The following is a 56364-nucleotide window of genomic DNA, read 5'->3' as shown; positions in this document are numbered from 1 at the left end:
ACCACTCGTCGACGGCCGTGGCATTGAAAAGACCCTCGTCCGCCGCAGCAGCCCGCCAGGCGGCAAACTCCTGACTCAGCTCGCCCGCACGTTTCGTCTGCTCGAGCTTCTCGGCAATCAAATAGTTGAAACGCAGGTGCGCGCCAAGGAACGCCTTACTAAATCGAGCGGCATTGCGCGCAGCAGTGCGGCAACTTTCAGACACCTGCGGCAACTCTTGAAGGGCGCTACTCAGCGCCTCGAAATTTTCCGCGCCGAGCAGCGTGCCTTCGTTAAACAGATCCGTGTTGATCAGCTGTGCTGGGATACTGTCCTTCAGCGCCCCGGCGTAACGAATCTTGTTGTACAGGAGTTCGGCCTCCGGGCGGGTAAGTGTGATGCGAATGTCTTCGCGCCAGTCGCCACTCCGGCGCGGTATCGTCGCGACGAGTCGCCGACGTTTCATCAGATCGTCGTCCTCTTGGCTGTCGACCTCGGCGCCATCGCGCAGCAGGCTCTCGACTGGTTGCTGCTCGCTCGCACTGCGGCAGAATTCCGCGATCGACAGTTCAGTACCGACTAAACCGAACTTGCGCAGACCTGTCCAATACGCAGATGAGGGCCGCCGAGACGCACCGCCTTTTCCAACACGCTCCTTACCGATAATGCCGTTCGGAAATGGTTCGCGGAGTTCCCTGTGATCTGCTTCATGGTTGTGGACCAACCGTTCGGCCACATAGTCTTCCGATTCTTTCAGATACGCCTCGAGCGACCGGCGCCTCCGCTCCCTCGGCGGCAACGCCCAATAGTCGTCGAAAATCTGCGGAACCGTGGCGAAGTATTTCGCCCGCGTCTGAACGGTAGAGAAGCCAGGGAAAAGGCTATCGGCGAACGCGTCACGTAACTGCCCGATACCTAACTCGTCGAGCGTACCGGCTTCACTCAGCAACGCAAGGACGCCGGCTACGCGTTCGCGATCTGTCGAAGAGAAATCAATCCATCCAATGCTGCTCAACGCGCCTCCTGTCACCGCGATTTACTAGATATTGCAGCTCTCCGGCCGGTTGATGCATGACCCGTTTCGACGATTTTTTGGTATCGGTTGACCAAGACAGACCGATAGAGGCGCCAGCCGCTTCAGAATACTTTCAGTTAGCTGTCGCCCGCTTTCGCATTCACGCATATCGATGCATGTTGTACGGCAACAGGTGCAAAAACTTTAGTACCATTCCTCGGGTTAAATAGGCTTCCGCCCTGGGCTCCGACTGCCCAGCTTCGTGAGAAGCCAGGCGTCGCCGCGTGCCGCTCGATATGCCTGCGCGGCGCGAAGTTGAAATTGCGCAAGGGCAGCGTCCTGCGCAGGGCAGGCAAAATAATCGTCGTGCTATTGCGGTTCGCTAACATCGATCGGGGAAGAGGGCTAAAACGATGTCGACCAATACCCTAGAAGAGAAAAAGATCCGCAACTTGTCGCTGGATAGCCTTTCCGAGCGTCACCCCGGACTTACGCGAGCGGTTGGCGACGGATATGCGGAAGCCGCTGCAGTTTGCCTGAGCCGTCATCACGAGCCGCCCACGATGGTGTCAGTCGACGTTGATGAGAAGGCGTCAGAGTGTCGTGCCGATTGGAACCCACCCGATGACCGAACGCTTCGTGCATGGGCTAACGAAATCGATACAACTGAAGCCGGGGCTTACGGGCTCACCCTTGCTGCGGTAGAACTTGAGCAAGGATTGGTGGCCGTTCGCCGCGCGGAAACGCTTACCGGCGCAGATTATTACATCGCCCCAGCAGGCAGCGATGCTTCAGATCTCGAAGCATGCATACGACTCGAAGTTTCAGGAACCGATCGGGGAGATGAAAAGGTCATCGAACAACGTCTTAAAAGCAAACTCAAACAAGCTGCTGCTGGCGCCAGCAACTTGCCGGCCATCGCCTCCGTTGTCGGCTTTCAGGCTCGCGCGATCATTATGGCAAAGCTCGGGGACGACCAATGAGCTGGGCCGAGCTTCATGCACAAAGCGAAGTATTGGCCTCAGAGGCATTCATCGCGTTAAGACAGGGGAACGCTAGCTCCGCCGAAGCTCTGTACGCAAAAGCCGCAGAGTTGGAGGAGGCAGCGCTATATGTCATTGAGTCCGGCAAGCCTCGCACCCTGGGAATTACCGCCGTAAGCGCGGTGTCCCTCTGGTTCAAGGCTCGAGTCTACCGTCAGGCGGAACAACTCGCCTGTCTAATGCTCGGCAATAAAGCGTTGCCCGAATTCGCGGCTGATAACCTGCGACTGCTGATTCAGGCGATCTGGACCGAGCAGTCGAAATTACAAGCCGGCGTTGCATTTCTTCCTGGGCAGGTGATGGTCTCTGTCAAGGGAGGGGAGGTCGTTACCGGCGGAGCACCACTAGATCTGATTGTTGACAAGGTGCAGACGGTTCAATCGATTTTCTATCGAACCATTGAATTCTTGAAGAACATGCCTCACCGCTCCCGCGGCGGACCGCAACGATCAATTCAGGATGCCTGTCGGCCCTGGCTATTTCAAGCCCCCCCTGGAAGCTACCAATTTTCGGTCGCCATTCAGGAGCCTGCCCAGAAGGACTTTTTCGACGAGTCCATAAGGCCTGATGAGGTCGCTCTTCATTTCCTTGCGCTTCTCAAGGCATCGTCTTTGGACGAACGTGAGGCGCTTGAAAAACTCATCCCGGATCGAGAATATCGATCCACTTTCCTCAAATTGATACGCAACCTAGCCCCCACCGGAAAATCGTTTGAGCGTCTCGAAATCAAGGCCGCAGGCGAATCGGGCGGGGTGGTTCTCGCACCAGAAAACCGAGTCCTAATCAACCAGTCCTTACGCGAACAGACGCCGCCCGTCTCATCCAGAGGAGAGGCGACGACGGTCGTTGGTACTCTGCGCGCGGTTCACCTGGATAAGGACTGGCTGGATCTCAACATGAGCGGAAAGTCTATTCACATCGACGGCGTCAAGGATTCCATCGACGACATCATTGGACCCATGATGAACAAGCAGGTGGTCGTGCATGTCCTCAAGCTGCCCAAGGGGAAATTGAAGTTCGTCGATATTGAGCTGGAGGAATAGGCGCTGGCGTCGAACTGGTAAATGCCGAGAAACGGATACGAGAGGTGGCCCGGAACCACGCATCGACAGCCTCGAGGCGGCCGATCGACTATCCGAAAAAAAACTGTTCACGAATGAGGCCGGCACGCTACATCCGGCGGGCTAATGGGCCGGCACCATCACATGAATCAATCGGCGCTCGTTACCGGTGATCGTGGAATCGAACTCAAACCGGTGTTCCGGCAAGCCGTTCAGAAAGTCGTGCCTTGCCGTTTGATAAAAATTGCGCAGCACGAATTCGGTGAACCAGCGCGGCGTGAGGCCACCACTGACCGGAATACGACAACCCTCCACGTCGCCTAACGTAAGATGCGAGCACGGGTGAGCAACGTCCGTTGCCGCTTCCATGTCAAAGTCAAACCGCAACGGAAACGCGACGATGTGTCGCGAAACGATCTCAAGGAACAGTTCGTCGCGCAGATACGCATCTGGATCTTCGCGAAATGAACGCAACGCCGGTGACGGGTAATACGCCAGACGGTGCTTGATAAGGTTTTCGCCCTCGAACCGATACATCATCTGCAAGATTCCGCCGTCTATCAGCCGGGCGTTATAGGAGCGCTTTTCCGACAGTTCCTTGTGGACATCCTGATAGTCAATCCCCCCCATCGCCAACGACACATGCTCGGCACCGTCGAACGATACCTCCCAATGCGTCCCCGACAACTGGCGCAAAACGGGGAAGTTTTGATCGTCCACAATACCCCGCTCGATCAACGTACCGAGGATTGCCGTAAGGTCATCCTTGACAGTGCGCGGCATGCGAGGTGTTGTCATGCTTTTCCTCCAAGCCATCGAAGCAGTTCTTCCTTCGTCTCCGGGTCCAGGTCTTCCGGCAGAATTTCACCCCGAGCAAAAGATGCCGCCAGCTCCGCAGCTCGACCTTTTCCCTTTTCCAGACGCCTCTTCTCATGGGGAGATAGGTCGCGATACGCGATCCTCAACTGGCTAAGTACGCCATCAGTCGGGTAAGTGAAATCGAGCCGGAAATTCTGCTGCCTGAGCCGCGCAAATTCCCGCTGTAGCTGCGCCATACCCGGCCCATATCCCAAAACCCTTACCCACGCCTTGCTTCGCGTAATGGCGGTAAAGATGCGATTGCGGAGATTGGCGAGGCCCGGTCCGGTCGTGTCACACGACTGGGCATTGACGACATAGACCATACCGGCTTCGTTGCCCTTCGCCCGATAGATTCCTGTGAACGTCACCGAGGGTGTTTCTGCCTTAAAAAACACATCGGCCAACGTGTCAACGCCTGCCAGATGGCTTTGAATGCCTCTCTCAAAAAGCATCCGACGAATCGGGCCCAAGCGGTTGCGTGCCGAAATCGGGTCGGGATGAATGACGATGATGTCGTCGTGACGCAATTCGTCTTGCGTGATATTGCGCTGTATTTCGTCGACAAGCCAAGCGTTCTGTGCAGCCTCGTCGTGAAACGGCTGAAACACCACAAGGTCGTCGATCGGCGAGTGACTGGAGAGGAACTCCGGACTCGACTCGTTCGTCCGTGCAAGCGTGACGTGTTGCCCCTTGCCAAGCGAGCCTTGCTGAACGCTATAGCCAATTTCCTCCCAAAGTGCGGGTTGATCGAACATCTGCACGATACCCGTCTCGGTACCAGCTGGCGCATCGCGATAAATGCCAAAACCCAGCGCGTGCGCACTCACCAGGACAGGGCCTGAATTCCGGTAGCACTTCTGCAGAATTACGTCCCGACTCGGATCTTCGCCCAGCGATACGAGCGGCAGCCCATCGGCACCTACACCAAAGATTTCTTCCGGAGACGGCAGCGAGGTGCCGGAGAGATTTTGCAGTTCATCGTACGCGTATACAAGACGCTTCGGCTGCCTGAGCATCGAATAGCAAAGCCGCAGGAAACTCGGCGCGAAATCCTGCGCCTCATCCACAAGTACCGCGTCATAAAGCGGAACCTCCGAGGTGAGCCCACTCAGTGCAGCTTGACAGACCCCATCGAACGCTTTATCAGCTCCGCCAAAGCGTGTACTTGCAGCACCAAAATCGCTGAACTCCTGCCCGGTGGCACGACAAAACTCGTAGTACATTCCATCCCGCTCGTCGCCTCCAGGCGCACCCCAAGCATTGAGGACCCGCAACTTTGTCCAGTCTGGCTCCTCACCGCTTTGCTCGATACAGAAGTTGTTGATGAGTCGTTTGAACTGGCCTTTCAGTGATCTCGTATTGAACGTAACAGCGATGCGCCACTCGGGATGCTGCGTATGCAGGTAAGCGGCCTTCAACGCCAGCACGATCGTCTTGCCGGAGCCAGCGAGCCCCCGCATGCGTTGCACGCCGTCAATCGTTTCGATGACCGCCCGATTCTGCCGATGATCGAGAGTGGCGATCGAGTCCTCTAGGCGCTTGAGTTTGGCACCACGCGAATCATGTTTGGTGACCTCGCGCTTCGAGCGACTCTTGCGTATGGACGACAGGCTTTCCACGGCGGAAAGCGTGAGGCGATAGAGTTCGTCGCTTGCAGTCTCCCCCCAGGCGAACTCACCCAAAATGTGCGCAAGGCCCTTCTCATTGGCGATCGGATAGCCTTCCACCGCGAGGCGCTCGACCCCTTCAACCGCCGGTGCGAACGTAATGACCTGCAAACCAGGAATTAGCTTTCGCCCTTTGACCAACTCCTTGTGAAGTTTCAGCTTCGCTTCGATCTTGTTGGCCAGATCATCCTGACGCGCAGCATAGTCGCCGACATCTGTACCCTCGACCAGATCGAACAGCACGATTCCCTTTTCCGGGCTCACGAGCGTCCCATCAAGAAAATATTTTCCCTCGGGCGTCGCGATCAGCGGATACCCGAAGAAGCACTCGCCTGAAACACCGCCGATTCGAGATAGCGATTCCTGAAGCGCTTGCGTTGCGACGGGCTTCCCGTTGGCACCTCGCGTGAAATTGACTGTAGTCATGTCAAGAGTCCACCATCATCCTGTTCGGTCGTGACGTGTCGTTCGCGCAGGCCTGCCTGTTAGGCCCCGGCGCGTCCATGGCATCGGTCACCTATGGTGCACGACAACGAGAAAAAACGCATTATCCCATCTGGCCATGCAGCACCTGCGCTCCGTAATCAGTGCGCTCCCCACGCCGCATGCGACGGCAACTAGAGCGCCATCGTCGACGTCTGCGCCTTCGGCGTCGGTCTGATTCGCGCCGTCTAGCCGCCGTATCTGGCGAAGGAGCAGACGATGTACTCAATAGGCTTTGTTGGCCTGACGGCATCACTGCAATCGGGCCAGTCAATGGACGTCGAGTCGCGACACGCGATACTGCCGCAGTCGTGCCTGCCGTAACAGTTGAACACGATGCCTGTCCCCCGGCCACACCGAACCAGCGATCACAGGCCAAACCTTATCGGCTGGATGTCCGCATACGAGAGTCCTCCTTGGTCGATCAATAAGTCGCAATGAAAACGATGGCGCCGGTGAGGAAAGCGTATTGCCGCGTGTTCGACAACCGACCGATAACACGGTAGGCCTTCCAAGGGCTTCGCCGCATCTCTCCCGCACCAGCCCATGGACGGGGGACGGGAAGCTGTAACGGCTCCGTTTAATCCATGGCCGGGCTATTCTCCTCGCCGACATCTTCCGCAGTGGTGAGTTTCTCGCACAGCGCAACCGTCACCGGCTCCGCGCGCCGCTCCGCCTCGCCCGGATTCCATCGCCGCGGGCGAACGCGCTCCCTCGCCACTCGCTACTACCGTCGCCGCCCGAGCTTGGTAGTCAGCGTGTTGGCCCTGGCCTTCGGCTTGATGCGCACGGCCTGCGCGTCTTCCTTCTCGAAATCCGTCTTGACGAAGTAGCCCACATACGTGTCGAGCCTTTCCCCATGCTCGCGATTTTTGCAGTCAAGCTCGCCCAGAACCCACCTGCCCTTGCCGATCATCTGCTGCCGGCCGGGGCTGTCGTGGCAGCTGTACGACTGCCCGAGGCCCCCTGTCACCGAGGACCAGCGGTGAATCAGCCCGTTGATCAGGCGGGGAAGGTCGGAGAGGTTCCACCGCGTGCCATCGAACAGGTAGAGCCCGTGGAAGTGGTTTGCACTGCTCCGGCCACCGGCCTCCATCTTCCAGATGCTGCCGGCCATGTGTTCGAACAGCCACCCGTCGGCGCCATGCTGGTTCCTGAAAAAGCGGTTGCGATGCGCCATCGCCAGCCCCGTATCAATGCGCGCCCGCGTCTCGCCCACAGGCTCAGGGGAAGACGGCGCGTCAGAGGGCACCTGCGACCAGCGTCCCGTGTAACACGGACGCCAGCTCATGCGCCGCAGCAGATCGCGCTCGTCAACAGCATCTGCGCTGTAGAAGTGGTCGATGCGCACGACCAGCAACCAGCGGTACAAGGCGTACAGCTCGGCGAGGTATTCGTGAATCGTCTGCTTCTGAAGCAGGATGCCCGCCTTCCAGTCGGCCAGCTGTTTCCTCACCCGCCGCCTCACCGCCTCCTTGCGCAGGAAGGCGATAAAGTCGTTATAAGCCTCACCGACCAGCGCGTATTCATTGTACTGTTCGAATGCGCCCATACCCGGCTCAACGAGACCGAATGGATGCTCACGATAGCCGTCAAAAAAGAGCTTCAGGTCTGCCGTGTACGACCTCCGCGGATCCGGATCGTACAGGTCCATGAACGACCGGCATTGTCCCATTGCCGACGCAAGCACTCCGTTGCCCGTACGAAGCTGCACCGGCTCTGTGACCCGTTCGCCCAGACAGTTGAAAGGCATTTCATCGGTATCAAGCACTTCGGTTATAAAGCGAAGCAGTGAGCGGTATAGCGCGGAATATTCTCCCACCTCCCAGAAGCGTGTACCGATATTGCTCCCGTAAGCAGGACAGGTATCTGCCGACGAGAAACCCGGCGTTATGCATGCGTTCATCACTACCCCTTTGCATCGGTTTATTTGGGTTCGAAGACGTCATATCCGTGCTGCGCAATACGCCGCGCTCATGCGACTGCACCAGAGGCAATTCGAGTCAGCGCCACGTACCGGAGTACGTAGCTGACATGTCATTTGCTCTCCGGGTGAAATAGCAGAACGGTACTGGCTGCTGGATATGGCGTACCGTGGTCGGGAGATAGGGAGTAAAGCAAGAGAGACTAAGGAAAGGGAGAAGGTTTAACCGATCAACAGGAGGTACAGTTATCCAATCCCTGAGTATCGCGTCATTCATGGCGGATTTCAGGATACACCATTTGACGTCAAATGGTGGTATCAGATGATACCCGTGCTGGCATTAGCGATAACCAGCCCTAGAAATACCCGTAGACAATCCGACAATAATCGAAATCAATCTGACAATACTCAATGTCAATCTTAATATAGAAGTCTAACCAGTCCCATGCGATTAATCCTCGCACCCCCCTGTCGCACACGCGTATGAGGTGATTATTCTCACGATAAATCTCCTGATACTGGCGCTCTCATCATTATCTCTAAAATTAACATTTATCCCGACACATAGGATAGGAAGCAAGAGACAAATACCAGCGAACTAAGGCCTGAAATGGCGTAACGCAAGGCTGTGATCAAAGGTGAGCCAACGGAGCGCTATTGGATCGCAGGCAAATATTTTGTCGCGCGCAACGGAGAGCGGATGTTCGTCCCATTTGGGCGGCCCCAAGGGTGGCTTCTGGCGAGGTTTTCTCCGGGGACAGCACCGGCGACCCGCCGTTCCGACCTGTCCCACGCTTCCATCCACGCGGCATCACAACAATTCTCACCCGTGGAGTCTCATCGTCACCGCTCCCATGCCTTCCCCGCGTGGATGGCAATCGGCAGCGGGAAGCCAAGATACTGGTGCGTGGCAATCGATCGGACCGTATCTCTTCGGGCCGGTACGCCCCGGAACCTCCCGTCTATGACCTGTAGAACGCTAACTTCGAAACAGATAGAACGCTAACTTGACAGGTGCGTGCTAAGCTCCGGACTGTCATTTCCAGTCGCTCGCCGCACTGATCGCCATGGCTTCGAAGAAAAAAGAGCTTCTCCCGCATGCGCTGCAACTACACGGCGGGAAACCCCACGAAAATGTAAGCCTGCGTGCATGGCTCGCCATGGAGAGAGTCGTGGCCGAACAACGGTACGCGCCGCATCACATCGCAGACCTCATCACAGTGCGCAATGTCGTCACACAGATGAAGGAAATGGCGGCAATGAGCCGTTATCGCCCACCCTTCACGCTCGTACAACGGCCTGTGCCCCGTATTCAGTTAGGAGCTCACGCTAGCCCCATCCTTGCACTGCTAGGACTGCGTGAACCGGCCAGACAGATCAAGGCCCGCGCCGGTGAGGTGCATGAATTTCACCCGTATTTCGAAGCGTTTCTCGAAGTGGCCGAAATTGGGCTGCGCTATGAAGACGCGACCGGTGAAATGCGTACACTCGAATACGATGAATTCGACGGGGCAAGTTTCAGCAATCACCCCAAAGTGGCACTGTACTGCGCTACCTTGAACGATTTTTTTGTCCGGCTTGGAAAACGACTAGACAAAAAATCCCGGGCGGCCGCCAAGGCATTTGAGCGCACGCCTTCGGACAACCGCCAGCACGCAATGCGGTACGCGGCCCAGCTAATTGACCGCGCACCTAGAACGCGCATCGTTCACGTCACAATCCGTCGGCATCTCGATCTCTACGGCAACCCAGTGTCGCAGGATGAAATACGCGCATGCCGGCAAATGCTGAGCGATTATCTGGACGAGCCAAGCCCCAAACGCTCGCATCTCGGTCACTGCTCTTTTCTCAGAAGGTTTTCAGACGTCGGCTATTGCCTCGATGCTTTTGTTTTCCTGAGTGATTCATTTCTCAAGCCCGCGGCAGACATTGCGCGAGATCTGACGGAATGGTGGGAAGCGTTCGCGCCAAAATCCACAGCCTGTGTGACCCGCGTATTGCCCCCCGACAAGCTTGTAAAGGAGACGCTGGACAGGATGACGCTCGTGACAGAACCGGATTTCTACGTCCGCCCAGCCCGTCTCAGTGGTGCGCCGAAAAAGCTCCGTCACTTCTGGTGCACCCAGTTCCCGGTGAACCTGCGCGCGGCGCGCCGCAGAGGCAAAGCCGGTTCGTACCGGCCGACCGCAGACCAGTCCCACACCGTAGATCCGCTGCTTGAAGCGCTCCGGGAGGAAGAAATAGAAGATAACGGCGTTCAGAAGGAGCTGCGCTGGCGCCAGGCGCGGGAGAAAGAGCAGGCACGACGTTCCGCGAGCCACAAGAAGGGAGCTCGCACGCGCGCGAAGAACCGGAAGACAGCGGAGCAGGAGCGCGCCTGGCAAAGCGCTCGTTTTGAGGCGTGCAAGAGCCGCATCATGTACGACGATGAGATCATCGATGTAGAGGCGGCCGAGGTAATTGACGTCGCTCAGGCGTTGCGCCGACATTCACGCCGACGCACGGTCCTCCCGTCAGCTAGCGCAACGCCGCGCCACGCCGACAACCTGGCGCCCTGTTCGCCGGCGGCAGGCATCACGCCCAACGCACCGGAAATGGCTGCGGCGAGCTCGGATCGGGGAGTTGCAGCAGGGTCGCTTACCGAACCGCGCATTTTCGACGAACAGCCTGGTGTAATCACCCCTGCACCCGGTCTCGGCGAGACTGAAGGCGCGACAGCCGCAACGTCCGGGCCCGCAACCAATGCCGGACCAAAGACTCGCCGCAGGACTTCGGAAAAACAGGAGCGCGACAAGCACGGGAGACTCCGGACCATACAGGTTGAGGTCCGGAGGGCATCGCCCCTTACCAGGAGCAGTACGGCGATGAAAAAGGCGCCGAACAATGCCGAAGCGAACACGCCCAGCACAGAGAGCGGTTTCGACGCATCCAGCCCGCACACGACTTCAGACCCGACGGAGTAGCGCCTTGATGGCCTCGACGGGCCATAGCAGCCGGCGACTCGGCAGCTTCGTTGGTCTGACGCCGTGATAGCTGCCGGTCTGAGAGTAGCGCTTGCGAATGGACTGCGCGTCGACAGCGAGAATGGCCGCTAGTTCGTCGGTCGACACGTGCTCTCGGTTTTCAGGGATCGGTATGGGACCGCGACGCGCCGCCGGCTCCCCCTCGGCTGGAAGGGGCGCTGCCGCAGGTGCGCTCCCGGACGGGCCACCAGTGAGAGCCGCCTGAATGGCGCCGATGGTTTCAGCAGCCCTCGCCGCGTACTCGGCTACCGCAGCCGGAATCAGGTCGGGACGATCGGATCGTGACGAACCGTCCGCGACCTCGAAGAAAAGCCGCATCCAGTCGGTTTCGATGCTCATCTCCTGACACCAGGCAATGAACTCGTAGGGCGTGAGCTCAGTTGGCGTGATTTCGCCATTTTCTTCATCATCGTCGCAGCGGACTTGCCACAAGTCCATTATCCGGACGGCTGAATGGAAGCGGTCGTTCGCGGCACTCGCAAACTCCCTCCCGTCGAGACCGGTTCCGCCAATCGGAATTTGGGTACAGCCAGCCGGCGGTTGGATACCCGACAGAAGCAGCGCTCCTTCGACCGGCGTCCAGGCCCGGCGCTCGAGGTGGTCCTTTAACACGGCATAAAGCTGCCTACCGGCAGCAATGCGTTCTTGTGGTGTTTGGTCGTTCGTCATAACCCCGTCGCTGCGCTGTGACAATCTGCGGCGATCAATTGTCGCCATCGACTGAAGATTCTAGCGTGGAGCGAACTAGAAACGGAAAGCGGAGCGGCTGATCGCCCCCTCGTATTTCAAGCCGGATCAACCTGAAACTGGACTCCCGCTTGCTCCAACATCCAAGACTCGACTTTGTCGTGCCACATTCGTAGCAGATCAAGGGGACGACGACGATAGTGTTTCTCGGCGATCGCCGACGGCTTGTGCCCCTGAATTTGCGCTACCACGCCCACGGGTACTTCAACCCATTCCGACAGCGTGCCGAAAGAGCGACGAAGACCATGCAATGTGACGTGCGGGAGTTCGGCCGCCGCCAGCGCCTTGTTGTGCGCAATCCGGGGTTCAGCGATCTTCCCGTCTTCCGAGGTCTTGCTCGCGAACACCCATTCGGATGGCACCCAGGTCTCTCTACGCTCGGCGAGGCGCGCGAGTTGTCGCCGGTCCGGCGGCGTCTCGTTCAGGCGCTTCAAGTTCATCAGCAGCGTCGCGAGGTATGGAGTAAGAGGAATTGTCCGGCCACCAGTCCCCTCGACCTTGTCATCGAGCACGACGCTTCGCCAGCGGAAATCAATATCCTCCCACCGCAGTCCCGCCCACTCCTCACGACGCGCACCGGTAAGCAACAGCCCCTGCAGATACGCGCTTTGGACCGGATTCGCAATCTTGCGGACCTCGCGGAACCACACTCCTAATTGCTCCCGCTGCAATGAATCGCCATCCTTGGCCTTTACGCGCGGGACCACATCGCGAACGTCGCGGGCCTTGTAGGCATCTATCGGAACAATGCCCTTGTAAGCCGATGTGTCATCGGCCCAGCGGATGAATCCGCGCAGCAGGCGAAATGACAGCGCCGACATCGTCGGCCGCTCTCGCGACTCGGCGGTGAGCCAGTCGGCGATCCGCTCACTGGTCAATTCAGACAGCTTCAGAGGACGAAGTGCCGCCAACGGACCGGGCTGCGTTACGCCCTTGCCGCGCTTCTTTGGCTGCCCTCCTTCGTCTGCATGCTGCAAGTGATCGCGATAGTGGCGCTCACCCCAGAACGCCTTCCGGCTCTCCGTGTACTCGTCCCATACGACACCAAACAACGCGTCCTGCCGCCGAGCTTCCGCGCGGCGTGCCTCATGTTCGGCCTGCTGCTCTGCTCGCACCTCCCGCGGATCCTTGCCGTCGTCAATCAGCGTCTTGAGCCTCGCAGCCTCGGTGCGCGCTCGGCCCAGGTCCCACGCCCGAACGTCTCCGATGGTCAACCTAACCGTCTTGCCGAAGAGTCTGGATTCAAATATGAAGGCTCTTGCACCCGCCGCCGTAACGCGCAACCCGAAGCCAGGTGTCTTTGCGTCCCAGTAGATCGTCTGCTGCTTGCCTGGCTCGCATTGGAATGCGTCGACCCGCGCCGCCGTGAAGTTCTGCTTGCTCACCATTTCCCCGTGTAGGCACCATGTAGGCAAATACTAGGGAAATTGGACCATATCGGTCAACATGAAAATCCGTGGATTCGGCCTAAAATCCTTTCCCAACAAGGGGCTCACCTGCCTACACGGACATCAATCCACATCAAAGGATGTCGCAACACTCGGACTCTTAATCCGTAGGTCGAGTGTTCGAGTCACTCACGCCCCACCAGGAATTTCAAGGACTTAGCAGCGATGCTAGGTCCTTTTTCATTTGCGAAGGTCAACGAAAGTTCAACGGGCAAATTCCAAGTGCCTCAAGAATCGAGGCACTTCCGCAGACTACCCCACCCCCGAAACGCTATTCGATTCGATCGACCAGACCATCAATCGCATCGATACAGTTCTGGCGCATATCCGCGTCAACCCGTACCCGGTGACCACCGATATCAAGTCGTCCAGTCCGCAATTGCGAGAACGGGGCACCCTTCGCGTACGAGACAACCCCCGTCGTTTGAAAATCGCGCACGTCGACAACTCCATCCGCCACGTCCGCGAACGTGAACAGATCAGGCCGCTGCACCAGAAGGCCCGCAACGTCCTGGTCGATCGCAGCAAGCACCGCATAAAATGCCGACGCCGGCCCCATATACTGCGTAAGACGATTCTTCGGGATCAAATGCACTTGCGGCAGCGGACGCTCCGCCTCACGCAGCTTGGTCGCAAAGTTATATGTTGCGTAGATCGGAGACGGTAACCGCAGGCCATAAATCAACGAGAAAGCATTCTGGATCGCTCGCCTCGACGAATCGTCTGCCATGACGGGAAGAATGACCCTATTCGTCGCCGAAAGTGCAATTTGCGTGTAGATCGAAAAGCTAGGGTTAGCATCGAAGAACACGTAGTCATAGCCCTCCGCCGACTCCAAGAAGTCGCTGATCCAATCGATGACAGCAATCCACGTGTTCGTTCCGGGAATCTGCGCGTTAGCCAACGTATTCACAGCGTTAGCTTGCAACTCAAGCAACGGGTCGCCGCACACCAAATCAATGTTGCCCGGGATAAGCGGATTATATTGATTCGGCGTGGTGATAAAGTCGCTCGCCGTGAACGCAGGACGCGTGTACGGGGCAGGCAAGCGCAACTGGAAATACCCGCCGATACTACAACGCGGTACCTGACCTTGCCGTTGCATGAGCCGCGCACTGCCCTGATTGGTCAACCCACCGAGCATGAGTTCCGACAAGTTCGCTTGGGGGCAAACGTCAATCGCAAGGATCCTTGCATGCGGGTTCAATTCAGCAAACCGACAGATCGATTGGAAGGCAAGACTCGTTTTACCGGTGCCGCCCTTGTTGTTCCAGAACGCGTAGCGCATTAGATTTCTCCGAGAGTGTTGTCGACATTATAACGTCCAATTTGGACGTGTCAACGTCCAATAAAACACATCTCGCGTCCACACCTCGCATGCCCGAGCGCTATTTATCAGTCATGGCCGCCACGGCCGCCCCATCATTTTCAAGACACGCAATAGGATTGAGCCTACGCGTTTCCGCAAGGTGCTCCGGCGACAAATGAGCGTAGCGCATCGTCATCGTCAGGCTGTGGTGTCCCAACGCCCGCTGTAACGCCAGAATGTTCCCACCGTTCATCATGAAGTGACTGGCAAACGTGTGACGCAAAACATGCGTCAACTGGCCGTCCGGCAACACCACCCCCGCACGTTCGACCGCCTCACGAAACGCCGACGAAGACGCTTCGAACAGACGCCCCGTATCCGAGTCACCGTAATTCCCGAAGTGAGCTATCAGCTCACGCTCAAGAACGTCCGTGATCGGCACCGACCGGGCCTTACTCGACTTCGTTTTCACAAACTGAATCTGGCCGCCCTTGATCTGAGTCCGGCGCAGCCCTTCCGCCTCACCCCACCGCGCCCCGGTCGCAAGACACACCTTCGAAATCAGCAGCACATGGATGTTTCTACCCTCCGCGAGTGCCGTAAGTAAGCCCCGGATCTGCTGCGGCACCAGATAGGTAAGCTCCGATTCCTGCACCTTGAACGCCCAGACATCCGCCGCGGTCATTTCCGCTTGCATCCGGTCGGCCGCCCGGGCGAAAGCGACGGGTGCATTACGCTGACGAGCCGCGGGCAGTTCGAAAAGCTGTGAGCTTTCCTGAAAGCGCAACCGACTACGCAGGTTCCGGGAACCTCATTCAGAGCGTACGGGAGGGTGACGATTAGATGAAGACGATCAGTCGCATATTGCTCGCGCTGGTGCTTACCTGGCCCCTCCTGATGGACATCTCGTCATCGCCGTTGCTGGTGCATTGGTTTGCCAATGGCGGCGAAGGCTGGAACGCACTGTCGCCGGTGTTTCGCGCGATCGTTCTGTCATTCGCCCTCTTCGGCTTGGTCGGACGCCTTCGGCAATCAAACAATCGCGAAGCGTGAAGCTCACGAAAAGGGCCTCGTCTGGTTGCCCGATGCGCGGCCCCGCTGAATGAAAGGGAAGCGCCGTTGCGCTACGCCGCGACCGGCGTCGGCGGAATCTCGTAATCGTCGAACACCACGACTTCCTCGCCGCGCCAGTCGTTCAGCTCGGCGCAGCGGGCCTGTACTCGGGCAGGCCGTACACCGCCTGATTGATGTCCGTCCGACCGCACGAGCTGGAACACGCTGCCGGGCTCGAACGCGTGCCGATCCTGCCAACCGTTCACGTACACGAAGCCGCTGAAATCCGCCTTGCGCCGCACGTACTTCGCGAGCGCGGGCTCAAGCCGCAGCGTGCCGCTGACCATGGTCCGGCGACGCGCCAAACAGCCGTTGCCGAACGTCAGGCAATCGAGCGCCCAGCGCTCGAACGCGTACCGCGACAGCCAGCGGTGCGGCCGAAACGTCGGAGCATTCCCCCCGATCTGATTCTTCGTTGACGAGGGTCAACCGTCCGTTTTCCACGTTCCCTACATTCGACGAGCAAGGCGCGCACGCGCGAGTGCGGCGCGCTCGTCAATGCCAGGTCAAGGAGAGCGTGATGAAGATCGAACGATACTCGAAGGGGCTGACAGTCATTTCGCTGACGGCCGCACTCTGGTCGCTCGGCATGCCGTCCGCACCGGCCGCGCCGGCGTCCGCGCCCGACGCGTCGGCGCAGACGCCGTGCGGCCGCGGCTACGGCTACGGAATGGGCCCGGGCATGATGGGCGGCGGCTACAGGCGCGGGATGATGGGCGGCTACGGGATGGGGCCCGGCATGATGCGCGGCTATGGCCCGGGCATGATGATGGGCTTCGGCGGCTGGCCAGGCGACCTTGATCTGACGACCGAGCAGCGCGCGAAGATCAATCGGATTCAGGACGAGACGCGCAAGACGCACTGGGCGCTGATGGGCAACATGATGGATCAGCAGGCGAAGCTGCGCGATCTGTACGACGCGCCGAAGCACGATAGCGCGGCGATCGACGAAACATCGAAGGCGATCGGCTCGCTGCGGCAGAAGATGATCGATTCCTCGGTGGACGCGCACAAGAAGATGGAAGCGGTGCTGACGAGCAAGCAGTTGGACAAGCTGCGCGCGTACGAGAAGCAAGCGAACGACATGGGCTGGTAGTCGCGTGGAGTGGCCGGGGCGCGTCGCCGCCGGCCGGAAGCTGACGCGCCGGTTCGTCGTCGGCGCATCGCGATGGCTTGCGTGCCGGTGTCGTGCGGCCCGTCGAGGCTCTTCTGCGCGTTAGCTTCGGATTCGAGCGTCGGAATGATCGCCCGATGAGGAGCTCCAGGCCGGCGCTCGTCCTCACGTCTTTCGTCTCGCCCGAATCGAGCTGGAACGATAGCGTCTTCTCCGTTTCCGTCGACCGACGTCGACACGACATACTTCCCGGCCTGTCGACGAAGCAGAATCCGCCCGGCTAAGACTTACCCGCCTCGTCGCCGTTCAGCTTGATCGCGACGGGCGGCTTCACTCGGCCCCGCTCGGGTGAAGCCGCCGAGGCGGTCGGCGTGAACTGCGCGTCGCGCCCCGGTATCGCCGGCGCGCAGGCGCCGAGCGCGAGCGGCGCGGCGGCGATGAAGGAAAGAGTAGTCGGTTTGGCCAGGACGAATGTGTCCCCCTTATCGCTCTCGACGCCGGCTCATCGGCCGACCGGCATGCGAGCTTGAGCGGCGCGACCGAACGGTTCGGCGCGCCGAGAACGCATTCGCGCGCGCTCGTTGACGTGCGTCAATCCGCATCTGCAACCTGCGTGCAGATTGGCTACGCTGGAAGGCACCGCAACCGCGAGCGGCACGACGGAAACGAGCGGCGTCGCGCCTGCGGCGTTTCGGCCCCGTCCGGCCCGCCGCGGAACGCCAGCCCGCCGCCGCTCGACCGCATGCGGCCGGCGATCCGACCGGAGACATCGTCATGGAAGAAGCTTACGCACGGCGCGCGCTGCTGCTGCACCTCGGCAGCGTGCTTCAAATCCTGAGTCGCCTCGAGGAGAAGCCCGACAACCAGTCGATCGAAGCGCTGCTCGCGACGAACGGCATGCTCGCCGACGTGCCCCTCGTCGAGTACGTCGTGCAGGACATGACCGTGCGCGAATTCGCATCCCGCGCGCTACGCGCGTTCTGCCTGTGGCCGCAATTGCTGCTCGAAGATCCGCTCGACTACGGCGCGCTCGCGCTGCCCGTTCGCAGGCATCTGTTCACGGGCAACGATGCCGGCTGGAAAGCGTATGCGTCGACATTGCGCGACGCCGCGCCCGGCTTCGACACAGCGCGCTGGTACACCGCCGAGCCGCACGAGGCCGAGCTCGAACTCGCCGGCGAGCGCGACGTCGAAGCCGGCGACGGCCCCATCGAGCGCAACGATGAAGACGATGACGATGGCCGCTTGCGCGAACGCGCGGCCGCGAGCGTCGAAAGCGCGGCTCCGGACGCCGCGCCCATCCGCCGCGAATCATACGAATAACGCGCGAGTGGAAACGCCGTCGCTCGCTGCCGGATCGTTAAGGCTTCCGAACCTGTTTTGACGCACGCGCGCACCGGCACGCGGCTTGCGCGCGCCGTCGTTCGCCATTGAAATTTCGCGATTCGCCGCCAGATGCACGTCTGTAAGGCCCATCGGCGCGGACGGGCGTCCGCGACGAGCCGACGGGCCTGGCCGACGGATTTGCTCCGTCATGACGTACCGCGGCCCGATCCGCGTTTGCCATGAAAGTCTCAGAGCGCGAAGTGCGCTACGAACAGGGCATCGACCGATTGCTCGAACTTGCCTGCGCCCGCGACGACACGGAATATGCCGAGCTCGCCGACGAGTTCGCGAGCGCGCCGTCCGACACACACGCTCACGCGCACGACCTCGGCGAGCCCGAGTTCCTCGATCGCCACGCATCCGACGAAAGCGCCGGCACCGGTTCGTTCGGCGACAAGCCGACGCGAGCCGCTCACGCCGATGCCGATTGGCACGACGGCGACGTCGTCGATGCTCAGTCGTCCGAACCCAGCGACGCCACGCCGGACGACACCGCGGTCTCGACCGATCCGCTCGCGCTCTTCGTGCGCCGGATGCACGCGGTGCCGCTGCTGACGCACGCCCAGGAAATCGCGCTCGCCACCGAAATCGAGGCGGGACGCGAGCAGGTGTTGCAAGCGCTCGCCGAGACGCTCGATCTTCTCGAACTCGCGTCGCTGCCGGACGATCCGGCGCTCGGCCGCGCGCGCGCCGCGTTGCAACGCGCACGCGCCCGCGGCGACGAAGGGGCGCGCGCGTTCGCCCGCGCGCGCAAAGCGGCGTATGCGGCGCTCGCCGCTCATGGTTGGCCGTCGGCGGAAATCGATGCGATGCGGCGTGCAATGCGCCGGCTGCCGACGCCGCCGGAACAAGGCGATGCGGGCGCGCTGCCGGCGTTCGCGGACGGCGAGGCGCGAATCTCCGCCGCAACCGCGAGAATGGCGGAAGCGAACCTGCGGCTCGTGCTGTCGATCGCGCGCAAATATGCGTCGCGCGGCCTGGATCTCGCCGATCTGCTGCAGGAGGGCAACCTCGGCCTGCTGCGTGCGATCGAGAAATTCGAATATCGGCGCGGCTTCAAGTTCTCGACGTATGCGACGTGGTGGATTCGTCAGGCGATTTCGCGCGCGATCGCGGATCGCGCTCGCACGATCCGCGTACCGGTTCACGTCGGCGACGAAGCGCGCCGCGTGCGCAAGGTCGCCGATCGGATCGAGCGGCGCAGCGGCGCGCGCGCATCGCTTGCCGAACTGTCGGAGGCGACCGGGCTGTCGGCCGAGCGGCTGCGCGCGGTGCTGATGCTGCCTCGCGAGCCGCGCTCGCTGAACGCGCCGCTCGGCGATGACGACCAGGCCGAATTCGGCGACATCGTCGAGGATGCGTCGACGCCGAGCCTGTTCGATGCGCTCGCTCAAGGGCAAATGTGCGACGTCGTCACGTCGCTGCTGAAGACGATGTCCGCGCAGGAAGCCGACATCCTGCGCCGGCGCTTCGGCATCGGCGGCGACGAGCCGTGGAGCTATGAGCAGATCGCGGCACAGGCGGGCGTGTCGCGCGAGCAGATTCGCCGCATCGAGAAACGCGCGCTGCAAACGCTGCGCATCACCGCCGACGCATGCAACGCGCGCGACTTCCTCGACGCGCAGCCGTAACGCCCGCGCCGCTCGTCACACGCTGAAGCGGTTCAACGTATATGCGCGATACGCGGCGACGAACGCGTCGAACGATCCGGCGTTCTTGCCTTCGAGCTCGGCCTGCTCGGCGAGCGAACGCTCGGCGAGCGCCTGCGCATCGCGCGTCGCGGCCTCGTCGAGCGGGCGGCCGCGGAAGTACGCCGCATGCGCGGCGCTTTGCGCGCGTGCGAACTCGAGGAACGACTGCCCGTTCTCGCGCATCGCGCGCAGCACGCGCGCGGAAGACGTGAGCTCCGGATCGTCGAGCTTCGCGCGCTGCGCGGCGATCGCGCGCGCATGCGCGTCGCCGCCGCGGATGTCGTCGAGCACGCGGCCCGCGGCTTCGATCTGCGCGAAGATCTCGTCGGCCCATGTGCGCATCGGCACGGCCGCGCCGTTGCGCGCGAGCTCGAGCCCCGGCTTGCGCCCCTCCATCGTCACGCGGCCGAAGTTCGCATTCGACTCGCGATACGCGTCGCACGTGAGCGGCGCGCTCTCGTCGAGCGCGCAGACGAGCAGGTACGCGTCGAGAAAGCGCGCGGTGTCGAGCGCGATGCCCGTCGGCTCGAACGGATCGATGTCGAGACAGCGCACCTCGATGTACTGGACGCCGCGCGACGCAAGCGCGTGAAGCGGCCGCTCGCCCGAATACGTGACGCGCTTCGGCCGGATCGTCGAGTAGAACTCGTTCTCGATCTGCAGCACGTTCGTGTTGATCTGAATCCACTCGCCGTCGCGGTGCGTGCCGATCGCCTCGTACGGCGGATACGGCTCGCTGACCGCCTTCGACAGCGCGTCGAGATAGCCGGACAGCGTGTTGTAGTCGGCCTGCAGCGCGGCCTGCGCAGTCGTGTTCGAGTAGCCGAGGTCGCTCATCCGCAGGCTCGTCGCGTGCGGGCGATACAGCGTCGCGGCGTCGAACGTGTCGAGCTTGTGCGCCCGGCCGCGCAGGAAACCCAGATCGAGCGCGGGCGACGCGCCGAACAGGTACATCAGCAGCCAGCTCGTGCGACGGAAATTGCGGATCAGCGCGAGATAGCGCTCCGACTGGTAATCGACGATGCTCGCGGTCGAACCCTCCTCCGCGTGCAGCCGCCGCCACACTTCCTCGCTCAGCGAATAGTTGTAGTGAATCCCCGCGATGCACTGCATCGTGCGCCCGTAGCGATACGCGAGGCCGCGCCGGTAAACGGTCTTCAGCCGCCCGATGTTCGACGTGCCGTAGTCGGCGATCGGAATTTCGTCGTCGGCCGGCAGCAGGCCCGGCATCGAATCCGTCCACAGCATCTCGTCGCCGATCGACGCGTAGACGAAGCGATGCAGTTCGTCGAGCCGCTCGAGCGTCGTCGCGGCGTCGCGCTCCGCAGGCGTGATCAGCTCGACGAGCGCCTCCGAATAATCGGTCGTGAGCGACGGATGCGTGAGCGCCGAGCCGAGCGCGCGCGGGTGCGGCGTGAACGCGATCATCCCGTCGCGCGTCACGCGCAGGCTTTCCTTCTCGATGCCGCGCAGGCCGTCAGGCAGCTGCTCGCGCGTCGGGCTCGTGCTCAACACGGCAAGGCGTTGCTGCAACAAGTCTGTCTGGCGGGAAGTCATGTTGTTCGGCATTGATGCAAGTGCGGGCTCGGCGATCCGCGGCATGCGCGGATCACCTGGCGGGATTTGACAGTAGCGGGCACTTTAACATCTCGCCGAAAGGCTCGCTTGACCTGCCCTTCGGCGCTGCCTGACGACTCGCGCGAGGCGCGCGGGGACTCGCGCGAGGCGCGCGGGCGCGCCTATCCGCCGCGCGCCGAACCGGCGCGATCGGCGATCTCGTTCCACAGATGCATCGCCGCATACGCGCGCCACGGCCGCCACGCATCGGCGCGCAGACGCTGGCTCGCCGGCCGGTCGAGCGCCGGGTCGCGCGCGACGATCGCCTGCATCAGCACGAGATCGGTCGCGGGCCAAGCGTCGGCATCGCGCCATGCGCGCATCGCGACATATTCGACGGTCCACGGGCCGATTCCCGGCAGCGCGAGCAGCGCGGCGCGCACGCCGGCCGGATCGGTCGCGTACGCATCGAGCGGCACGTCGCCCGCGGCGACCGCGCGCGCAACGCCCTGCAGCGCCGCGGCGCGCTTGCCCGGCATCCCGATTCGCGACAAGTCGCACGCGGCAAGCGCGGCAGGCTCGGGAAACCGCCAGCCGGTCGCGCCCGGTGCGTGCCCGACAAGCCGCTCGCCCGCGCGCTCGACAAGCCGCCCGACGATCGTCGTCGCGGCCTTCACGCTCACCTGCTGGCCGACGATCGCGCGCACGATCAGCTCGAAGCTCGACCACGCGCCCGGCACGCGCAGGCCAGGCGCGGCGTCGACGAGCGGCGCGAGCCATGCGTCGCGCGCGAGATGCGCGCCGATCGCGGCGGGATCGGCATGCAGATCGAACATCGTCGCAAGCCGCGCGGCGAATGCTGCGTCCGCGTGCCGCGCTGCGTCGCCTTCGACGGTGGCGACGAGACAGCGCTTGCGCGGATGCTTGCGCACCGTCAACGCCCCGACCGCGCCGCGATAGTCGACCGTGCGCCGGTACGCGCCGCCCTCGACCGCCTCGACGCCCGGGATCGCGCGCCCCGCGAAGAAGCGCAGCACGCGCGGCCAATCATATGGAGGTTTGAACGGCAGCTCGAACACGACGCTGCCGGACGGCACGACGGCCGATTCGACGGCGGCGCTCAAGCGGCGTCGTCCACGGCGGGCTCGACGGATTCGCGCGCCGCGCGCTGCGCTTCGGCATCGAGGAGCGCCGCCTTGCGCGGCAAGCCCCAACGGTAGCCGGCAAGCGAGCCGCCCTTCTGCACGACGCGGTGGCACGGGATCGCGAGCGCCACCGGATTCGACGCGCACGCGCTCGCGACCGCCCGCACCGAGCGCGGTGCGCCGAGCGTCTCGGCGATCTGCGTGTAGCTGCGCGTCTCGCCGTAAGGAATCCGACGCAACGCATCCCACACGCGCTGCTGGAATTCGGTCGCGGCAAGATCGAGCGGCAGCTCGAAGCGCCGGCGCGTGCCGTTCAGATACGCATCGACCTGCGCGATGAACGGCGCGATCCGCGCGGGCGACTCGACGATCTGCGCGTTCGCGAACGCCGTTCGGAGCTCGTCGACGAGCGGCGTTGCGGCATCGCCGAACGCGATCTTGCAGATGCCCTTGCTCGTCGCCGCGACGAGCACGACGCCAAGCCGCGTATCGGCCGTCGCGTAATCGATCGTCAGCCCTGCGCCCTTGCGGCGGAACGCCGACGGCGACATGCCGAGCTCGCGCGGAACCGATTCGTAGAGCCGCGACGGCGAATTGAAGCCCGCGTCGACGGCCGCGCGCGTGACCGCGGCGCCGCCTTGCAACGCGTCGCGCAACGCGGCGCCGCGCTGCGCGGCCTGGTATTGCCGCGGCGACACGCCGACGACGCGCTTGAACAGCCGTTGAAGATGGAACGGGCTCACGTGAACCGCGTCGCTCAATTGCGCGAGCGTGAAGCGGTCCTGACGATGCGCGTCAAGCACCACGCACGCACGATTGACGATCTCGAGCTCACGCGGCAACCCCTCGGGCCGACAGCGCTTGCACGGACGATAGCCGGCCGCGCGCGCGGCGTCCGTGTCGGCGAAGAACGACACGTTCTCGCGCCTCGGCAGCCGCGACGCGCACGACGGCCGGCAGAACACGCCCGTCGTCTTGACCGCGTAGCAGAACGCACCGTCGGCGTCGGCGTCGCGCGCGACGAGCGCGGCCCAGCGTGCATCGTCGGTCGGATAGGCTGGCTGCTTCATGATGACCTCGCAAAAGCGGAACGGATGCCTGTCAATGTAGGCGTCACCCGGCTCGCGCACGCGCTGTTTCTTGCGCTCTCATTCGAACTTCCGTCACGCGAGCGACACAATCGTCCGGTTCGTTGCCGCAATCGAAGCATGAGCGCCGCATCGGCCCCATTTTGCTGCAGTGCGAATGCGACAGATTGCCGTCCTGACGTTTTTTTACACAAAGAATATTGCGTCGCACCATCCAGATGTGTATAGTTCGAACTGTCTCCTCCATGTCTCCTCCTGATATGGATTAAGCCCGTTCGAATGTGAACGGGCTTTTTTTCGTCCATCGATTTTGCACCGTCCGTCCGCGCATCGCACGGACCGTCTACACTCGGTAGGACGTTCCTCTCGAAGGAGACGTCCCCGATGAAATTCCACATCCACGAGATTGATCACGTGGTGCTGCGCGCCGCCGATCTGGCGGCGATGACCCGCTTCTATTGCGACGTGCTCGGCTGCCACGTCGAAAAGGAACAGCGGGAATTGGGGCTCGTTCAATTGCGCGCCGGGCGCTCGCTGATCGATCTGCTCGCAGCCGGCGCGCCGATCGATCGGGCGGATAGCGGTGCCCCCGGAAAGGGCCGGAACATGGATCACCTGTGCCTGCGCATCGAACCGTTCGACGCGGCCGCGCTGCACGCGCACCTCGCCGAACACGGCGCGCGGCCGGGTGACGAAGCGCGGCGCTATGGGGCGGACGGCTACGGGCCGTCGATCTATCTGTTCGACCCGGAAGGCAACATGGTCGAGCTGAAGGGCCCGCCGGAGGCCATCGCGCCCTGAGGACACATGCATGAGCCGGCGGCACGGCAAGTTCCGGCGGCCCAAGCCCGGGGCGGAGACGATCAGACCGCTCCGGCAAGCGAACCGCGATCTCGCCGCCGAGCGCGCCTCGCGGCGTCTCGCCCGCTCAGGCGTCCTCGCGCGCCTTCAGCGTCGTCCACTCGATCGCGACCGGATCGTGCGTCTCGCTCGACAGCCATGCGCCGCCGTCCTGGATCGTGCACTGCAGGCGCATCGTGCGCTCGGCGATGCCGCCCAGCGCCGCCGCGACGCCCTCCGCAAGCGACGTCACCTGCACGTTGCGCAGCCGCTCGACCTTGCCGCGCACGCCTTGCCACCAGATGTCGGACGTGCGTCCGCCGTAGGCAATCACGTTCACGCGATCGGCGCGACCGCTCGCCTTCGCAATGCGGCGCTCGTCGGGCTGCCCGACGTCGATCCATGCCTCGATCGCCCCCGTCAGGTCCTTTTGCCAAAGATCGGGCTCGTCGATATCCGACAGCCCCTTGCAGAACTCGAGCCGCTCGTGCGCGAACAGCGCGAACGCGGCAATGCGCACCATCATCCGCTCGTCCGTCTCGGACGGGTGGCGGGCGACGGTGAGCGAGTGATCGGCATAGTAGTGCCGATCCATGTCGGCGATTTGCAGTTCCGCCTTGTAGATCGTCGATTTGAGCGCCATTCGGCATCGGAGCCCGCGAGGGCCGTTGATTCGGTTCGGGGCGTGATGATACCGAATGCGCGCTGCGAGTGCGACGTCGCTCGAAATCGCCGCCGGCAACGGCCACGACCGGCAGCCGTAAACGCAAGACGGCCCGACGCACGCCGGGCCGCTCGAATCCGCTGCGCCCGTGCGTTGGCTCGGGCGCGATGCCGGCCGCAAACGGGAAACGGGATCGCGGTTACTGCTTGATGAAGCGTGCGTCGGTCCAGAGGCCTTGCTGGTCGCTGTTCTCGGCGCTCACGAACTGCACGTCGCCCTGGTCGACACTGACGACCCGGAAGCGCTGGCCCTCGGGCACCGACAGGCACCGGTAGTCGTCGAAGTACTGCTGCTTCGCCTGCGACTTGCCGTCGCGCTCGTGGTTCAGTACGGAGTCCAGATTGTCTTTCGACAGGCATCCCCACGCGTCCTTCGTCAGCTGGATCTCCTGCTGCGGCTTGAGCGATGCGTCGCCCGCCGCCTGCGCCACCGAAAATGCAACGATGCCGCTCGTCAGTACCAGAAAAAGACCGGTCCGCTTCATCATGTCGTGTCTCCCATTCGCTCGGGTCATGAGCTCGGGTTAGCTATGTATTTAAAGGCTTGCGTCGACCCGCGTCTTCTCATGCTAGGAAAAGCGAAGGCAATCGCAAGCACATTCGTTGTGCGACCGCAATAGCGACGAATTGCCGCACTGCCTGCACAACCCTGCTCGCGGTGGCCGCGGCCGCGCGGCGCCACGAAGCAAATGCGTCATGCCGATTTTTCGGATGCCCAAAAGTCTTGCCCCGCAAGCCTTTCGATTGCCCGCGTTTTTCCACGATGAACGAGATGGATAATTCGAGTGCGGTCGGCGATCAGTTTGATGCACCGCACATAAAGTCATCAGGAAATCTCGCGTGGCCGCATGAAAATCTCTTGATCTGCCGAATACAAAAAAATGCCAGGCGCATTCGCACCCGGCATCCGTCCTGTCGCGATACGGCCAGCGCCCCGGCTTGCGCGGCGCTCCGGCATGCATGCCGGCCGGCTTTATTCGCGTCCGTGCAATTCCGCGCCTTGATGCGCGGCAAAATAATCGCGCTGAAAAATGCACATTCTCAATGCATTGTGATACTGGCCATTGCCGAAAAACTCTTCGATCAGTTCGGCCTCGTGCGTGAATCCGCATTTCTCGTAAACCCGGATCGCGGCGGCATTCGATTTATCGACGATCAAATACAGCTTGCGCAGGTTCAACACCTTGAATGCATATTCGACCGCGAGCCGGGTCGCGCGCGTCGCGTAGCCGCGCCCCTGCCGGTTCGGCGCGATGATGATCTGGAACTCACCGCGGCGGTGGATGTAGTCGAGCTCGATCAGCTCGACGAGACCGACGAGTTCGCCATCGGGATCGAACACGACGAAGCGGCGCTCACGCTGGTCGTGCACGTGCTGGTCGTACAGTTGCGACAGCTCGGTGAAGGTTTCGTACGGCTCCTCGAACCAGTAACGCATGATCTTCGCGTCGTTGTTCAGTTCGTGGACGAAACGCAGGTCCTGGCGCTCGAGCGGCCTTAGCGCGAGCATGTGTTGTTCTTTCTGGGTTTGCATGGTGTGTGATGGTCCTTGAGTCATTCGGGGGCGGCGGGCGGTATGGACACCCGTGCAAGCGCGGAGTGCATCGAGGCAAGCATCGGCGGAAAATGACTGCGGGCTTTGATACAGAGCCTAAAATGAACTGAGGGTTCCCGCCCCGCGATGGAGGCTATCGTGATCGAGCAAGTGATACTGGGCGTTTTTCTCGTACTGCCGCTTCTCATCGTCGCGGTGCTGTACTCCGACGAACTCTGGCAGGAGCACCGCCTGCAGCATCCGCGCGACGAGCACACGCCACATATCGATTGGCGCCATCCGTGGCGAATCCTGCGGCGAGGGCACTGACGGCGTCGAGTCGGCCGCGCACCGGCCGCGCGGATTTGCCGCATACGAGGGAGGAGGCGTCCGCCGGGCATGCGCGCGGCAGGCGCGCGCCGCGGCGGCCCATACGCGCCATCCGGACGAGTCGGCCGATCGACCGATTGACCGATCGACCATCGCGCCGGCCCAGTTGCAATCGGGTCCGGCATTTGCTTTTTCCCGCACGTCCTGCATCGCGCGCCGCGTCGGTGCGCGCCGATGCGACGCCCCCGCTCCCGACAATCGCCACACTCGTGTTCCGGCACGCAAACTCCGGCACAAAAAAAGGCGCCCGAAGGCGCCCTTGGGTCCGCAACGATCGCGGAAATCAGCAGTTTCCTTTCTTCGCTTGTCCCGGCGGGCAGAAGCCGTTGCCTGGGCCTCCCTGCGGCGCCATGATGACGCCCGGCTGATCCGGAACGTAGACGGCGCAGCCGCTCAGGACGCCAGCGGAAACCGCCAATGCGATGATGATCTTCTTCATGTTGTTTCCCCGTGAGTGGTAGAGGGGGAAGGGGCCGCGCCCCTTCCGTTCGTATTGCAGACAATCAGAACCCGAAATTGACGTTCGAGACCGAGCCCGCCGTAATGTTCGCCGGCTGCTGCTGCGTCGCGCCGTTGGCCGCATCGGCCTCGATCGTGTACTGGCCCGCGGCGGTCGGCACCGCGCTCATCGCGACCGGCAGCGCACCCGAATACGTGCCGACGATCGGCGCCGCGGTCGGCAACGTCAACGCATAGGCGCCCGTGTCGAGATTCGCGTTCGCCGACGCAATCTCATACGGCAGCGAGTTCACCATCTGCAGCGCGCGCAGGATCGCGTCCGCGCTCGCCGTGGCCGTGCCGCTCACCATGTTCATCGTCGATGCAGGCAGCGTGATCGGCACGGACGAGGTCGACACCGACGTCGTCGTGTTCACGACAACGGGCACCGAACGCACGATCCCGGTCGCAACGTTGTTCTGCGCGATCACAATGTCGTAGTTGCCGTTGGTCGAGCTCTGCACGAGCGGCGTCAGCACGAAGTGGCCGGCGCTGTCGGCGAGCGTGCCCTTGATCACGTGGCCGTTCTGCTCCGCGTAGACCGTCGCGCCCGCTTCGGTCGGCGCGACATAACCGTCGATCGCGCCGCTGACGACCGTCGGCGTGGCGGTCACGACAGGCTTGAGCGCATACGCGCCGTTGCCGCGCTGAACGATCGATTTGCACGCGTTGAAGTCGAGGACGAGATCGACGAGCGTGTTCGGCTGCACCGTGAACGGCGTGATGATCTTGTAGCCGCTTTGCGTGGCGCTCGGCGTCGCGAGCGGCTGCTCGGTGCCGCCCGTCGGCACGACCGAGTTCGCAAGCGTGTTGCCCTGGTTCTGCGCGAGCACGAGACGCACTTGCTGATACTGGCCGGCCGGCAGCGCGTTCTGGCCGAGGTCGGCGAGCACGCCGTTGGTCAGCGACAGCAAGTCGACCTTTTCCGGCGTCGCGAGGGCGACGTCGGTCCAGCCCGCGTCGTTGTCGCCTGCCTGCGCGCTCATGTTGACGCGCACCTTCGAGACGGTCACATAGATATGGTCGAAGCCGCACGACGGCGCGTCGGTCATCGCGACGTGCAGCGTGCCGGTTTGCGCGCTGCCGCCCCCGTCGCCGCCGCCGCAACCGGCAAGCGAGATCGACGCAGCGGCCGCGAGGCCAAGGATCTTCCAGATTGTTTTCATGACCCCCCCCCAACTATTGGTCTTGGTGAGCGAAGGATACGCAGCAGATCGATGTCAGTCTCTTACGCTTTTGCAACCAGCCGTAACTTTTGCATCTTGTGTTTCAAAGCGCCCGGGATTCGCTTGACGGCATGAGGGGAAGCGGGAAGTTAGGGAAACTCCGCAAGGTATAGGGGCGCGCTCGGAGATGGCGAATTAGTCGCAGCAAAAGTGAAACATCGTTAAATATTTCATTTCGACTGCCCGTGCACATCGAACCATTTCCGTATGCACAAATGGCGCTCGAAACGGCAGCCAACGCCGGTTAGCCCACCAGCCCCTTCGGTCAAGAGAAATCGAGATCAAAGCTGCGCAGACCCAAGGTGAAACACGGGAGCCGACAAATCTCGCCGCCCCATCGCTCAACCAACCATTCACGGCTGCATGTCACGCATCTGACCGATCCGGGCGCCGTAACCACGCCGAAGGCAATCCAGATCCGCGCCACACGCGGTGCGCTCCTGCAACCAGGCTCTCTGAGATTGAATGAGTATCTGCGGGTCGACCGTAAGCGAGTCGCCGGTACCGTCTCGACGGTGTGAATGAATGTTGCCAGAGTAGGCCCCACCACGGCGAGTAGCGGGGACCACAGTGTCAACAGAAGCACCGAAGAGAACTTCACGCAAAGGCATTCCTAATCACCCCGTCGAATTTCGACGGAAACTCGCCAAGCTGGCCTGCGAACCGGGCGTATCCGTAGCGCGGCTGGCGATGGAACACGGGGTGAACACGAACTTGTTATTCAAATGGCGTCGCGCGTTGCGTGCCGGCGAATACGATTCTGTGGGATTTTTGCCGGTCACATTGGAAGCGCCAGCGCCACAGATCGAGCGACCGACTGCGACCGTGGCGCCGACGCCGGTGATCGGCGCTGCCGCGATGGGCGCCATAGAGATCAACGTCGGTAACACTCGTGTGCGGATCGAGGGCTCGCCCAACGAGGGCACGTTGCGGCTGGTGCTGCGCATGTTGCGCAACACACCGGAATCGGCAGCATGATCGGGCTGCCCAGCCGCACAAAGACGCGCGACGCCATTTGAATAACAAGTTCGTGTTCACCCCGTGTTCCATCGCCAGCCGCGCTACGGATACGCCCGGTTCGCAGGCCAGCTTGGCGAGTTTCCGTCGAAATTCGACGGGGTGATTAGGAATGCCTTTGCGTGAAGTTCTCTTCGGTGCTTCTGTTGACACTGTGGTCCCCGCTACTCGCCGTGGTGGGGCCTACTCTGGCAACATTCATTCACACCGTCGAGACGGTACCGGCGACTCGCTTACTTCCAAGTGCCTTTCTGCGCTCGATGATGCGGCGAGCAGTCATCAGTTGCTTGCCTCGCAATTTTCCGGACTCATAGGCCTCTTGGAGCGCCGCTTGAATTTCAGCGTCGTCGTCGCCGGCGCCGACAATCATTAGAGCTGCATTGAGAGGAACGAGACCCTTCTCCACCGCAACCACCAGTCGCTCTTCCCCCTGGTGCAGCAGCGTGAGGATGCCGTGCACGTAGGTCGATGTGAGACCCGTTTTTTCTGCAATGACTTTCGGAGGATAGCCCTGCTCCTGCAGCTGCCGAATGCCCGCGAGCCGTTCGATGGGCCTACACTGTCGGCGCGCGATGTTTTCCGTCAGGCTCATTACGTACGCATCCTCGTCGCTCACATGCACCACGAGTGCAGGTATGGTCGCTTCCCCAAGCGTACGAAACGCCTTCAATCGCCCCTCGCCACATACGAGAAGATATTTTTCTATCCCTCCAGTCGTCACGCGCGGAGTGACCAGGATAGGTTTCTTTAAGCCGATGGCCTTGATGTTGTCGACGATTTCATTGAATACCCGACCATTGCGCTCTCTCGGATTAATGACCTCAATCTGAGAGACCGGAATCATCCGAATTTCTCCGGGCTGCTGTCGCGAGTTCACGCTACTCTCCTGAGACGAGCGCGCTCGGCCATTCCATACAAGTAGTCCAGCGTGTCAAATCGATAGCTCTCAAACTCAATTGGATTTTGGTCGGCGAGATGAATACGGGGTTGCCCAAAATCGAGACGTGGTAAGAGGTAGTAGTCGAGTGTCGATGCGTTCGCCTGGTCGAGCCGAACCGCAACAGTGATGTCCGGCAGAAGACTCGTATCGAAGCGCACCTTCCAATGATTTCGGCCGTTGCCATGCGCCTGACACCGTGCGAGGACAATGCATACTGTGAACTCATCGTTCACCGTCAGCAGGTCGGTTGCGGTGTCGCGTATCATCGTGCCGCCCAAATCCGCGATTTTCTTTTCCGTCTGGGCGACGATTTCGGGATGCAGTTTTCGCAAAAAGCGATTGGTCTCTATGTAACGATAGTCGCGACCAGGAGTGAAGCCGACAGTCTGATAGGCTCGAATTAAACTGCCAAATCGATAAACATAGACGGACGTAGAAGGCATGCCATCTGTTTCGTCAATTACCACGCCAGACAGAAATCCGCGGGCGCGGTACAGATTACGCAATCGCTCAATTAACTCTTCGTTCGAGTAGTGACGCGCTCTCGCCCTCATAATGCCTTGAGCGGTGTAGAACGTCTCACTCGGGACAATTGCCTGAAATGCTCCCTCCTTTCGAATCCACATATCGGGGGTGTTCATCACCCGCATCTTTTTCAGCTTGAATGACACCCGATTGTATACGTTATTGCCAATGTATTTTTCGTTGGTCAATACCTCCCGTACCGTCGCCCGCGTCCACTCACGGCCAAGGTCAGTGCGCACATTCATGCCGTTAAGGCGAGCTGCAATCTCGTATTCGTCGAGCGATTCGTCGATAAACCAGTTATAGATTAAATTGACGATTCGCACCTCGCTTTCCGGCCCCGGCATCAGGACAACCCTGTCCGTCTGTAGGCTTTTATGTTCGCCTCGATGCAGCTCCGCTTTCATGAGACCGTGCTCGTCGACCAATACTCGGCGCAACCCATAGCCTGCTGGGCCTCCTTGTCGGAAACCCATTTCAATCAAACGACACTGGCCGGCAAACACCTTCGCAGACAGTTCTCGGCTGTACTCGCCGGCCATTGCGCGCTTCACCCCCTTCACAATGGTCGAGACTGGCGACCCGTCGTTCTCGAACTGCTCGGCGCAGTACGCAACCTGAATTCCTGCACGGCGGCAAATGTATTCGTAGTACGCGCTCTCGTCGGCATCCTGGAATCTGCCCCAACGACTCACGTCATAGACGAGGATGATGCAGAAATCAGCCTTTCCATTCGTCACATCGGAAATGAGATTCTGAAGTGCTTGGCGACCGTCGATTCGAAGACCGCTTTTCCCTTCATCGGCATATGTGCGCACGATGTCGAATCCGCGACGGGTTGCGTAGTCTCGAATCCGGTCGCGCTGATTCTCAGTCGAATACTGCTGGTGTTCCGTGGACATGCGGACGTACTCAGCTGCCCGTCCTGCCAGGGAGCTGGCTACGCTTGGTGCACCTGCGCTGTTGAATGACATTCTCCGCTCCACAACTCAGACACAGACACGCAGCAGGCACCATGCGCAGGGAGAAGCCCGAATGCGAACGCCGCGTCCTCAAATCGGGGCGTGGCGCTCTAAAGCGAACGGTGACAAGGCAAAGGTAGCAGGCCGGACGCCTACGCGTAACACGTCATCTCTTTGCAATCAGACCGGCGGCGCCGGCGGCGCAGACAGCACGGTTATATGAACGGTCCACGCGTCCATCTTTGCAACGTTGGCGTCATCCGCATGGCACAGGACGTAGAAGCCCGAGCCTAGGGACTGCGGACGCCCTGACACGTCCATCTTTGCAACCGCCCTGAAATTCCGCCGTTCGTTGCGCGTCTGCTGCATGCTGCTGTTGCGCTCGCGATACGCCGAATGCGAGGCTCGATATTCGCGCCAGTAGCCCGAGTGCCCCGCGCACCATCTGGCCTGCGCCCGTGCCTGGTTGTCGCGATAGTCGCTGTCGATACGGAGCCGGTGGTTCTGCCAGTGACGTCGACGAGCTCGCTGGCAAGATTCCGATGAGCAATAGCGCTGACGGGGAACGTGCGGCAGCGGCACGAACGCGGTGCCACAGGCGAGACAGAGGCGTGGGGATTTCATGAGTGCCCTCCAGGCCAGGTTGCGACGAGCGGACGCCGGCGCCTCGACCAGCCACCGACGGCAATGGCGTGGGACGAGATAGAGAGGGGCTTATTCAGTAGCTGCTTCGTTAATCGCCCAGCGCGATTTGCTTGGCGCGTTTGTAGGCCGGTCTCCGAAACTTGGACATTTCTTGACCGCCGGCGTGCAAGGAGGGGGTTCGTCCACCAGCACAAATCGCTTAAATTGCCTTGCCGGACGCGCAGTTTTTTGCGGTAGCTTGTACAAAGCTGAGAGAGCGATGCTGGTGGGATAGGACCCGTCCTGTCACAAGCCCAGGCTCGAGTCCGAGGTGGTCTGGACGGTTCGTCTCGACTTATGCGTCCATTTTCTCGCCTTATGGGTCCACCCTCAGCTGGAAGCCCTTATCCCGTAAGGCGCATTTTCTCGGGTTATGAGTCTGTCTACAGGTTGCACTTCTGCAATCACAAAACAAGACTCGTGCCAGTTAGCACAAAGCCAGCTTGATGCGCTGAGCCTATCCGAATGTTTGTGTGTGAGGCATAAACTGATGGCCAAGGAGCCACTTTATGCCACGCAAACGCAAGGAAGAAGTGACGATTGAACCGGGCAAGGGCTTGAACCTGGACCCGGAACTGATCAAGCAACTGGTACCCGGAACGCTGGATCGGGCAGCTTCGGAAGATCATCAAGGCGCGCGGCCACTTCCCGTCGGACGAGGCCGCGCTCAAACTGATCTGGCTGGCGCTGCGCAACGTCGTTGCCAAGTGGACCGGCTCCCGGCACGATTGGAAGAGTGCCATGACTCAGTTCGCACTGCTTTACCCGGAACGATTCAACATTGGAGTCTGAATCTCAACCCGCCTCACACACGAAATTCCGGATACCCCCGATGCGCTTTATTAAAAGGCTCCAATCGGAGCCTTTTTTATTTCCCCGAAATTCCTATTGCCGGCCATCATTTTTCCGCACTTTATAAGTCAAAATTAAGAATATGTCGCAGCATGAATTTCGTTATAAAATTCTCACATCTCAACGTCCCGCGGCCCAGACAGGCACTCCATGCGTCAATCTCTTGAACGAAAAAGCTGGATCGCCGGCGTTATCGGCACGATAATCGGCGGCGCCGCATTCGCATGGTCGATTTTGACATATTTTTTCCCTCACGATGCGTCACCTCAAACTTCATCACCCAGTGCAGCCAACACGGGTGATCGCGCCATCATTGTTCAAGGAAGCGGCAATACCATCGTAGCGCCGCAACAAGAAGGCTCCTTCGAAACACGCAAAGCACCAAGATTCTTCGAATTCAAAATTTCTGATCAAGCGCTCAAAATCGAGGGGAACAGCCGCCACGAAGTTCACTATCCACAAATTTCCGGCACCATCCCCTCTGACACCCTCGCACTTACCAATCATCTTTTAAAGCGATCTGCACTGACCGAATACGAATATTATTCCGACATGAACGAAGTCCGCATAACCTACAAAATAGGACTGAAGGAATTCAATCTCATCGGAATCAATTACAACATCTTCATCTGGAATGATGGAGCCACACACCCTCAAACCACAACAAACGCAATTACCATAAATCTTGAAACGGGCCACGAACTCAAACTAAAAAACATACTCCGCACCGGATATCGGCGACGAATCAACGAACTTGTTCGAGAAAATCTGATTAGACAAGATCAGTATTTTCCGTGCGAAAATAAAAAAACCTCCGACAGCAAAGAACAACGAGCAGAAGTCGCAATCCATGGGATTCTCAAAGAGATTCTCAGGCATTCATCCGATACCTGCTTCAGCTCCGTCACGGATGACAGCCAGTATTATCTTACAGATACATCTTTGGTTCTTGTATTTCCGAAGTACAGCATTGCCCCAGGCGCATCGGGTGACCTTGAAGTCCCCATCACTTTCAAGGAAATTCAAAATCTATTGAGCCCCGACAGTCCACTTCAGCGGTTCCTTTAAGTTATATAGCCAGCTCATTCTAAAAATCACGCGGATATTTATTCTCACATATTCAATAAATTTCGACATTCGATTTCACGCGTCTAGCAATGTAGCCGCAGTTCATTCCGACGACGGAATCGGCGCCGTCTTCAAATGTACGGCGACAACAACTACATTACGTTTCTGCCCGACTGGAAGGCAAGCGTTATGACATGCCATGATCCCAGTCGAGCAAATAGGCCATACGCCATCAACGCCCTCACCTCCCCACCATCGCCCTCAGCACCCCATCCCGCCGAATCAACCCGTGATAAAGCGCGGCGGCGAAGTGCGCGAGAAACGTCGCGAAGAACAGATAAGCCAACCACCGATGCGCATGCCGCAGCCACGCAAACCAAACCGCATCGGCAGGCACAATCGGTGGCAATTGCACGCCGCCGCCCAACGTCACCGGATACCCGCCCGCCGACAGCATCGCCCACCCGACCAACGGCATCGCGATCATCAACGCATACAGCACGAGATGCGACCCGTGCGCCGCGAATTTCTGCCACCCCGGCAAATCAGAAGGCAACGCCGGCGGCCGCGAACTCAATCGCACCACCACCCGCACGCAAGCCAGCACCAGCACCGCCACCCCAAGCGGCTTATGAATCGCAACCAGCACGGCATGCCGCCCCGACACCGTCGCCACCATCCCCGCGCCGACAAACAGCATCGACACGATCATCGCCGCCATCACCCAATGCAGCAGCCGCGCGAGCGGATTGAACGTCGTCTTCATCATCGTTTCTCCGAAAGCGGATGCGCCGCGCCGGGAATCCCGGCCTCTTCGCTCGTGCGCCGCAGATACGAATCCGCATACGCGGCCGAGCGCGCGGCGAGCAGCGGGTCGCCCGACACGCGGATGCCGTCGGGCAGGATCGTCGGGTCGTAGTTGACGTCGCGGCACGGCCCGCTGTCCTGCGCCTCCACGCGATCGAGCACCAGCGTGCCCGCGTCGATCGTCGTGCGATTCGCGGGCCACACGCGCGTCGCGTCGTCGACGGGGTCGCCCGGCTCCGCCAGCGTGAGCAGCAAATGCCAGCGCTGCGGCCCCGAACCGATGCGCCGCGTCAGGTCCTCTTGCAACACGTTCGGGTCTCCGGCTTTCGCGACTTCACCCGCCTCGGCCGTCCGCTCCGGCGCGACGCGCCAGCGCACCGCCTGCCGCCTTCCCGCCGCATCGACGAGATAGAACGCGTTCAGGCTGTAATACGTCTCGGTGACGTAGCTCGCGCTCGGCTTCGCCGTCTTCGCCCATGCGCGAAACGCGGCCGTCTCCGGATGCGCGTCGAAGAACGCCTTCAGCTTCGCCGGATCGGGCTTGCCCGTCCTCGGGTCGGGCCGGCCCGCCACCGTCTGCTCGTAGAACGCGCGCGGCGTCGCCACCGGAAACACCGGCATGCTGTTCATCCCCGTGCGCCATTGCTCGCCATCCGGCGCGCTCAGGCGCAGCGCGAGGCTGCGGATCGGCACGCTGCTATCCGGCGCGTACGGATTGCCGCCCGGCATCGCGAAGCGCCCGACCACCGGCGTGCGCACCGCCGCGAAAAAGGGCGCGGTCGAATACGCGCTCGCCGCGCCGTTGCCTTCGAAATAGCCCGTCACGCACACGCCTTTCGCGTGATTGCGCCGGTAGCCCGGATGCAGACCGCTATTGCGCTGCAACGCGTCAACGAGCCGCTGCGGCGTCAGCCGATGCGGCGCGAGCCAGCCGCCGACGTAGCCGAACGTCGCCGCGACCGCCGTCACCGCGCCGCCGATCAGCGCCCATCGCCAGAGGCCGCGCGCCGGCCCGGCGCCCGGTGGTGTTGAAGGGTGTTCCATCGTGTACGCTCCCGACCGTCAGGTCCTGTGTCGAACGCGCGTATGACGGCCCGCCGCCCGGTTTATTCCATCGAAATTTATTTTCGAACGCATGGAATAACCGTCGGCGGCGAACGTCTCACGCATTGAACCCACGCCCACGACGGCCTCCGATCCGCCCATGCCCTCCGCCGATCTCGACGACCCACTACGCGAGTTGCTGCCGCGACTGCGCCGCTTCGCGCTCTGGCTAACCCGCGACGTGCACAGCGCCGACGATCTCGTGCAGTCGACGCTCGAGCGCGCGCTGTCGCGCTGGTCGACGCGCCGTGACGCTTCGGCGCTGCGCAGCTGGCTCTTCACGATCCTGTACCGGCAGTTCGTCGATACGACGCGGCGGGCCAAGCGCTACGCGTGGCTGCTCGGCCGGATCAAGGACGACGACGAGCCGCAATGGCCGTCCGCCGAGGATCACGCGCTCGCGCGATCGATGCTCGACGCGTTCGGCCGGCTGTCGACGGAACAGCGCAGCCTGCTGCTGCTCGTCGCCGTCGAGGGGTTCAGCTATCAGGAAGTCGCCGAGCTGCTCGACATCCCGATCGGCACCGTGATGTCGCGGCTGTCGCGCGCGCGTCAGGCGCTGCGCGCGCTCGGCGACGGCGAGATTTCCGCTCCTTCGCTGCGTTTGATGAAATGAACATTCCGCCCGACGAACAGGATCTCCACGCTTACGTCGACGGCCGGCTCGACGCCGATGCGCGCGTGGCCGTCGAACGCTGGCTCGCGCTGCATCCGGCGCGCGCGGAGCAGGTGCGGCGCTGGCGGCAGGATGCGCAGCAGCTGCGCGCGGCGCTCGATTCGGCCGCGATGCCCGCCGCGACGGCGACGCTCGATCCCGCCGCGCTGCGCGCGCGCCGCGCCGAACGCGCGCGCGCGCGGCTCGCGGTGGCCGCGTCGTTCGTGCTGTGCGTCGCGCTGGGCGCGATGGGCGGCTGGCAGGCGCACGGCTGGAGCAGCGCGCCCGCCGCGCCGATGAGCGATGCCGTCGCCGCGTACAAGCTGATGGTGGTCGATCGCAGCGCGCGCGTCGACGTCGTCCAGAAGCAGCCGGGCGAATTGCAGGCGTGGGTCGCGCGCGAGATCGGCGCGCCGGTGCGGCTGCCGGATCTGAGCGGCGCGGGCTTCGCGCCCGTCGGCGGGCGGCTCTTCGCGACCGAACGCGGCGCGGCCGCGATGGTGCTGTACGAGGATGCGGCCGGGCGCACGCTGAGTTTCTACATTCGGCCACCCGAGTCGGCAAATCGCCTGCTCGCGGCGGGCGAGCGCGCCGACGGCGCGCTGCTCGCGCGCTACGGCTCGGTGCGCGGGTTCAACTATGCGGTTGTCGGGCGCGCGGACAGTGTCGGCGAGGCGGCCGTCGCGCGCGCGCTCGACGCGCAGATCTGACGGGCGTTTCGTTCGATGCGCGCGAAGGCGAGTGCGCGGCGCATCCGCGCGCCCACGCCGCCGCCGAGCGACGCCATGCGGTCGGTCGCTCGGGCGGATGAAGCACGCGGAAAGCACAGGCCGCGCCGCTCGAAGAACCGATTGCGGCGCGACGCGCTCGCCCCGCGCCGCGCCGCGTCGCGCGCGTCGCATGCGAAAACGCGGCGAGCGCGCCGCCTCCATCGCGCGTCACGCGGCGGTCATTTCCTGCACGTCACCTTCAGCGTCTTCTTGCCGTCGATCCGGTAATCGCAGCGATTCACGCGCTCGGCGAGCCTGACGTCCTTCGTCTGGCCGTCCGCGTACTTGCAGCGGATCGTCACGTAGCGTCCCGCGTCGTACACGTAGCCCAGCTCCCAATGCCCCTTGCGCTCGCCGGCGTCGTCGGGAATCAGCGTCGCGAGATCGCTCGGCGCGCCGTCGAATACGTCGACGTATTGCAGCGGGCTTTGCGCCCGCACCGGGCAGACTGCCGTGCCCGCACGGGCTGCGCCGGCCGCACCGGTCGCACCGGTCGCGTCCGCCGTGCCCGACGCGCCCGCGCATCCGAAGAACGACGCGGCGGCGAGTGCGCAGGCGGCCTTACTCCACGACATAGAAGTTGTCCCCATTGTTCGACCGGCCATGCGCGCCCCAGCGCAGGCGCCGTTGCTGCACCGGCTGCGGCGTCGGCGGCGTCACGAACTGGTCGTACACCAGGATGCCGCCGTCCTTCGTCTGGCTGACGTAGATCGCCGCATGGCCGTCGTACTTGCCGGCGGCGTTGAACGTCGCGATCACGGTGCCCGCGACGATCGTCGCGTTGCCTTTCACCGGCGCGCCCTTGCGCCATTGCCCGGTGAGCGGCAGCGTCGGGCAGACCCGTTTCACGTAGGACACGCATTGGCCGCACAGATCGACGCCGGACGTGACGCTGCCCGTCGGCGCCTTGTCGAAAGGCGCGAGCTTCGAAGTCGGCGCGCAGGTCCAGCGGCCGACCGGCGCGCCGGCGTTGTTCGAGTAATGAGTCGACACGTAAGGCATGGTTCCCTCGGTTTTTATAAGCGGAATTCGGATTGCCGCAACCAGCCAAGCGAACCGGATTGTCCGGCAGATGCGGGAAACGATCAACCGCCGCGACAATTCAACACAAATCTTGCGCCGGAGTGCAGTTTGCGCGCCGCGTATCCGTCGGCCGTCACGGCGTGCGCCATGCATACGCCGTGACGGCCGACGCGCCGCGCGACGGCAACGACATCCGCACTCGATGCGCACACAAGCCGATCGCGGGCACGAACGCAAACGCGAAAAACACCGAAGGCGCGCGAGACGAACGCCGTTTGCGTACCCGCGGCTTGCCCGGCGCGCCGGTCGCTCACCGCGTGCGCCGCGCGTTTCTTATCGCCGCCGTCGCGCACGGAATAGCGCACTGGGAATACCGCCGCGCGCTCGTTCGTTTACCCGTTGAGCGCCGGCGCGTTCGCAAACGCGAGGCATCGCGCGCCACGCGCCCGCCCTCGTCGATCGTGGCAGGCGGCGCGACGCAGGCGGGCCGACCGCGCGTCGACATTTCAGGGCGTCCATTCAGAGCCTTATCATGAACAGGTTGATCCGTTGCGCCACCGCGCTGATCGGCTCAAGTTCATTCGTGTGTGCATGCGCGCAAACCTATGACGGAACGGCCGCGCCGATCGACACATCCAACTGCCGGGCGATCGCCGGGCAAGCGGACATCGACGGCACGATGCAGCAGGTTGTCGGCCGCGCATGCCTGCAAAGCGACGGCACGTGGCGGCTCGTTCAGAACCCGGACGGCAGCGTGCTGTGGTATCCGCTCGCCGCGTATCCGTACCCCGATCTGTGGTACTGGGGCGCGCCGTTCGTCATCGGCGCGGGCACGACCTTCATCTTCGTCGACCGCTTCCACCACTTCCATCGGTTCCATCACTTTCATCCGATGACGCCGGGCCATATCGGCCCGCCGGCGGGCGGAGGCTTTCATCGCGGGCCGCCGCACGGCGGCGGCATGAGCGGATGGGGAGGAAAGACGCGACACTAGCCCAAGCCAACCGACCCACACACCGACCACCAGCCGGCGCGTCCGGCGCATCGCGCATTGCATCCGGCATGGCCCGACGCGTTGCCTCGGCGCGGCCGAATCGGGCGGCGGCGATGGCAATCGCATGGCGACGGCAACCATCCGCCGGTTCGCGAACGCACCCTTGCGGCAAACTCGCAGGCGATGAACGCGCCGCGTTTCCCAGCGCCGCATCCTCGCGGAGCGACACGTTACATGTCACGATCGACGCGATTCGGCTACAGTCCGAGGTGCGGCCGCACCGAAGACGGCCACCGACGCTGTACCCCAACCACGAGGACCACTCCATGCGCATCATCCGGGCCTGGCTCGCCCTGACGTTCGTTGCGTCCATCGCTTGCCTCCTTTTCGCCGCGCCTGCCGCGCACGCCGCGCCCGCCGGCAAGACGCTGACGTTCGACGGCGTAGCATTCTTCCAGCGCGACGCCGCCGGCAACCGGCTCGAATACACGCCGAAGGGCGAGGACGATCTGTCGACATGGCAAACGATGATCACGCTCGTGCGCTACCCGGAAGCGACGACGCCGGACGGGCTCGCGTCGATCACGGATTCCGTGCTCCGTCTTTACAAGCAGAACGGTGCGTTGATCCTGAAGGTCGACGCGGTGCCGGCCGCGCACGGCAAGCCGGCCGAGTACTTCATCTCGGTTGCGTTCCCCACGCGCGATTTCATCGAAGCGGTGTTCACGCGCGTCGCGCTCGTCGACGGCGCGGGCGCGGCCGCGATCTACTCGCATCGCGAATACGGGCGCGCGGTCGGCAACGAAGTGAGCGCGTGGATCGAGAAGAACGGGCCGGCGAAGGAGCGCGCGCTCAAGCAATGGAATCCGCTGCCGACCGTCGGCGGGAAATGAGCGGGCGGGCGCCGTGACGCAACGCGCCGAGCGCGGCGGATCGATCGGGCGAGGCGGCTTCGCGCGCCCGGCCGCTCACGCTTTCGCGACGAGCGCCGCGATCTCGTCTGGCGCGAACCCCGCTTCGCGCAGGATCGCCGCGCTGTCCGCGCCGCGCTTCGGCACCGCGCCGGGCTGCGCGTTCGGCGAGCCGGAAAACCGCGGCGCCGGCGCCGCCTGCAGCACGCCGTCGCGCTCCGCATAAACGCCGCGCGCCGCCAGATGCGGATGCGACTTCGCTTCGGCCGGACTCAGCACCGGCGCGAAACAGACGTCGGTGCCCTCCATCAGCTCGACCCAATGCGCGCGCGGCCGGCTCGCGAAAATCTCCGCGAGCCGCTCGCGCAGCCGGGGCCAGCGGCTCGCGTCGTACGGGTTCCGGAAATCGTCGTCGTCGGCGAGGCCGAGCTTGTCGACGAGCAGCGCGTAGAACGGCGGCTCGAGCGCGCCGACGCTGACGTAGCCGCCGCACGCGCAGCGATAGCTGCCGTACCAGTGCGGGCCGTCGAGCAGCCCCTGGCCGCGCGCCATCGGCATGAAGCCCGCCGCGTGAATCGACAGCAGCAGGTTCATCAGGTTCGCGCTGCCGTCGACGATCGCCGCATCGACGACTTGCCCCTTGCCGCGCAGGCGCGCATCGACGATGCCCGCGAGCACGCCCATCGCGAGATACAGCGCGCCGCCGCCGAGATCGCCGACGAGCGTCGGCGGCGCGAACGGCGCGTCGCCCGGCTGCCCCGCGTACCACAGTGCGCCGGACAGCCCGATGTAGTTGATGTCGTGCCCCGCCGCGTGCGCGAGCGGGCCGTCCTGCCCCCAGCCCGTCATCCGCCCGTAGACGAGTTTCGGATTGCGCGCGAAACACGCATCGGGGCCGAGCCCGAGCCGCTCCATCACGCCCGGGCGCATGCCTTCGATCAGCGCGTCGGCATGCTCGACGAGCCGCAGCACCGCGTCCACCGCCTCCGGCTGCTTCAGGTCGAGCGCGAGCGAGCGCTTGCCGCGATTGAAGATCGCGCGGCGGCCGAGGTCGAGCGGATCGCCTGCGCGACCGGCCGTGCGTTCGACGAGGATCACGTCCGCGCCCATGTCGGCGAGCAGCATCCCGCAGAACGGCGCGGGGCCGATTCCGGCGATTTCGACGATTCGGATTCCGTGCAAAGGGCCCATTGCCCGCTCCCGTGAGGTTCGATGCGTTCGGTTCGGCGCGATGCCGAGTCGCGCCGCGCGGCCGCGACGATCGCGGCCCGGCGATGTCGGGCAGCGTCACGTCGCCCGTCCCGCTTCGGCACGGCATGACGCAGCGCGGCGCAATGCGGCGGGTCGTGACGCAACGCATGCGGCACGGCACGACGTAGGGCGACATAACTTGACGCCTGCATACGTGCGTGCAACACAGTACAACGCCATGCGATACGACACACGGCCTCACGCGCGGCACGCGATGCGTTTGCGCGCGCGGCCCGACGCGCGCCGCGCCGCAATCGCCGCGCGCCTCGACACGCTTCGCGCTCAGTAGAAGCTTCGCCCCTGCGCGGCCATCTCGCGCAGCAGCCCCGGCGCGGCGAAGCGCGCGCCGTACCGCGCGGCAAGACGATCGCACGTCGCGACGAACGCGTCCACCCCGACGCCGTGAATGTACGACACCGGCCCGCCGCGGAACGCCGGGAAGCCCCAGCCGAGAATCGCGCCGACGTCCGCGTCGCGCGCCGTCGTCAGCACGCGCTCTTCGAGGCAGCGCGCGGTCTCGACCGCCTGCACCGTCACGAGCCGCTCGATCAGCGCCGCCACGTCCGGCTGCTCGGCCGCGACGGGAAACGCTTGCGCGAGCCCCGGCCACAGCGCCTTCTTGCCGCCGTTCGCCGGATAGTCGTAATAGCCGAGCCCCGCCTTGCGGCCGAGCCGGCCGAGCTCGACCATGCGCGCGGCCACGTCCTCGCCGGGGCGCGCGACGTACGCGTCGCCGAGATCGGCGCGCGTCTGCTTCGTGATCTTGTGGATCAACTCGCTCGACACCTCGTCGGTCAGCGCGAGCGGGCCCACCGGCATCCCGGCGAGCAGCCCGGCGTTCTCGATCAGCGCGGGCGCGACGCCCTCGGCAAGCATCGCGAGCCCTTCGAGCACGTAAGTCGAGAACACGCGGCTCGTGTAGAAGCCGCGCGAATCGTTGACGACGATCGGCGTCATGCCGATCGTCTTCACGTAGTCGAGCGCGCGCGCGAGCGTCGCCTCGCTCGTGTCGCGGCCGACGATCACTTCGACGAGCGGCATCTTGTCGACGGGCGAGAAGAAATGCAGGCCGATGAAGTTCGCCGGCCGCGCGCTCGCCTGCGCGAGGCCCGTGATCGGCAGCGTCGACGTGTTCGACGCGAAGAGCGCGTCGGGCGCGAGCACCGTTTCGCTCCTGCGCGTGACGTCGGCCTTGATCGCGCGATCCTCGAACACCGCCTCGATCACGAGCTCCGCGCCGTCGAGCCGCGCGTAATCGGTCGTCGGCACGATCTTCGCAAGCAATGCATCGGCCTTTTCCCGCGTGAGCCGGCCGCGCTGCACCTGTTTGTCGACGAGCTTGCGCGAGTAGTCCTTGCCGCGCGCGGCCGCCTCTTCGCTCGTGTCGATCAGCACGACGTCGAGCCCCGCCTTCGCGCTCACGTACGCGATGCCCGCGCCCATCATCCCCGCGCCGAGCACGCCGATCTTCCGGTAGCGCTGCGTCGGCACGCCGGCCGGCCGCGCGGCGAGCTTGTTCGCTTCGTTCATCCCGAAGAACAGCGTGCGGATCATCGCCTTCGCTTGCGGCGACAGCACCGCCTTCACGAAATAGCGCGCCTCGGTCTTCAGGCCCGTGTCGAGATCGGTCAGCAGCCCTTCGTACACGCACGACAGGATGCTCGCGACGGCCGGATAGTTGCCGTACGTCTTCTGTCGCGCGAGCGCGTTCGCCGCCATGAACACCTGCTGGACGGACGGATGCGTGAGCGCGCCGCCCGGAATCCGGAAGCCCTTCACGTCCCACGGCTGCGTCGCGGTGCGGCGGCTCGCGTCGAGCAGCCACGCGCGCGCGGCCGCGATCTCCTCGCCCGCCGGCACGACCGCGTGCAGGATGCCGGCGGCCAGCGCGTCGGCCGCCTTCAGCCGCTTGCCTTCGAGCAACAGCGGCAGCGACGCCTGAATGCCGACGAGGCGCGGCAGGCGCTGCGTGCCGCCGCCGCCCGGCAGCAGGCCGAGCGTCACTTCGGGCAGGCCGAAGCGCGCCTTCGGATTGTCGGCCGCAACCCGGTAGTGACCCGCGAGCGCGATCTCGAGCCCGCCGCCGAGCGCCGAGCCCGGCATCGCGATCGCCACCGGCTTGCCGCCTGTTTCGAGCGCGCGCAGCGCACGGTGCAGCTCGCACGTGCGCGCGAAGAGCGTCTCGGCGTCGTCGCTCGCCTGCAGCCATTCGAGGTCGCCGCCCGCGATGAAGTCGGGCTTCGCCGACGTGACGAGTATCCCCTTCACCGCCGCATCCTGAAGCGCGCGCGACGCCGCCGCGAAGAACGCCGCGCAGCTCTCGCCGTTCAGCACGTTCTGGCTGCGCCCGGGCAGATTCCAGCTCAAGGCCGCGATGCCGTCGTCATCGAGCGTGTAATCGATCATGGTCGTCCCCCGTCAAATCCGTTCGATGATGGTCGCCGTGCCCATGCCGGCGCCGACGCACAGCGTTGCGAGGCCCGTGGCCGCGCCGCGCCGCTCGAGTTCGTCGAGCAGCGTGCCGAGGATCATCGCGCCCGTCGCGCCGAGCGGGTGGCCCATCGCGATCGCGCCGCCGTTCACGTTGATCCTGTCGTGCGCAATCGCCATCGCGTCCATGAAGCGCAGCACGACCGATGCGAACGCTTCGTTCAGCTCGTACAGATCGATGTCGGCCGCGCGCATGCCGGCACGCTTCAATGCCTTCTCGGCCGCGTAGGCCGGCCCCGTCAGCATCATCGACGGCTCCGAGCCGACGCTCGCGAACGAGCGGACCCGCGCGCGCGGCGCGAGGCCCGCGCGCTTGCCTGCCTCGAGCGAGCCGATCAGCACGGCCGCCGCGCCGTCGACGATCCCCGAGCTGTTGCCCGCGTGATGCACGTGCTCGATGCGCTCGAGCTCCGGATAGCGCTGGCGGATCACCGCGTCGAAGCCGTACATCTCGCCCAGTTCGGCGAACGACGGCTTGAGCGTCGCGAGCGTCTCGGGTGTCGTCTGCGGGCGGATCGTTTCGTCGCGATCGAGGATCGTCAGGCCGTTCGCGTCGCGCACCGGCACGATCGAGCGCGCGAACCAGCCGGCCTGCGTCGCCGCGTGCGCGCGGCGGTGGCTCTCGGCTGCGTACGCGTCGACGTCGGCTCGGCTGTAGCCCCACTTCGTCGCGATCGTGTCGGCCGACACGCCCTGCGGCACGAAGTAGCTCGGAATCGCGATCGCCGGATCGACGGGCCACGCGCCGCCGCTCGCGCCCATCGGCACGCGCGACATGCTCTCGACGCCGCCGCCGATCGCCATGTCCGACTGGCCGGACATCACCTGCGCGGCGGCCATGTTGCACGCCTCGAGGCCCGACGCGCAGAAGCGGTTGATCTGCACGCCGGCCGTGGTTTCCGCGTAGCCGGCCGCGAGCACCGCGATGCGGCCGATGCACGCGCCCTGCTCGCCGACGGGCTCGACGCAGCCGAGCACGACGTCGTCGACGGCGCTCGTGTCGAGGCCGTTGCGATCGCGAATCGCGCGCAGCGCGGTTGCGGCGAGCGCGAGCGGCGTGACGCCGTGCAGGCTGCCGTCCTTCTTGCCTTTGCCGCGCGGCGTGCGCACGGCGTCGAAAATGTAGGCTTCCATGAATCGTTCCTTCGGTTGATGGAGATGGCCGGTCGGGACGGCCGGATGCGGCGGCCGCCGATCGGGCCGGCCGCGTCGCCCCGCCGGCCGGCCCGGCGCTCGTCGGGTTCCGCCGGTTCCGCCGCTTGGGTGGGCCGATCGGCGCGTTCCTGCGTGCTGCCCACGCGTCTTCTCTTCTCGCCCGCCGGCGAGACGCCGCTTGCCGAAGCGCTCATCGGCCGCGAGGCGGGCCGCGCGTTCGCCCGGTGCGATCTTCGATCGGCGCGGCCGATTTCGATCGCGGACGCGGCTCGGCAAGCCGTTCGGCGTTGGCGTCGGCGTTGGCGTCGGCTCGGCGAGGCACGGCGGCCCGCTCGGCGAGCCGATTCGCGTGCGGCGCGAAAAATCGATCCGACCTCAAGCAAGCGAAGCGCGTCCGGCGCAAGCGCCGTGCGGCACGCATGCGGATCGCTCGCATCGATCTACACCGCCGCGCGCGCATGCCGCCCGCGCTCGAACCGTGACGCGCGGCCGAGCCGGGCCGCACCGCCGGCGCGTCACGGCCACGCCGTCACAGCGTGCGCGCGATCAGCTCCTTCATGATTTCATTGGTGCCGCCGTAGATCTGCTGCACGCGCGAATCGGCCCACGCGCGCGCGATCGGGTATTCCCACATGTAGCCGTAGCCGCCGTGCAGCTGCACGCAGCGATCGATCACCTTGAACTGCAGCTCGGTCGTCCAGTACTTCGCCATCGAGGCCGTGGCCGCATCGAGCTTGCCCGCGAGCTGCAGCTCGATGCATTTGTCGACGAACACGCGGCCGATCTGGATCTCGCTCTTCAGCTCGGCGAGCGCGTGGCGGCTCGTCTGGAAGTCGATCACCGCACGGCCGAACGCGCGCCGGTCGCGCGTGTAGTCGAGCGTCCACGCAAGCGCCGCCTCGGCCGACGCGATCGCGCTGATCGCGATCTGCAGCCGCTCCCACGGCAGCTCCTGCATCAGATAGACGAAGCCGCGGTTCTCCTCGCCGAGCAGATTGCCAGCGGGCACGCGCACGCCGTCGAAAAAGAGCTCCGACGTGTCCTGCGCCTTCATGCCCACCTTTTTCAGCCGCTTGCCCTTGCTGAAGCCCGCCATGCCCGTATCGACGACGAACAGGCTCGTGCCCTTCGAGCCGCCTTCGGGCGTCGTGCGCGCGACGACGATCACGACGTCCGCGTGCCAGCCGTTCGTGATGAAGATCTTCGAGCCGTTGAGCACGTAGTGATCGCCGTCGCGCACCGCGCTCGTGCGCACGCCTTGCAGGTCGGAGCCCGCGCCGGGCTCGGTCATCGCGATCGCGCCGATCATCTCGGCGCTCGCGAGCTTCGGCAGGTAGCGCGCCTTGAGCGCATCGTCGCCGTAATGGAGGATGTACGGCGCGACGATCTCCGAATGCAGCCCGAAGCCTAGCCCCGACGCGCCCGCGCGCGCGATCTCCTCGAACAGCACGATGCTGTAGCGGATGTCCGCGCCCGCGCCGCCGTACGCTTCGGGCATGCTCGCGCAGTGGTAGCCCGCCTCGGCCGCCTTCGTCCACACGCCGCGATCGACGTAGCCCTGTTCCTCCCAGCGCTCGTGGTACGGCATCACCTCGGATTCGATGAAACGGCGGACGGACTCGCGGAACTGCTCGTGCTCTTCGGCGAAGATGGTGCGGGGAATCATGGCGTCTCCAGTGTGGGAATCGCGCGGCGCGCCGGCGTCGGCGCCGGCGGCAAGCTGTTTGCGGTATTTGAGCAAGTCCGGGACAATCTGCGTTGATCCGAAACGCCATTTTCTTGATATGAAAAAACCGCCGCGCGGCGCCGGCCGGCCCGGGGTCGCGATCCTTCTGCCGCCGCGCCTCTTGGGCGGCTACGTGTTCCTCACGCAGGAGATGCTGCTGCTCGCCGGCACGATGAAGGCGCGCAGCCTCGACGTCGTGAACAGCCGGCTGTTCGACATCGCGATGCTGTCGCACGACGGCCGGCCGGTGCCGACCATCGGCGGCGTCGACGTGCCGGCGACGGCCGCGCTGCGCGACACGGACGCGCACGAAGTCGTGATCGTCCCCGCTCAGTTCATGCCGGACGAGCAGATCGGCGCGGTCGAGCGCGTGTTCATCGATTGGCTGAAGCGCCGCTATGCGGCGGGCGCGCTCGTCGTCGGGCTCAACGCGGCGCCGCTGATCGCGAAGGCCGGCTTGCTCGACGGCCGCGGCGCGACCGGACTGCCGAGCGAGCGCACGCTGTTCGCACGGCATTTCCCGGCGGTGCGCTATACGCCGTCGAAGCCGCTCGTCGTCGACGGGCGGCTCATCACGGTGAGCGGCATCAATCCGGCCGTCGACGCATGCGCGTACGTGATCGACTACTGCTTCGGCGCGGGCGTGTCGCAGCGGCTGCTGCGGGTCGCGCTCACGCAATCGCTGCCGTCGTACGAGCACATGGCCGTGTGGGCCGCGCAGTACAAGCGGCACGGCGATGCGCCGGTGCTCGCGGTGCAGGACGGCGTCGAGCGCGCGCTCGCGCACCCGCCGACACTCGCCGAGCTCGCCGCGCGCGCGGCGATGAGCGAGCGCACGCTGTCGCGCCGCTTCGCGGCCGCGACCGGGCTCACGCTGCGGCGCTACGTCGCCGCGCTGCGCGTCGAGCTCGCCGCGTTCCTGCTGCGCACGAGCCGGATGACGCTCGACCATATCGCCGACGAATGCGGCTTCGCGAGCGCGAGCGCGCTGAGCCATGCGTTCCTCGCGGGGCAAGGATGCAGCCCGGTTCAGTATCGGAACCGGCATCGGCCCGACGCGCGGCGCGATGCGGCGCAAAACGGCAGCGCGGGCGGCACGGCGGCGATTTCGGGAACGGGCGGGGCAAGCGCGGGCGAGCAGGCCGGAAAGTGATCGGGCGGCCCGCGGCGCCATAGACCGTCGGCGCGCCCGCCTTCGCCTGTCAGCCCCTCACCTTTCACGGCGGTCGCGGCGCGCAAACCACGTCGCCGCGCCATGCTTCGCGCGCCGCACGATCGCCGCTCCGGCCCGCCCAACAAGGCTAGGGCGGGTTCGCCCACCTCGACCGGCACACCCGCGACCGCGATGCCGGCTGCTTCGTGCGTCGCCATTTCCCCTCTCAAGCCACTTGAAATATTACACAAAATTCTATATAAATTAATTATGAGTAATCACCTTTCGTTCTCCCGCCGCGAAACCTCTCCATGACGCAACCCACCGCGAAACATCTGATCCTCGATTTGCTGGTCGCCAAGGACGGCGAGCCGTTGCAGGTACGCGAAGCGATCATCGCGTGCCGGCTGTTCGGCCTCACCGAGAACAGCGTGCGCGTCGCGCTCGCGCGGCTTGCGGCCGAATCGCTCGTCGAGGGCGCGGAGCGCGGCAGCTACCGGCTCGGGCCGTCGGCCGTCGAGCTGTCCGAGGAGCTGACCGCCTGGCGCACGGTCGAATCGCGGCTGCGCCGCTGGAGCGGCGCGTATCTGATGGTGTCGTGCATCTCGCTCGGCCGCGTCGACCGCACCGCCCTCGCCCGCCGCGAGCGCGCGCTCGAGATGCTCGGCTTCCGCGAATGGGACAAGAGCCTGTACGTGCGCCCGGACAACATCGCGGGCAACGTCGATTCGGTGCGCCGGCGGCTGACGAACCTCGGCGTCGAGCCGGCCGCGGCCGTGTTCGTCGCGATGGGCTTCGACGCCGCGCAGGAAGCGCGCATCCGCGCGCTGTGGGACGGCGACGCGCTGTCGGACACGTATCGCACGCTCGGCGCGCAGCTTGAAGACTGGCTCGCGCGTGCGCCGGAGCTCGATCTCGACGTCGCCGCGCGAGAGGCGTTCCTGCTCGGCGGCAAGGCGATCCGGCAGGTCGTGTTCGATCCGCTGCTGCCGGAGCCGTTTGTCGACGTCGCCGCACGCGCGGTGTTCATCGAATGCGCGCGGCGCTACGTCGGCGCGGGCCACCGGATCTGGCGCGCCCTCCTCGACAGCGAGCATCCGTCCGCGCCGGGCGCGGCGCGCGCCGCCGTCGCGGGCCACCTGCACTAGCACGGGAGACAGCCGGAGGAGACATCGACATGACCGACAGAATCCGCATCCGCGATCTCTTCACCCGCGACGAGATCCGCGCGCTGACCGCGCGCTCGAATTGGCGCGGCGCGTGGGCGGTCGGCTCGACATGGGCGGTGATCGCGCTCGCGTTCGCGGGTCTCGCGTATGCACGCGCGCATTTTCCGGCCTGGGGCTTCGCGCTCGCGCTCGCGGCCGGCATGACGATCATCGCCGGACGCCAGCTCTGTCTCGGCATTCTTCAGCACGACGCCGCGCACGGCACGCTGTTCCGCACGCGCTGGGCGAACGACGTGCTCGTCGACTGGCTGTGCGCGCGCCCGATCTGGAACGAGCTGCACAAGTACCGCCCGTACCACCTGACGCACCATGCGACGACGTCGTCGAGCGCCGATCCCGACCTGTCGCTCGTCGCGGGCCTGCCGACGACGCGCGCATCGCTCGCGCGCAAGTGCCTGCGCGACCTTTCGGGTGTCACGGGCGTCAAGTTCCTGATCGGCCGCGCGCTGATGGACGCGGGCGTGCTCAAGTGGTCACTGACGAACGACATCCAGCGCCTGCCGCAGACGGGCCGCCGCTGGCGGGACTATCCGGTCGCGTTCTTGCGCACCGCGGCCGGCATGCTGATCACGAACGCCATCCTGTTCGGCGCACTGTGGGCGAGCGGCCATCCGTGGCTGTACGGCGTGTGGGTGCTCGCGTACGTGACGCCGTTTCCGCTTTTCATCCGCATCCGCTCGATGGCCGAGCATGCGTGCCGCGAAACGAGCGACGATCCGCTGCGCAACACGCGCACCACGCACGCCGGCTGGCTCGCGCGCGCGACCGTCGCGCCGATCCGCGTGAACTACCATGTCGAGCATCACCTGATGGCGTCGGTGCCGTACTTCAGGCTGCCGAAGATGCACCGCATGCTGCGCGAGCGCGGCTGCGTCGCGCGCCCGCCATCGTACTGGCAGGTGCTGAAGACCGTCAGCGGGAAGACGGCGGCGGCATGAATGCTTCCAGCCTCCCCGCGTCGGCTGCGAGCGGCCGGCGCGCTCAGGCGCATCGAGTGCCGCCGTCGCGCGATCGGCTGTTTGCGCACGATCGATTGCCGCCCGCCGGTTTCGCGTCTGGAGAAGAGACGTTGATGCGATGCGAAGCCCACGTTATCCGAATTCCCGCCAACACCGCCTCGGCGTGCGCGCGGCAATCCGCTTACAACCAGTGGACAATTTGGGGATAAATCACCACCCGAACTGTGCGCCTCGAAAGTTGTTCTTCACAGCCCGGGACAATTCATCGTCTGTACAGAAGGTTGCGAGATCGACAGGACATTGAAGCGAAAGGCATCTTGGCGCTTATCCACAGAAAGCCGCTGCCTTTATTGACTATTACTATGTTTATATACAAACAAAATACAAAACATAGACAGTGACTTGCATGCTCCGCGGCACAGAAAAGGATGTCCGCCGTCAGAGACTTATCCGAAACGCGGATTGTCGCCGAACTTTCGCATGCTTGAATCGCCATTGAACGCTCGGCAGCCCGTCGCACAGCCGTCGAGCCTGCCTGCAAGCGATGCTTTTGCACAGCCGCGCGGGGTCCTTCTGGCCGCGCTTTCCTCACAGAAAAAAAGCGCCCGGAATCGCCCGAGCGCTTTTGAATCTCCCCAAACCCAAGCTCGACGGAACCGCCGAATCTCAGCTCCCCCGTTCCCGCTCGAGCTTCGCCGACACCGCATCGATCCGCCGCCGCACATACCGCACGAGCGCGCGCCACGTAACGCGCGTCAACCAGATGCACACGAGCAGCCCGACGATCCCGATCGGCAGCATCGCAAGCCCGTAGCCGAACGCGATGCCGCCGAGCGCGAACCCGGTCGGCGCGGCGACGCTCACGTGCTGCTTGCCGTTGTCGACGGTGATCCGGCCGCCGACGATCGATACCGCGTTCTCGCCATTCGTCACCGACAGGTTCATGCCGCCGCGGCCGTCCGGCGTCATCTGCACGTTGCCGCCTGCGATGCCTGGCACGTTCACGCCCGGCATCGACGCGCCCGTGTTCGCGACCGTCATCTGATCGCCGCTCGCGCTCTTCAGATCGAGCGCGATCACGTCGGCGCGCGCGATGTTGAACGTGCCGTCGCTGCCCGTCGCGAGCAGCGCGCGCGCGCCGTCGCCGGTCGCGTCGACCGAAAGCTTGCCGTCCTGCTTGCGCGCATCGATCACGCCCTTGCGCGTGACGATCGACACCCGGCTGCCGTCGTGCAGGTCGAGCACGTAGCGCTCGCCGTCGACGCGCAGTTCCTTCGCGTCGTTCAGCGCATCGGCGGCCGCGGCGCTCGCGCTCTTCGAATTCTTCGCGTCCTTGCCGCCCTGCGCGTCCTTGCCCGCCGCCGCGCCCTTGCCGTCCGCCGCGCCGGCCACGCCGACCTGCGCCGCGCCGCCGCCGAACGGCAGGACGCCCGGCACCGGCGTGCCGAACACGTAATGGCTGCCGAATGCGACGAGCGTGACGAGCCCGGCCACCGTCAGCGCGCCGAAGAACACGTAGCCGGTCGTCAGCACGAGCATGTACAGCAGAAACGGCACGAGCAGGATCAGGTGCAGCAGCCCGAGGCCCGCGATCGAGCCGACGACGCGCATCAGATTGCCGAACGAGCGCCGCTCCTCCCATTGCCGGAAATTCGCCTGCGCCTTCAGCTCGCGCGCGAGCTTCTCCGGATCGCCGAGCGCGGCGATCACGTCTTCCTCCGCGCGCCCGGCCGAGAGCGCGTCGCCGATGTACTCGCGGTAGTCGGCGACGATCTCGTCGACGTCCCGCTTCGGCAGGCTGCCGAGCGCCTGCCGCAACCGCTGGATGAATGCGTCCTGCTTCATTGCCGTTCCTCTCCGTCCGCTTGCGTGCGGTGCAGCGCCAGCACGCCGTTGACTTCGTCGACGAAACTCCGCCACTCGTTTTCCATCTGCCGCAGGCTCGCGCGCCCGGCGTCGGTGATCGAGTAGTACTTGCGCGGCGGCCCCGACGTCGACTCGACGAGGTAGGTCGTCACCCAGGCCTCCGCCTGCAGGCGCCGCATCAGCGGATAGATCGTGCCTTCGCTGATTTCCATCGTTTCGGCAAGCGTCGACACGAGCTCGTACGCGTAGCTGTCCCGCCGCGCCAGCACGGCGAGCACGCACATGTCGAGCGCGCCTTTCTTCAACTGGGTCTTCATTCCGTTCCGCCGGCGTAGTGTGCGTTGCAAGATACCGTGTCATGTTCTGCCGCGGCCCGTCGTGCGGCCCGCCGCGAACATGGGCGGACTATAGCAACAGGTATCATCTAATGCAAGGTACTGTTTTATGCACGATGGATGCCTCGAAACGGCAATCCAACGACAATAGGGACGGACCGCGCCCGCGATGTGTGCGCAAGGCCGCGCATCGCGCACGCCGTCCCCGTCCTCCGCTCAGAACGCAGTTTGAATTGATCGATAGCGCACACCGCGCGCACGCCGGCCGATTTCGCCGATAGTGGCAACCTGTCCATCCATCCGACCCAGCGAGAAGCGACATATGTCCGCGGCAACCCCCAAAGGCTCGACGGAATTCGACTACATCGTGATCGGCGGCGGCTCGGCCGGCTGCGTCGCCACGCACCGGCTCGTCAATGCCGGGCATCGCGTGCTGCTGCTCGAAGCCGGCCCGCCCGACAATTCGTTCTTCGTCCACACGCCCGCGACGTTCGTGCGCGTGATCGGCACGAAGCGGACCTGGGTCTACGAGACGGAGCCGCAGGCGCACGCGGCCGGCCGGCGCATGTACGTGCCGCAGGGCCGCACGCTCGGCGGCGGCAGTTCGGTGAACGCGATGGTCTACATCCGCGGCACGCCCGCCGATTACGACGGCTGGCGCGACGCCGGCTGCGACGGCTGGGGCTGGGACGACGTGCTGCCGTTTTTCCGGCGCGCCGAGCGCAACCACCGGCTCGCGGGGCCGCTGCACGGCGCCGACGGGCCGCTGCACGTGAGCGACGCGCGCTTTCGTCATCCGCTGAGCGACGCGTTCGTGCAGGGCGCGCAGGAGTTCGGGCTGCCGTACAACGACGACTTCAACGGCGCGTCGCAGGCGGGCGTCGGCTTCTATCAGACGACGACGTTCGAAGGCCGGCGCGGCAGCACCGCCGCGACGTATCTCGCCGCCGTCAAGCGCGATCCGCTGCTGACGATCGAGACCGACGCGTTCGTCACGCGCATCGTGTTCGAGAACGGCGCGGCGGTCGGCGTGCGCTACCGTGCGCGCGGCGGCGAGGAGCGGCTCGTGCGCGCACGCGCGGAGATCGTGCTTTGCGCGGGCGCGCTCGCGAGCCCGAAGCTCCTGATGCTGTCGGGCATCGGCCCGGCGGATCAGCTCCGGCAGCACGGCATCGCGGTCGTGCACGATTCGCCCGAGGTCGGACTCAACTTCCAGGACCATCTCGAAGTGTCGCTGTATGGCCGCGCGCGCGCGCCGATCAGCCTCGCGGGCCAGGACCGCGGGCTCAACGCGCTGCGCCACGGCATCCAGTACACGCTGTTCCACACGGGGCTCCTCACGTCGAACGTCGTCGAGAGCGGCGGCTTCGTCGATACCGCGAACGGCGGCCGCCCCGACGTGCAGTTCCACGTGCTGCCCGTGCTCGTCGGCGACGTCGGCCGCGAGCCGCTCGAAGGGCACGGGATCTCGATCAACCCGTGCTTCCTGCGGCCGAAGTCGCGCGGCACGGTGCGCCTGCGCAACGCCGATCCGCTCGCGCCGATTCTGTTCGACGGCAATTTCCTCAGTCATCCGGACGATTTCGCGACGCTCGTGCGCGGGCTTTCGCTCGCGCGCGAGATCATGCGCATGCCGTCGATGTCGAAGGCGATCGCGGGCGAGATGCTGCCGACCGACGGCGGCCGCGTCGATCTCGACGCATACGTGCGCTCGCACGCGAAGACCGTCTATCACCCGTCGGGCACGTGCCGGATGGGCGGCGATCCGGGCTCGGTCGTCGATTCGCAGCTGCGCGTGCGCGGCGTCGGCGGGCTGAGGATCTGCGATGCGTCGGTGATGCCGTCGCTCGTGTCCGGCAACACGAATGCGCCGACGATCATGATCGCCGAGCGCTGCGCCGAATTCATGCTGTCGCCCGCGCTCGCGCCGAACGCGCGCGCCGGCGCGAGCGCGCCGCGGGCCGCACCGCTGGACGCGGGCCATGCGCGCTGAGTGTCCCGCGTTCGTCGTTTCGTCGCGCCGTCGGGCAAATCGTCACGATCGCGCTTTCACGTTCATTCGAAGGAGACGTCAGTCATGCACACGTTCAACGGCAAGGTCGCGTTGATCACGGGCGGCGGCACGGGCATCGGCGCGGCCGTCGCGCGCAAGTTCGTCGAAGCGGGCGGCAGGGTCGTGCTGCTCGGCCGCCGCCGCGAGCCGCTCGACGCGGTCGCGAAGCCGCTCGGCGCCGCCGCGATCGCCGTCGCGGGCGATGCGGCCGACGCGCACGACGTGCGGCGCGCGCTCGATGACGCGCGCGCGGCGTTCGGCAGCGTCGACGTGCTGGTCGCGAACGCGGGCGGCCACGGCGTCGGCAGCGCGCTCGACACCGACGACGCGTCGTGGGCGCAATCGACGCGCGTGAACCTCGACACCGCGTTCGTCTGCGCGCGCGAGTTGCTGCCCGAGCTGATCGAGCGGCGCGGCAGCATCGTGATCCTGTCGTCGCTCGCCGGACATTTCGCAGGCCCGAACGTCGTCGGCTACGTGACGACGAAGCACGCGCTGATCGGCCTCACGCGCTCGCTCGCGCGCGATTACGGCCGCTGCGGCGTGCGCGTGAACGCGGTGTGTCCGGGCTGGGTGCGCACCGCGATGGCCGACGAGCAGATGGATGCGCTGCGCGACGCGCACGGGCTCGCGACGCGCGAGGACGCATACCGGCTCGTCACGCGCGACGTGCCGCTCGGCCGCCCGGCGGAGCCCGACGAGGTGGCCGACACGGTGCTGTATCTCGCGTCGCCGCATGCGTCGATGATCACGGGCACGTCGCTGCTCGTCGACGGCGGCGCATCGGCCGTCGATCTGCCGACGATCGAATTCGCGCGCTGAACGCGGCCGCGCCCGACAACACTTTCCGAGGATTCACCGATGAACGACAAACCGCAGGACTGGAAAAACTACGAAGACTTCGCGGCCGGCATCGACACGAACCGGCTGCCCGCGACCGGCGCGCTCGCCGGCCGCGCGTTGACGTTCG

At 64.1% G+C, this 56364-nt stretch carries 50 protein-coding genes and 5 pseudogenes (2 of these 55 cut by a window edge); 24 read left to right on the top strand and 31 right to left on the bottom strand.

The window, feature by feature from the left end; all coding sequences use genetic code 11:
* A protein-coding gene (locus BTH_RS12710; protein WP_009893696.1) for a DUF6361 family protein crosses the window boundary here: on the bottom strand, positions 1-994 show its 5' portion. Its footprint begins 272 nt before the window's first position; only the first 994 of its 1266 coding nucleotides appear in the window; the start codon lies at positions 992-994; its stop codon lies beyond the left edge, outside the window.
* A 413-nt stretch (positions 995-1407) separates the two neighbouring features.
* Here BTH_RS12710 and BTH_RS30870 point away from each other — a divergent pair, with 413 nt between their 5' ends.
* Positions 1408-1977, top strand: a complete 570-nt coding sequence (locus BTH_RS30870) for a hypothetical protein (protein ID WP_200861310.1) — start codon at positions 1408-1410, stop codon at positions 1975-1977.
* Complete coding sequence (locus BTH_RS12705) at positions 1974-3080, top strand: hypothetical protein (RefSeq protein ID WP_009893697.1); 1107 nt, start codon at positions 1974-1976, stop codon at positions 3078-3080. Before BTH_RS30870 ends, BTH_RS12705 begins: the two co-directional genes overlap by 4 nt.
* Positions 3081-3221: 141 nt before the next feature.
* On the opposite strand, the gene BTH_RS12700 is transcribed toward BTH_RS12705, so the two are convergent.
* From BTH_RS12700 to BTH_RS12690, 3 genes are all read right to left on the bottom strand, one after another.
* Positions 3222-3896 carry a DUF2290 domain-containing protein gene (locus BTH_RS12700; protein ID WP_009893699.1) on the bottom strand — a complete coding sequence of 225 codons (675 nt, stop codon included), beginning with the start codon at positions 3894-3896 and terminating at the stop codon, positions 3222-3224.
* Positions 3893-6052 (bottom strand): DEAD/DEAH box helicase, encoded by a 2160-nt coding sequence (locus BTH_RS12695; protein WP_011401664.1) that lies wholly within the window; start codon positions 6050-6052, stop codon positions 3893-3895. The genes BTH_RS12700 and BTH_RS12695 overlap by 4 nt, the downstream gene beginning before the upstream one ends.
* A 784-nt stretch (positions 6053-6836) precedes the next feature.
* Positions 6837-7880 carry an inovirus-type Gp2 protein gene (locus tag BTH_RS12690; RefSeq protein ID WP_009893703.1) on the bottom strand — a complete coding sequence of 348 codons (1044 nt, stop codon included), beginning with the start codon at positions 7878-7880 and terminating at the stop codon, positions 6837-6839.
* Between the two features lie 1220 nt (positions 7881-9100).
* Between BTH_RS12690 and BTH_RS33555 the strand changes: the two genes are divergently transcribed.
* Entirely contained in the window at positions 9101-10996 is a 1896-nt protein-coding gene (locus BTH_RS33555; RefSeq protein ID WP_127446423.1) for a hypothetical protein, read from the top strand.
* Here the strand turns inward: BTH_RS33555 and BTH_RS35145 are convergent.
* The 4 genes from BTH_RS35145 to BTH_RS12665 form a co-directional block, all read right to left on the bottom strand.
* Positions 10979-11773: a hypothetical protein gene (locus BTH_RS35145; protein ID WP_011401662.1), complete on the bottom strand. Its 795-nt coding sequence runs from the start codon at positions 11771-11773 to the stop codon at positions 10979-10981. The two genes, BTH_RS33555 and BTH_RS35145, sit on opposite strands and share 18 nt — an antisense overlap.
* A 68-nt stretch (positions 11774-11841) precedes the next feature.
* Positions 11842-13188 carry a tyrosine-type recombinase/integrase gene (locus BTH_RS12675; RefSeq protein WP_025404054.1) on the bottom strand — a complete coding sequence of 449 codons (1347 nt, stop codon included), beginning with the start codon at positions 13186-13188 and terminating at the stop codon, positions 11842-11844.
* 334 nt (positions 13189-13522) lie between these two features.
* Positions 13523-14539 carry a ParA family protein gene (locus BTH_RS12670; protein WP_011401660.1) on the bottom strand — a complete coding sequence of 339 codons (1017 nt, stop codon included), beginning with the start codon at positions 14537-14539 and terminating at the stop codon, positions 13523-13525.
* Positions 14540-14639: 100 nt separating this feature from the next.
* Entirely contained in the window at positions 14640-15245 is a 606-nt protein-coding gene (locus BTH_RS12665; RefSeq protein WP_227739579.1) for a tyrosine-type recombinase/integrase, read from the bottom strand.
* On the opposite strand from BTH_RS12665, the pseudogene BTH_RS12660 reads away from it, so the two are divergent.
* Both BTH_RS12660 and BTH_RS12655 read left to right on the top strand, forming a co-directional pair.
* Positions 15231-15407, top strand: a pseudogene (locus BTH_RS12660) (tlde1 domain-containing protein); the annotation flags it as partial. The gene BTH_RS12665 and the pseudogene BTH_RS12660 overlap by 15 nt on opposite strands.
* The gene (locus BTH_RS12655; protein ID WP_009908307.1) at positions 15404-15613 is read left to right on the top strand and encodes a hypothetical protein; all 210 of its coding nucleotides are present in this window, start codon (positions 15404-15406) and stop codon (positions 15611-15613) included. The pseudogene BTH_RS12660 and the gene BTH_RS12655, both read left to right, overlap by 4 nt.
* 163 nt (positions 15614-15776) lie before the next feature.
* Here BTH_RS12655 and BTH_RS12650 read toward each other — a convergent pair.
* A pseudogene (locus tag BTH_RS12650) lies at positions 15777-16065 on the bottom strand (capsid portal protein); the annotation flags it as partial.
* Between the two features lie 128 nt (positions 16066-16193).
* On the opposite strand from BTH_RS12650, the gene BTH_RS12645 reads away from it, so the two are divergent.
* The 3 genes from BTH_RS12645 to BTH_RS12635 all read left to right on the top strand — a co-directional run bounded on the left by BTH_RS12645 (position 16194) and on the right by BTH_RS12635 (position 19804).
* Positions 16194-16769, top strand: a complete 576-nt coding sequence (locus BTH_RS12645) for a Spy/CpxP family protein refolding chaperone (protein ID WP_009908305.1) — start codon at positions 16194-16196, stop codon at positions 16767-16769.
* Between the two features lie 792 nt (positions 16770-17561).
* Entirely contained in the window at positions 17562-18110 is a 549-nt protein-coding gene (locus BTH_RS12640) for a hypothetical protein (protein ID WP_009908304.1), read from the top strand.
* 242 nt (positions 18111-18352) lie between these two features.
* Positions 18353-19804, top strand: a complete 1452-nt coding sequence (locus BTH_RS12635; protein WP_009908303.1) for an RNA polymerase sigma factor RpoD/SigA — start codon at positions 18353-18355, stop codon at positions 19802-19804.
* 15 nt (positions 19805-19819) lie between these two features.
* On the opposite strand, the gene gshA is transcribed toward BTH_RS12635, so the two are convergent.
* From gshA to ada, 3 genes are all read right to left on the bottom strand, one after another.
* Positions 19820-21433, bottom strand: a complete 1614-nt coding sequence (gene gshA / locus BTH_RS12630; RefSeq protein ID WP_009908302.1) for a glutamate--cysteine ligase — start codon at positions 21431-21433, stop codon at positions 19820-19822.
* Positions 21434-21603: 170 nt separating this feature from the next.
* Complete coding sequence (locus BTH_RS12625) at positions 21604-22545, bottom strand: DNA-3-methyladenine glycosylase family protein (RefSeq protein ID WP_009908301.1); 942 nt, start codon at positions 22543-22545, stop codon at positions 21604-21606.
* Positions 22542-23636 (bottom strand): bifunctional DNA-binding transcriptional regulator/O6-methylguanine-DNA methyltransferase Ada, encoded by a 1095-nt coding sequence (gene ada, locus BTH_RS12620; RefSeq protein ID WP_011401654.1) that lies wholly within the window; start codon positions 23634-23636, stop codon positions 22542-22544. The genes BTH_RS12625 and ada overlap by 4 nt, the downstream gene beginning before the upstream one ends.
* Positions 23637-24038: 402 nt before the next feature.
* Between ada and BTH_RS12615 the strand changes: the two genes are divergently transcribed.
* The gene (locus BTH_RS12615) at positions 24039-24455 is read left to right on the top strand and encodes a VOC family protein (RefSeq protein ID WP_009908299.1); all 417 of its coding nucleotides are present in this window, start codon (positions 24039-24041) and stop codon (positions 24453-24455) included.
* A 127-nt stretch (positions 24456-24582) separates the two neighbouring features.
* On the opposite strand, the gene BTH_RS12610 is transcribed toward BTH_RS12615, so the two are convergent.
* From BTH_RS12610 to speG, 3 genes are all read right to left on the bottom strand, one after another.
* Positions 24583-25137, bottom strand: coding sequence for a YaeQ family protein (locus BTH_RS12610; protein WP_009908298.1), 555 nt, complete (start codon positions 25135-25137; stop codon positions 24583-24585).
* Between the two features lie 220 nt (positions 25138-25357).
* Positions 25358-25705 (bottom strand): surface attachment protein Sap1, encoded by a 348-nt coding sequence (sap1, locus tag BTH_RS12605; protein ID WP_009902065.1) that lies wholly within the window; start codon positions 25703-25705, stop codon positions 25358-25360.
* A 485-nt stretch (positions 25706-26190) separates the two neighbouring features.
* On the bottom strand, positions 26191-26751 hold the full coding sequence (speG, locus tag BTH_RS12600; protein ID WP_025404052.1) for a spermidine N1-acetyltransferase: 561 nt from the start codon (positions 26749-26751) through the stop codon (positions 26191-26193).
* 159 nt (positions 26752-26910) lie between these two features.
* Between speG and BTH_RS34485 the strand changes: the two genes are divergently transcribed.
* A complete protein-coding gene (locus BTH_RS34485; RefSeq protein WP_004524602.1) occupies positions 26911-27081 on the top strand; it encodes a hypothetical protein in 171 nt (56 codons plus the stop codon).
* Between the two features lie 343 nt (positions 27082-27424).
* Here the strand turns inward: BTH_RS34485 and BTH_RS12590 are convergent, their stop codons facing one another.
* Positions 27425-27580, bottom strand: coding sequence for a lipoprotein (locus BTH_RS12590; protein ID WP_009902052.1), 156 nt, complete (start codon positions 27578-27580; stop codon positions 27425-27427).
* Between the two features lie 64 nt (positions 27581-27644).
* Positions 27645-28805: a DUF4382 domain-containing protein gene (locus BTH_RS12585; protein ID WP_009908295.1), complete on the bottom strand. Its 1161-nt coding sequence runs from the start codon at positions 28803-28805 to the stop codon at positions 27645-27647.
* 630 nt (positions 28806-29435) lie between these two features.
* Between BTH_RS12585 and tnpA the strand changes: the two genes are divergently transcribed.
* A complete protein-coding gene (tnpA, locus tag BTH_RS35670; RefSeq protein WP_009888727.1) occupies positions 29436-29843 on the top strand; it encodes an IS66-like element accessory protein TnpA in 408 nt (135 codons plus the stop codon).
* Positions 29844-29855: 12 nt separating this feature from the next.
* Here the strand turns inward: tnpA and BTH_RS35665 are convergent.
* The 4 genes and pseudogenes from BTH_RS35665 to BTH_RS12560 form a co-directional block, all read right to left on the bottom strand.
* Positions 29856-30035: pseudogene (locus BTH_RS35665) on the bottom strand (transposase); the annotation flags it as partial.
* Between the two features lie 85 nt (positions 30036-30120).
* Positions 30121-30759, bottom strand: a pseudogene (locus tag BTH_RS12570) (ParB/RepB/Spo0J family partition protein); the annotation flags it as partial.
* Entirely contained in the window at positions 30756-32321 is a 1566-nt protein-coding gene (locus BTH_RS12565; RefSeq protein WP_011401650.1) for a recombinase family protein, read from the bottom strand. The gene BTH_RS12565 and the pseudogene BTH_RS12570, both read right to left, overlap by 4 nt.
* Positions 32322-32489: 168 nt before the next feature.
* Positions 32490-32933 carry a hypothetical protein gene (locus BTH_RS12560; RefSeq protein WP_025404050.1) on the bottom strand — a complete coding sequence of 148 codons (444 nt, stop codon included), beginning with the start codon at positions 32931-32933 and terminating at the stop codon, positions 32490-32492.
* A 672-nt stretch (positions 32934-33605) separates the two neighbouring features.
* On the opposite strand from BTH_RS12560, the pseudogene BTH_RS33550 reads away from it, so the two are divergent.
* Both BTH_RS33550 and BTH_RS30840 read left to right on the top strand, forming a co-directional pair.
* A pseudogene (locus BTH_RS33550) lies at positions 33606-33785 on the top strand (IS256 family transposase); the annotation flags it as partial.
* A 210-nt stretch (positions 33786-33995) separates the two neighbouring features.
* Entirely contained in the window at positions 33996-34913 is a 918-nt protein-coding gene (locus BTH_RS30840) for an RsiV family protein (protein ID WP_080511415.1), read from the top strand.
* A gap of 241 nt (positions 34914-35154) precedes the next feature.
* Here the strand turns inward: BTH_RS30840 and BTH_RS12555 are convergent, their stop codons facing one another.
* Positions 35155-35682 carry a cytochrome b gene (locus BTH_RS12555; protein ID WP_011401648.1) on the bottom strand — a complete coding sequence of 176 codons (528 nt, stop codon included), beginning with the start codon at positions 35680-35682 and terminating at the stop codon, positions 35155-35157.
* Complete coding sequence (locus BTH_RS12550; RefSeq protein ID WP_011401647.1) at positions 35679-36764, bottom strand: catalase family peroxidase; 1086 nt, start codon at positions 36762-36764, stop codon at positions 35679-35681. Before BTH_RS12550 ends, BTH_RS12555 begins: the two co-directional genes overlap by 4 nt.
* Before the next feature lie 160 nt (positions 36765-36924).
* Here BTH_RS12550 and BTH_RS12545 point away from each other — a divergent pair, with 160 nt between their 5' ends.
* Positions 36925-37440 (top strand): RNA polymerase sigma factor, encoded by a 516-nt coding sequence (locus BTH_RS12545; protein WP_011401646.1) that lies wholly within the window; start codon positions 36925-36927, stop codon positions 37438-37440.
* Positions 37437-38189, top strand: a complete 753-nt coding sequence (locus BTH_RS12540; RefSeq protein WP_011401645.1) for an anti-sigma factor family protein — start codon at positions 37437-37439, stop codon at positions 38187-38189. Before BTH_RS12545 ends, BTH_RS12540 begins: the two co-directional genes overlap by 4 nt.
* Positions 38190-38428: 239 nt before the next feature.
* On the opposite strand, the gene BTH_RS12535 is transcribed toward BTH_RS12540, so the two are convergent.
* Positions 38429-38824: an STY0301 family protein gene (locus BTH_RS12535; RefSeq protein ID WP_009908289.1), complete on the bottom strand. Its 396-nt coding sequence runs from the start codon at positions 38822-38824 to the stop codon at positions 38429-38431.
* Entirely contained in the window at positions 38811-39251 is a 441-nt protein-coding gene (locus BTH_RS12530; RefSeq protein WP_009902034.1) for a BPSL0067 family protein, read from the bottom strand. Before BTH_RS12530 ends, BTH_RS12535 begins: the two co-directional genes overlap by 14 nt.
* Before the next feature lie 179 nt (positions 39252-39430).
* Between BTH_RS12530 and BTH_RS34480 the strand changes: the two genes are divergently transcribed.
* From BTH_RS34480 to BTH_RS12520, 3 genes are all read left to right on the top strand, one after another.
* Positions 39431-39808 carry a hypothetical protein gene (locus BTH_RS34480; RefSeq protein WP_155275552.1) on the top strand — a complete coding sequence of 126 codons (378 nt, stop codon included), beginning with the start codon at positions 39431-39433 and terminating at the stop codon, positions 39806-39808.
* Positions 39805-40266: a hypothetical protein gene (locus BTH_RS12525; RefSeq protein WP_011401643.1), complete on the top strand. Its 462-nt coding sequence runs from the start codon at positions 39805-39807 to the stop codon at positions 40264-40266. Before BTH_RS34480 ends, BTH_RS12525 begins: the two co-directional genes overlap by 4 nt.
* A 326-nt stretch (positions 40267-40592) precedes the next feature.
* Entirely contained in the window at positions 40593-41159 is a 567-nt protein-coding gene (locus BTH_RS12520; RefSeq protein WP_009902030.1) for a hypothetical protein, read from the top strand.
* 75 nt (positions 41160-41234) lie between these two features.
* On the opposite strand, the gene BTH_RS12515 is transcribed toward BTH_RS12520, so the two are convergent.
* The 4 genes from BTH_RS12515 to BTH_RS12490 all read right to left on the bottom strand — a co-directional run bounded on the left by BTH_RS12515 (position 41235) and on the right by BTH_RS12490 (position 47739).
* Positions 41235-42368: a CaiB/BaiF CoA transferase family protein gene (locus tag BTH_RS12515; RefSeq protein WP_009908287.1), complete on the bottom strand. Its 1134-nt coding sequence runs from the start codon at positions 42366-42368 to the stop codon at positions 41235-41237.
* Positions 42369-42710: 342 nt separating this feature from the next.
* Positions 42711-44834, bottom strand: coding sequence for a 3-hydroxyacyl-CoA dehydrogenase NAD-binding domain-containing protein (locus BTH_RS12505; RefSeq protein WP_011401640.1), 2124 nt, complete (start codon positions 44832-44834; stop codon positions 42711-42713).
* Between the two features lie 12 nt (positions 44835-44846).
* A complete protein-coding gene (locus tag BTH_RS12500; RefSeq protein ID WP_025404048.1) occupies positions 44847-46052 on the bottom strand; it encodes an acetyl-CoA C-acetyltransferase in 1206 nt (401 codons plus the stop codon).
* Positions 46053-46602: 550 nt separating this feature from the next.
* The gene (locus BTH_RS12490; protein WP_009908281.1) at positions 46603-47739 is read right to left on the bottom strand and encodes an acyl-CoA dehydrogenase family protein; all 1137 of its coding nucleotides are present in this window, start codon (positions 47737-47739) and stop codon (positions 46603-46605) included.
* On the opposite strand from BTH_RS12490, the gene BTH_RS12485 reads away from it, so the two are divergent.
* The 3 genes from BTH_RS12485 to BTH_RS12475 all read left to right on the top strand — a co-directional run bounded on the left by BTH_RS12485 (position 47738) and on the right by BTH_RS12475 (position 51119).
* Positions 47738-48952 (top strand): GlxA family transcriptional regulator, encoded by a 1215-nt coding sequence (locus BTH_RS12485; protein ID WP_011401638.1) that lies wholly within the window; start codon positions 47738-47740, stop codon positions 48950-48952. The genes BTH_RS12490 and BTH_RS12485 overlap by 2 nt on opposite strands.
* A gap of 311 nt (positions 48953-49263) precedes the next feature.
* The gene (locus BTH_RS12480; RefSeq protein ID WP_009908279.1) at positions 49264-50100 is read left to right on the top strand and encodes a PaaX family transcriptional regulator C-terminal domain-containing protein; all 837 of its coding nucleotides are present in this window, start codon (positions 49264-49266) and stop codon (positions 50098-50100) included.
* Between the two features lie 29 nt (positions 50101-50129).
* Positions 50130-51119, top strand: coding sequence for a fatty acid desaturase family protein (locus BTH_RS12475; RefSeq protein WP_009908278.1), 990 nt, complete (start codon positions 50130-50132; stop codon positions 51117-51119).
* A gap of 687 nt (positions 51120-51806) precedes the next feature.
* Here the strand turns inward: BTH_RS12475 and BTH_RS12470 are convergent.
* Together BTH_RS12470 and BTH_RS12465 are read right to left on the bottom strand one after the other, a co-directional pair.
* Positions 51807-52985: a DUF1700 domain-containing protein gene (locus BTH_RS12470; protein ID WP_011401637.1), complete on the bottom strand. Its 1179-nt coding sequence runs from the start codon at positions 52983-52985 to the stop codon at positions 51807-51809.
* Positions 52982-53323: a PadR family transcriptional regulator gene (locus BTH_RS12465; RefSeq protein ID WP_009901993.1), complete on the bottom strand. Its 342-nt coding sequence runs from the start codon at positions 53321-53323 to the stop codon at positions 52982-52984. Before BTH_RS12465 ends, BTH_RS12470 begins: the two co-directional genes overlap by 4 nt.
* A 340-nt stretch (positions 53324-53663) precedes the next feature.
* Here BTH_RS12465 and BTH_RS12460 point away from each other — a divergent pair, with 340 nt between their 5' ends.
* The 3 genes from BTH_RS12460 to BTH_RS12450 all read left to right on the top strand — a co-directional run.
* Positions 53664-55334 carry a GMC family oxidoreductase gene (locus BTH_RS12460; protein WP_011401636.1) on the top strand — a complete coding sequence of 557 codons (1671 nt, stop codon included), beginning with the start codon at positions 53664-53666 and terminating at the stop codon, positions 55332-55334.
* A gap of 84 nt (positions 55335-55418) precedes the next feature.
* Positions 55419-56216 (top strand): SDR family NAD(P)-dependent oxidoreductase, encoded by a 798-nt coding sequence (locus BTH_RS12455; RefSeq protein ID WP_009908275.1) that lies wholly within the window; start codon positions 55419-55421, stop codon positions 56214-56216.
* A 39-nt stretch (positions 56217-56255) separates the two neighbouring features.
* Positions 56256-56364, top strand: partial view of a molybdenum cofactor biosynthesis F family protein gene (locus BTH_RS12450; RefSeq protein ID WP_009908274.1) — the start only. Its footprint extends 683 nt past the window's final position; the window shows 109 of its 792 coding nt (coding positions 1-109); its start codon is at positions 56256-56258; its stop codon lies beyond the right edge, outside the window.

Source organism: Burkholderia thailandensis E264, from assembly GCF_000012365.1.
Lineage (GTDB): Bacteria > Pseudomonadota > Gammaproteobacteria > Burkholderiales > Burkholderiaceae > Burkholderia > Burkholderia thailandensis.
Note: the sequence above shows the minus strand (reverse complement) of the source record. Positions and strands in the feature narration are given on the sequence as shown.

What these genes read in the sequence shown, in the direction of transcription:
- BTH_RS30870 (WP_200861310.1), top strand. Translation starts at nt 1,408, where the DNA reads ATGTCGACCAATACCCTAGAAGAGAAAAAGATCCGCAACTTGTCGCTG.
- BTH_RS12705 (WP_009893697.1), top strand. Translation starts at nt 1,974, where the DNA reads ATGAGCTGGGCCGAGCTTCATGCACAAAGCGAAGTATTGGCCTCAGAG.
- BTH_RS12700 (WP_009893699.1), bottom strand. Translation starts at nt 3,896, where the DNA reads ATGACAACACCTCGCATGCCGCGCACTGTCAAGGATGACCTTACGGCA.
- BTH_RS12695 (WP_011401664.1), bottom strand. Translation starts at nt 6,052, where the DNA reads ATGACTACAGTCAATTTCACGCGAGGTGCCAACGGGAAGCCCGTCGCA.
- BTH_RS33555 (WP_127446423.1), top strand. Translation starts at nt 9,101, where the DNA reads ATGGCTTCGAAGAAAAAAGAGCTTCTCCCGCATGCGCTGCAACTACAC.
- BTH_RS35145 (WP_011401662.1), bottom strand. Translation starts at nt 11,773, where the DNA reads ATGGCGACAATTGATCGCCGCAGATTGTCACAGCGCAGCGACGGGGTT.
- BTH_RS12670 (WP_011401660.1), bottom strand. Translation starts at nt 14,539, where the DNA reads ATGCGCTACGCGTTCTGGAACAACAAGGGCGGCACCGGTAAAACGAGT.
- BTH_RS12665 (WP_227739579.1), bottom strand. Translation starts at nt 15,245, where the DNA reads ATGACCGCGGCGGATGTCTGGGCGTTCAAGGTGCAGGAATCGGAGCTT.
- BTH_RS12655 (WP_009908307.1), top strand. Translation starts at nt 15,404, where the DNA reads ATGAAGACGATCAGTCGCATATTGCTCGCGCTGGTGCTTACCTGGCCC.
- BTH_RS12645 (WP_009908305.1), top strand. Translation starts at nt 16,194, where the DNA reads ATGAAGATCGAACGATACTCGAAGGGGCTGACAGTCATTTCGCTGACG.
- BTH_RS12640 (WP_009908304.1), top strand. Translation starts at nt 17,562, where the DNA reads ATGGAAGAAGCTTACGCACGGCGCGCGCTGCTGCTGCACCTCGGCAGC.
- BTH_RS12635 (WP_009908303.1), top strand. Translation starts at nt 18,353, where the DNA reads ATGAAAGTCTCAGAGCGCGAAGTGCGCTACGAACAGGGCATCGACCGA.
- gshA (WP_009908302.1), bottom strand. Translation starts at nt 21,433, where the DNA reads ATGCCGAACAACATGACTTCCCGCCAGACAGACTTGTTGCAGCAACGC.
- ada (WP_011401654.1), bottom strand. Translation starts at nt 23,636, where the DNA reads ATGAAGCAGCCAGCCTATCCGACCGACGATGCACGCTGGGCCGCGCTC.
- BTH_RS12615 (WP_009908299.1), top strand. Translation starts at nt 24,039, where the DNA reads ATGAAATTCCACATCCACGAGATTGATCACGTGGTGCTGCGCGCCGCC.
- BTH_RS12610 (WP_009908298.1), bottom strand. Translation starts at nt 25,137, where the DNA reads ATGGCGCTCAAATCGACGATCTACAAGGCGGAACTGCAAATCGCCGAC.
- sap1 (WP_009902065.1), bottom strand. Translation starts at nt 25,705, where the DNA reads ATGATGAAGCGGACCGGTCTTTTTCTGGTACTGACGAGCGGCATCGTT.
- speG (WP_025404052.1), bottom strand. Translation starts at nt 26,751, where the DNA reads ATGCAAACCCAGAAAGAACAACACATGCTCGCGCTAAGGCCGCTCGAG.
- BTH_RS12590 (WP_009902052.1), bottom strand. Translation starts at nt 27,580, where the DNA reads ATGAAGAAGATCATCATCGCATTGGCGGTTTCCGCTGGCGTCCTGAGC.
- BTH_RS12585 (WP_009908295.1), bottom strand. Translation starts at nt 28,805, where the DNA reads ATGAAAACAATCTGGAAGATCCTTGGCCTCGCGGCCGCTGCGTCGATC.
- BTH_RS12565 (WP_011401650.1), bottom strand. Translation starts at nt 32,321, where the DNA reads ATGTCATTCAACAGCGCAGGTGCACCAAGCGTAGCCAGCTCCCTGGCA.
- BTH_RS12560 (WP_025404050.1), bottom strand. Translation starts at nt 32,933, where the DNA reads ATGAAATCCCCACGCCTCTGTCTCGCCTGTGGCACCGCGTTCGTGCCG.
- BTH_RS30840 (WP_080511415.1), top strand. Translation starts at nt 33,996, where the DNA reads ATGCGTCAATCTCTTGAACGAAAAAGCTGGATCGCCGGCGTTATCGGC.
- BTH_RS12555 (WP_011401648.1), bottom strand. Translation starts at nt 35,682, where the DNA reads ATGATGAAGACGACGTTCAATCCGCTCGCGCGGCTGCTGCATTGGGTG.
- BTH_RS12550 (WP_011401647.1), bottom strand. Translation starts at nt 36,764, where the DNA reads ATGGAACACCCTTCAACACCACCGGGCGCCGGGCCGGCGCGCGGCCTC.
- BTH_RS12545 (WP_011401646.1), top strand. Translation starts at nt 36,925, where the DNA reads ATGCCCTCCGCCGATCTCGACGACCCACTACGCGAGTTGCTGCCGCGA.
- BTH_RS12540 (WP_011401645.1), top strand. Translation starts at nt 37,437, where the DNA reads ATGAACATTCCGCCCGACGAACAGGATCTCCACGCTTACGTCGACGGC.
- BTH_RS12535 (WP_009908289.1), bottom strand. Translation starts at nt 38,824, where the DNA reads ATGTCGTGGAGTAAGGCCGCCTGCGCACTCGCCGCCGCGTCGTTCTTC.
- BTH_RS12530 (WP_009902034.1), bottom strand. Translation starts at nt 39,251, where the DNA reads ATGCCTTACGTGTCGACTCATTACTCGAACAACGCCGGCGCGCCGGTC.
- BTH_RS12525 (WP_011401643.1), top strand. Translation starts at nt 39,805, where the DNA reads ATGAACAGGTTGATCCGTTGCGCCACCGCGCTGATCGGCTCAAGTTCA.
- BTH_RS12520 (WP_009902030.1), top strand. Translation starts at nt 40,593, where the DNA reads ATGCGCATCATCCGGGCCTGGCTCGCCCTGACGTTCGTTGCGTCCATC.
- BTH_RS12515 (WP_009908287.1), bottom strand. Translation starts at nt 42,368, where the DNA reads ATGGGCCCTTTGCACGGAATCCGAATCGTCGAAATCGCCGGAATCGGC.
- BTH_RS12505 (WP_011401640.1), bottom strand. Translation starts at nt 44,834, where the DNA reads ATGATCGATTACACGCTCGATGACGACGGCATCGCGGCCTTGAGCTGG.
- BTH_RS12500 (WP_025404048.1), bottom strand. Translation starts at nt 46,052, where the DNA reads ATGGAAGCCTACATTTTCGACGCCGTGCGCACGCCGCGCGGCAAAGGC.
- BTH_RS12485 (WP_011401638.1), top strand. Translation starts at nt 47,738, where the DNA reads ATGGCGTCTCCAGTGTGGGAATCGCGCGGCGCGCCGGCGTCGGCGCCG.
- BTH_RS12490 (WP_009908281.1), bottom strand. Translation starts at nt 47,739, where the DNA reads ATGATTCCCCGCACCATCTTCGCCGAAGAGCACGAGCAGTTCCGCGAG.
- BTH_RS12480 (WP_009908279.1), top strand. Translation starts at nt 49,264, where the DNA reads ATGACGCAACCCACCGCGAAACATCTGATCCTCGATTTGCTGGTCGCC.
- BTH_RS12475 (WP_009908278.1), top strand. Translation starts at nt 50,130, where the DNA reads ATGACCGACAGAATCCGCATCCGCGATCTCTTCACCCGCGACGAGATC.
- BTH_RS12470 (WP_011401637.1), bottom strand. Translation starts at nt 52,985, where the DNA reads ATGAAGCAGGACGCATTCATCCAGCGGTTGCGGCAGGCGCTCGGCAGC.
- BTH_RS12465 (WP_009901993.1), bottom strand. Translation starts at nt 53,323, where the DNA reads ATGAAGACCCAGTTGAAGAAAGGCGCGCTCGACATGTGCGTGCTCGCC.
- BTH_RS12460 (WP_011401636.1), top strand. Translation starts at nt 53,664, where the DNA reads ATGTCCGCGGCAACCCCCAAAGGCTCGACGGAATTCGACTACATCGTG.
- BTH_RS12455 (WP_009908275.1), top strand. Translation starts at nt 55,419, where the DNA reads ATGCACACGTTCAACGGCAAGGTCGCGTTGATCACGGGCGGCGGCACG.